52 protein-coding genes and 1 pseudogene are annotated in these 50,106 nt (G+C 69.6%); 14 read left to right on the top strand and 39 right to left on the bottom strand.

Annotated elements, in window-relative coordinates:
• Positions 1-448 precede the first annotated feature (448 nt).
• The 4 genes from MBA17_RS38625 to MBA17_RS38610 form a co-directional block, all read right to left on the bottom strand.
• Entirely contained in the window at positions 449-1,642 is a 1,194-nt protein-coding gene (locus tag MBA17_RS38625) for an ArsR/SmtB family transcription factor (RefSeq protein WP_238502611.1), read from the bottom strand.
• Positions 1,643-1,854: 212 nt separating this feature from the next.
• Complete coding sequence (locus MBA17_RS38620) at positions 1,855-2,232, bottom strand: hypothetical protein (protein WP_238502610.1); 378 nt, start codon at positions 2,230-2,232, stop codon at positions 1,855-1,857.
• A complete protein-coding gene (locus MBA17_RS38615) occupies positions 2,229-2,915 on the bottom strand; it encodes a response regulator (RefSeq protein ID WP_238502609.1) in 687 nt (228 codons plus the stop codon). The genes MBA17_RS38620 and MBA17_RS38615 overlap by 4 nt, the downstream gene beginning before the upstream one ends.
• Positions 2,912-4,039, bottom strand: a complete 1,128-nt coding sequence (locus MBA17_RS38610) for a sensor histidine kinase (RefSeq protein ID WP_238502608.1) — start codon at positions 4,037-4,039, stop codon at positions 2,912-2,914. Before MBA17_RS38610 ends, MBA17_RS38615 begins: the two co-directional genes overlap by 4 nt.
• 216 nt (positions 4,040-4,255) lie before the next feature.
• Here MBA17_RS38610 and MBA17_RS38605 point away from each other — a divergent pair, with 216 nt between their 5' ends.
• On the top strand, positions 4,256-4,678 hold the full coding sequence (locus MBA17_RS38605; protein ID WP_238502607.1) for a DUF6223 family protein: 423 nt from the start codon (positions 4,256-4,258) through the stop codon (positions 4,676-4,678).
• 117 nt (positions 4,679-4,795) lie between these two features.
• On the opposite strand, the gene chrA is transcribed toward MBA17_RS38605, so the two are convergent.
• From chrA to MBA17_RS38590, 3 genes are all read right to left on the bottom strand, one after another.
• Positions 4,796-5,980 carry a chromate efflux transporter gene (chrA, locus tag MBA17_RS38600; protein WP_238502606.1) on the bottom strand — a complete coding sequence of 395 codons (1,185 nt, stop codon included), beginning with the start codon at positions 5,978-5,980 and terminating at the stop codon, positions 4,796-4,798.
• A gap of 181 nt (positions 5,981-6,161) precedes the next feature.
• The gene (locus tag MBA17_RS38595; RefSeq protein ID WP_238502605.1) at positions 6,162-6,551 is read right to left on the bottom strand and encodes a metalloregulator ArsR/SmtB family transcription factor; all 390 of its coding nucleotides are present in this window, start codon (positions 6,549-6,551) and stop codon (positions 6,162-6,164) included.
• A gap of 365 nt (positions 6,552-6,916) precedes the next feature.
• On the bottom strand, positions 6,917-8,314 hold the full coding sequence (locus tag MBA17_RS38590) for an FAD-dependent oxidoreductase (RefSeq protein ID WP_238502604.1): 1,398 nt from the start codon (positions 8,312-8,314) through the stop codon (positions 6,917-6,919).
• 202 nt (positions 8,315-8,516) lie between these two features.
• On the opposite strand from MBA17_RS38590, the gene MBA17_RS49910 reads away from it, so the two are divergent.
• From MBA17_RS49910 to MBA17_RS38565, 5 genes are all read left to right on the top strand, one after another.
• A complete protein-coding gene (locus MBA17_RS49910; RefSeq protein WP_455432936.1) occupies positions 8,517-8,969 on the top strand; it encodes a substrate-binding domain-containing protein in 453 nt (150 codons plus the stop codon).
• A 166-nt stretch (positions 8,970-9,135) separates the two neighbouring features.
• On the top strand, positions 9,136-9,804 hold the full coding sequence (locus tag MBA17_RS38580; protein WP_455432935.1) for a HEAT repeat domain-containing protein: 669 nt from the start codon (positions 9,136-9,138) through the stop codon (positions 9,802-9,804).
• Positions 9,805-9,810: 6 nt separating this feature from the next.
• Positions 9,811-10,815 carry a HEAT repeat domain-containing protein gene (locus MBA17_RS38575; protein WP_238502603.1) on the top strand — a complete coding sequence of 335 codons (1,005 nt, stop codon included), beginning with the start codon at positions 9,811-9,813 and terminating at the stop codon, positions 10,813-10,815.
• Between the two features lie 476 nt (positions 10,816-11,291).
• Positions 11,292-11,690 (top strand): peptidase inhibitor family I36 protein, encoded by a 399-nt coding sequence (locus tag MBA17_RS38570; RefSeq protein WP_238502602.1) that lies wholly within the window; start codon positions 11,292-11,294, stop codon positions 11,688-11,690.
• Positions 11,691-12,417: 727 nt separating this feature from the next.
• Complete coding sequence (locus MBA17_RS38565) at positions 12,418-13,353, top strand: ferritin-like domain-containing protein (protein ID WP_238502600.1); 936 nt, start codon at positions 12,418-12,420, stop codon at positions 13,351-13,353.
• Positions 13,354-13,483: 130 nt separating this feature from the next.
• Here MBA17_RS38565 and MBA17_RS38560 read toward each other — a convergent pair whose 3' ends face one another.
• Together MBA17_RS38560 and MBA17_RS38555 are read right to left on the bottom strand one after the other, a co-directional pair.
• A complete protein-coding gene (locus MBA17_RS38560) occupies positions 13,484-13,681 on the bottom strand; it encodes a DUF4287 domain-containing protein (protein ID WP_238502598.1) in 198 nt (65 codons plus the stop codon).
• Between the two features lie 43 nt (positions 13,682-13,724).
• Positions 13,725-14,270 carry a dihydrofolate reductase family protein gene (locus tag MBA17_RS38555; protein ID WP_238502596.1) on the bottom strand — a complete coding sequence of 182 codons (546 nt, stop codon included), beginning with the start codon at positions 14,268-14,270 and terminating at the stop codon, positions 13,725-13,727.
• A gap of 153 nt (positions 14,271-14,423) precedes the next feature.
• Here MBA17_RS38555 and MBA17_RS38550 point away from each other — a divergent pair, with 153 nt between their 5' ends.
• A complete protein-coding gene (locus MBA17_RS38550) occupies positions 14,424-15,326 on the top strand; it encodes a LysR family transcriptional regulator (RefSeq protein WP_238502594.1) in 903 nt (300 codons plus the stop codon).
• A 94-nt stretch (positions 15,327-15,420) separates the two neighbouring features.
• Here the strand turns inward: MBA17_RS38550 and MBA17_RS38545 are convergent, their stop codons facing one another.
• Positions 15,421-16,776: a GntP family permease gene (locus MBA17_RS38545; protein WP_238502592.1), complete on the bottom strand. Its 1,356-nt coding sequence runs from the start codon at positions 16,774-16,776 to the stop codon at positions 15,421-15,423.
• An 18-nt stretch (positions 16,777-16,794) separates the two neighbouring features.
• On the bottom strand, positions 16,795-18,528 hold the full coding sequence (locus MBA17_RS38540; RefSeq protein WP_238502590.1) for an IlvD/Edd family dehydratase: 1,734 nt from the start codon (positions 18,526-18,528) through the stop codon (positions 16,795-16,797).
• A 120-nt stretch (positions 18,529-18,648) separates the two neighbouring features.
• On the opposite strand from MBA17_RS38540, the gene MBA17_RS38535 reads away from it, so the two are divergent.
• Positions 18,649-19,278 (top strand): GntR family transcriptional regulator, encoded by a 630-nt coding sequence (locus tag MBA17_RS38535; RefSeq protein ID WP_238502588.1) that lies wholly within the window; start codon positions 18,649-18,651, stop codon positions 19,276-19,278.
• Here the strand turns inward: MBA17_RS38535 and MBA17_RS50720 are convergent.
• From MBA17_RS50720 to MBA17_RS38500, 8 genes and pseudogenes are all read right to left on the bottom strand, one after another.
• Positions 19,186-19,650, bottom strand: a pseudogene (locus MBA17_RS50720) (FAD-dependent monooxygenase); the annotation flags it as partial. The gene MBA17_RS38535 and the pseudogene MBA17_RS50720 overlap by 93 nt on opposite strands.
• A gap of 262 nt (positions 19,651-19,912) precedes the next feature.
• The gene (locus MBA17_RS38530; RefSeq protein ID WP_238502586.1) at positions 19,913-20,683 is read right to left on the bottom strand and encodes an NAD-dependent epimerase/dehydratase family protein; all 771 of its coding nucleotides are present in this window, start codon (positions 20,681-20,683) and stop codon (positions 19,913-19,915) included.
• Positions 20,684-20,689: 6 nt separating this feature from the next.
• A complete protein-coding gene (locus MBA17_RS38525; RefSeq protein ID WP_238502584.1) occupies positions 20,690-21,826 on the bottom strand; it encodes a mandelate racemase/muconate lactonizing enzyme family protein in 1,137 nt (378 codons plus the stop codon).
• Complete coding sequence (locus MBA17_RS38520) at positions 21,823-22,695, bottom strand: SMP-30/gluconolactonase/LRE family protein (RefSeq protein ID WP_238502582.1); 873 nt, start codon at positions 22,693-22,695, stop codon at positions 21,823-21,825. Before MBA17_RS38520 ends, MBA17_RS38525 begins: the two co-directional genes overlap by 4 nt.
• Positions 22,679-23,512, bottom strand: a complete 834-nt coding sequence (locus tag MBA17_RS38515; RefSeq protein ID WP_238502580.1) for a carbohydrate ABC transporter permease — start codon at positions 23,510-23,512, stop codon at positions 22,679-22,681. The genes MBA17_RS38520 and MBA17_RS38515 overlap by 17 nt, the downstream gene beginning before the upstream one ends.
• Positions 23,509-24,504 carry a carbohydrate ABC transporter permease gene (locus MBA17_RS38510; protein ID WP_238502578.1) on the bottom strand — a complete coding sequence of 332 codons (996 nt, stop codon included), beginning with the start codon at positions 24,502-24,504 and terminating at the stop codon, positions 23,509-23,511. The genes MBA17_RS38515 and MBA17_RS38510 overlap by 4 nt, the downstream gene beginning before the upstream one ends.
• A gap of 7 nt (positions 24,505-24,511) precedes the next feature.
• Positions 24,512-25,960 (bottom strand): ABC transporter substrate-binding protein, encoded by a 1,449-nt coding sequence (locus tag MBA17_RS38505; protein ID WP_238502577.1) that lies wholly within the window; start codon positions 25,958-25,960, stop codon positions 24,512-24,514.
• Positions 25,957-26,766, bottom strand: a complete 810-nt coding sequence (locus MBA17_RS38500) for an IclR family transcriptional regulator (RefSeq protein WP_238502576.1) — start codon at positions 26,764-26,766, stop codon at positions 25,957-25,959. Before MBA17_RS38500 ends, MBA17_RS38505 begins: the two co-directional genes overlap by 4 nt.
• 221 nt (positions 26,767-26,987) lie before the next feature.
• Here MBA17_RS38500 and MBA17_RS38495 point away from each other — a divergent pair, with 221 nt between their 5' ends.
• From MBA17_RS38495 to MBA17_RS38480, 4 genes are read left to right on the top strand one after another with little or no spacing between them, the layout of a single operon-like run.
• Entirely contained in the window at positions 26,988-27,881 is an 894-nt protein-coding gene (locus MBA17_RS38495; RefSeq protein WP_238502575.1) for a dihydrodipicolinate synthase family protein, read from the top strand.
• A 1-nt stretch (position 27,882) separates the two neighbouring features.
• Positions 27,883-29,013 (top strand): mandelate racemase/muconate lactonizing enzyme family protein, encoded by a 1,131-nt coding sequence (locus MBA17_RS38490; protein WP_238502574.1) that lies wholly within the window; start codon positions 27,883-27,885, stop codon positions 29,011-29,013.
• Positions 29,010-29,738: an SDR family NAD(P)-dependent oxidoreductase gene (locus tag MBA17_RS38485; RefSeq protein ID WP_238502573.1), complete on the top strand. Its 729-nt coding sequence runs from the start codon at positions 29,010-29,012 to the stop codon at positions 29,736-29,738. The genes MBA17_RS38490 and MBA17_RS38485 overlap by 4 nt, the downstream gene beginning before the upstream one ends.
• Positions 29,731-30,336: a YesL family protein gene (locus MBA17_RS38480; RefSeq protein WP_238502572.1), complete on the top strand. Its 606-nt coding sequence runs from the start codon at positions 29,731-29,733 to the stop codon at positions 30,334-30,336. The genes MBA17_RS38485 and MBA17_RS38480 overlap by 8 nt, the downstream gene beginning before the upstream one ends.
• A gap of 5 nt (positions 30,337-30,341) precedes the next feature.
• On the opposite strand, the gene MBA17_RS38475 is transcribed toward MBA17_RS38480, so the two are convergent.
• The gene (locus MBA17_RS38475) at positions 30,342-31,139 is read right to left on the bottom strand and encodes an IclR family transcriptional regulator (RefSeq protein ID WP_238502571.1); all 798 of its coding nucleotides are present in this window, start codon (positions 31,137-31,139) and stop codon (positions 30,342-30,344) included.
• Positions 31,140-31,313: 174 nt separating this feature from the next.
• Between MBA17_RS38475 and MBA17_RS38470 the strand changes: the two genes are divergently transcribed.
• A complete protein-coding gene (locus tag MBA17_RS38470) occupies positions 31,314-32,939 on the top strand; it encodes a golvesin C-terminal-like domain-containing protein (protein ID WP_238502570.1) in 1,626 nt (541 codons plus the stop codon).
• A gap of 193 nt (positions 32,940-33,132) precedes the next feature.
• Here MBA17_RS38470 and MBA17_RS38465 read toward each other — a convergent pair whose 3' ends face one another.
• From MBA17_RS38465 to MBA17_RS38370, 19 genes are all read right to left on the bottom strand, one after another.
• Positions 33,133-34,125 (bottom strand): magnesium and cobalt transport protein CorA, encoded by a 993-nt coding sequence (locus MBA17_RS38465; RefSeq protein ID WP_238502569.1) that lies wholly within the window; start codon positions 34,123-34,125, stop codon positions 33,133-33,135.
• 235 nt (positions 34,126-34,360) lie between these two features.
• A complete protein-coding gene (locus MBA17_RS38460; protein WP_238502567.1) occupies positions 34,361-36,265 on the bottom strand; it encodes an AfsR/SARP family transcriptional regulator in 1,905 nt (634 codons plus the stop codon).
• Between the two features lie 286 nt (positions 36,266-36,551).
• Positions 36,552-37,427, bottom strand: coding sequence for an NAD(P)-dependent oxidoreductase (locus MBA17_RS38455; protein ID WP_238502566.1), 876 nt, complete (start codon positions 37,425-37,427; stop codon positions 36,552-36,554).
• Positions 37,428-37,432: 5 nt separating this feature from the next.
• On the bottom strand, positions 37,433-37,807 hold the full coding sequence (locus MBA17_RS38450) for a SchA/CurD-like domain-containing protein (protein WP_238502564.1): 375 nt from the start codon (positions 37,805-37,807) through the stop codon (positions 37,433-37,435).
• Positions 37,807-38,538, bottom strand: a complete 732-nt coding sequence (locus tag MBA17_RS38445) for an SDR family oxidoreductase (protein ID WP_238502562.1) — start codon at positions 38,536-38,538, stop codon at positions 37,807-37,809. Before MBA17_RS38445 ends, MBA17_RS38450 begins: the two co-directional genes overlap by 1 nt.
• Entirely contained in the window at positions 38,535-38,867 is a 333-nt protein-coding gene (locus MBA17_RS38440) for an antibiotic biosynthesis monooxygenase family protein (protein WP_238502560.1), read from the bottom strand. Before MBA17_RS38440 ends, MBA17_RS38445 begins: the two co-directional genes overlap by 4 nt.
• Positions 38,864-39,181 (bottom strand): antibiotic biosynthesis monooxygenase family protein, encoded by a 318-nt coding sequence (locus tag MBA17_RS38435; protein ID WP_238502559.1) that lies wholly within the window; start codon positions 39,179-39,181, stop codon positions 38,864-38,866. Before MBA17_RS38435 ends, MBA17_RS38440 begins: the two co-directional genes overlap by 4 nt.
• Before the next feature lies 1 nt (position 39,182).
• Positions 39,183-39,914, bottom strand: coding sequence for an SDR family NAD(P)-dependent oxidoreductase (locus tag MBA17_RS38430; RefSeq protein ID WP_238502558.1), 732 nt, complete (start codon positions 39,912-39,914; stop codon positions 39,183-39,185).
• A 139-nt stretch (positions 39,915-40,053) separates the two neighbouring features.
• Positions 40,054-40,752, bottom strand: a complete 699-nt coding sequence (locus MBA17_RS38425; RefSeq protein WP_455432934.1) for an SRPBCC family protein — start codon at positions 40,750-40,752, stop codon at positions 40,054-40,056.
• Entirely contained in the window at positions 40,752-41,987 is a 1,236-nt protein-coding gene (locus MBA17_RS38415) for a ketosynthase chain-length factor (protein ID WP_238502612.1), read from the bottom strand. The genes MBA17_RS38425 and MBA17_RS38415 overlap by 1 nt, the downstream gene beginning before the upstream one ends.
• Positions 41,988-41,992: 5 nt before the next feature.
• Positions 41,993-43,264, bottom strand: coding sequence for a beta-ketoacyl-[acyl-carrier-protein] synthase family protein (locus MBA17_RS38410; protein WP_238502557.1), 1,272 nt, complete (start codon positions 43,262-43,264; stop codon positions 41,993-41,995).
• Entirely contained in the window at positions 43,264-43,701 is a 438-nt protein-coding gene (locus tag MBA17_RS38405; RefSeq protein WP_238502556.1) for a cupin domain-containing protein, read from the bottom strand. Before MBA17_RS38405 ends, MBA17_RS38410 begins: the two co-directional genes overlap by 1 nt.
• Positions 43,694-44,029, bottom strand: coding sequence for a TcmI family type II polyketide cyclase (locus MBA17_RS38400; RefSeq protein ID WP_238502555.1), 336 nt, complete (start codon positions 44,027-44,029; stop codon positions 43,694-43,696). Before MBA17_RS38400 ends, MBA17_RS38405 begins: the two co-directional genes overlap by 8 nt.
• A 153-nt stretch (positions 44,030-44,182) precedes the next feature.
• The gene (locus tag MBA17_RS38395) at positions 44,183-44,638 is read right to left on the bottom strand and encodes an anthrone oxygenase family protein (RefSeq protein WP_238502554.1); all 456 of its coding nucleotides are present in this window, start codon (positions 44,636-44,638) and stop codon (positions 44,183-44,185) included.
• A 136-nt stretch (positions 44,639-44,774) separates the two neighbouring features.
• Positions 44,775-45,779 carry a dTDP-glucose 4,6-dehydratase gene (locus MBA17_RS38390; protein ID WP_238502553.1) on the bottom strand — a complete coding sequence of 335 codons (1,005 nt, stop codon included), beginning with the start codon at positions 45,777-45,779 and terminating at the stop codon, positions 44,775-44,777.
• On the bottom strand, positions 45,776-46,843 hold the full coding sequence (locus MBA17_RS38385) for a glucose-1-phosphate thymidylyltransferase (protein ID WP_238502552.1): 1,068 nt from the start codon (positions 46,841-46,843) through the stop codon (positions 45,776-45,778). The genes MBA17_RS38390 and MBA17_RS38385 overlap by 4 nt, the downstream gene beginning before the upstream one ends.
• A gap of 577 nt (positions 46,844-47,420) precedes the next feature.
• Entirely contained in the window at positions 47,421-48,692 is a 1,272-nt protein-coding gene (locus MBA17_RS38380) for a cytochrome P450 (RefSeq protein WP_238502551.1), read from the bottom strand.
• A gap of 14 nt (positions 48,693-48,706) precedes the next feature.
• Positions 48,707-48,898 (bottom strand): ferredoxin, encoded by a 192-nt coding sequence (locus MBA17_RS38375; RefSeq protein WP_238502550.1) that lies wholly within the window; start codon positions 48,896-48,898, stop codon positions 48,707-48,709.
• Positions 48,895-49,512, bottom strand: coding sequence for a TetR family transcriptional regulator (locus tag MBA17_RS38370; RefSeq protein ID WP_238502549.1), 618 nt, complete (start codon positions 49,510-49,512; stop codon positions 48,895-48,897). The genes MBA17_RS38375 and MBA17_RS38370 overlap by 4 nt, the downstream gene beginning before the upstream one ends.
• A 129-nt stretch (positions 49,513-49,641) precedes the next feature.
• On the opposite strand from MBA17_RS38370, the gene MBA17_RS50715 reads away from it, so the two are divergent.
• A complete protein-coding gene (locus MBA17_RS50715) occupies positions 49,642-50,070 on the top strand; it encodes a TniQ family protein (protein WP_455432933.1) in 429 nt (142 codons plus the stop codon).
• Positions 50,071-50,106: the final 36 nt, after the last annotated feature.

Genomic DNA, 50,106 nt, shown 5'->3' with positions numbered 1-50,106 from the left:
CCGGGGTGTCTTTATTGGGGGGCTTCGCCTTGGGCGCGGGGGGGGGGGGGGGGGGGGCGCCCCCCCCCCGACCCGGCTTCGAAATTAGGTGGCCGGTGCCGCAACCCCATCTGGGGCTAACGTCGACAACCAAGACAGAAATGTCTCAGCCGACGCGGCAGTGACCGTCCGCCACCCAATCGTCATACAGGCGGCAGTACAGGCCATCGCAGCACGCAAACGTGAAGAGACACGTGCTGCCCAGCCGCCCACATTCTTGAGCCACAGTGGACTGTGATGCGAACATGTGCTGCTGGAGGCTATTACTGGCCAGCCTGCCAACAATAGAAGTCGTGAACATAAGTTTCACCTCCTCGCATTGCGTTTATCAAGTCGCCGGAGCGAATCTTCAGAAATTACAACACAAATGATCGAACTCCGTCGAGGATCAGCTGGACCGTCGATTTGACTAGAGTCGAATCGACGAGGTCAGCTGGCCCAAAAGTTTTTCATCGGCCTGGGGCATCGATCGGCGGGTGAGGGCGTTGCCGAGGGGGCTACGCCGGTACAGCACGCGCTTGCCGTCACGCCCGCGATCGAGAAACCCCGCCTTGTGCAGGATGCCCAGGTGATGGGAGACGGTGCCGGCCGACAACTGGTGGCGCCGGGCGAGGTCGGCGGTGGTGTGAGTGATGTCGAGGTCGGCCAGCAGCGCGGCACGGGTCGCGCCGAGAAGATCCGTGAGATCCCGCGATGCCTGCCTGAGCGGGTGCCGTCCCGACGCGGCGGCCCTCCCGCCGGCGGGGAAGTAGATGGCCACGGTGTCGTCGGGACGGCTGCTCATGAGAATCCGGTCCCTCATGAAGACCGAGCCGACACACCACAACCCCGAGCCGGCGGTCAACCGGGCGCGGGGCGGAATGTCGATGAGGAGAGTGTCACCGCTCCAGGTGAAGTGCCGGCTCATGTCCGCGATGGCCGCCTGCACCCCGTCGGCGGCGAGCAGCCGCGCCCGGTGATCGAACCCCGACTCCAGATCGGCCCGCAGCCCATCCCAAAACGGGGCCAGGGCCGCGTTCCAGTAGGTCCTCAGCTCATCCGCCAAAGTGGCCAGGTAGGCGTCCTCACCGCGCGCGTCCAGCAGGCGAGTGGCCAGCGGCAGAGCGGGGTCGACGACACCCGCCCGCTTCGCCCCCGTGATGGCGCTGGTCAACTCCTCCCGGATCACCCCGGTGGGTGTGCTCACCAGTGCGTGCAGTTCCTCGTCGAGTGAGGACGAGCCGCCGGCCGCCACCGGCAACAGGAAATCCGGCAGGTACCCGCCCAGCCCGATGACCTCGCGCAGCAGGCCCAGCCTGCCCGGCGTCAGCCGCCCACGCACATCGCCCCACCACCGTCGGATCCACGGCGTCCGGTCGCCACCGGTGGCCGCCCGCAACGACAGGGTGGCCTCGCTCAGCATCGACCAGCCGAAGCGGACATGCCTGAGCCCTTCGGCGGAAATCTCAAGCGCCTGCACCACACCCGCCCTCCGCGCCGGCCAGCCGGTGGGAGCCGCGGGGCAGCCGTTCATCCAGGCCCCGGGACGTGAGGGCGCGACCAGCCCGGCCCGGATCGCGCCCGCCGCCGGAGGGGGCGGGCGACGGCGAACCGTTTGGATCAATGCCTGTCATCCTGTCGGACGTCCGTGTCGGCGTGGCCGCGGGTCTGTCCGTTCTCCGTCGGACAGGCGGAAGAGACATGCGCAACCTCCATGGCACACCCGTCGGCCTGGACGCCCCAGGCGATCGGGAAAGGCGCCACAAACAGTCCTCGTCGGTCCCGGGCGGGTACAAGATCAAACGCTGTTCGGAACAGTTCCGAACGCCCCTGCGTTCAGCGGTCGAGGAGCCGTCTGCCCCGGGTGCGTGTGTTCAGCCTGGTGGCCGAAGAAGTGAGCACGCCCGCGGCATCGGCGGGTTGGTCGTGTCCGGCACCTTGCGCGACTCGCTGTTCACCCTGGACGGGTTCGAAGTCGCTGTCAGCGCGGAAGATCCCCGCCTGCTGTCCGCGTTCGAACACCTCCCGCAGTCGCGGGGGCAGCTCCGTCGGGTTGAAAGGCGGCCGGATCTCTCCCTCGCCGAGCCCTTCATGCAGCAGCAGGGGACGTTCACAGACCAGGTCGAAAGAACGCCCGCAACGCCAGGCGCGTTCCGTCAACCGGATCGGTATGCCATCCAGAGCCTTATTCGAACCGACCATGCTCGATGTCATTGGCCATGTGCGGGCGCTGGAAAGGAATTGCCTGGGGCTACCAGGCCGGATTCGTAGGCGAAGACCACGAGTTGGGCACGGTCACGGGCATGGAGCTTGGCCATGGCCCGGTTGATATGCGTTTTGGCGGTCAGTGAGCTGATCACCATGCGGTCGGCGATCTGGTCGTTGGACAGGCCCTGCGCGACCAGGGCGACGGCCTCGCGTTCGCGGTTGGTCAGTTCTTTCAGCCCGGTGCCGGTGCCGGTGTTGAGCGGCTGGGTGATGTACCTGTTGATGAGCTTCCGGGTGATCGACGGGGCGAGCAGCGCGTCACCGCGCGCGGCCACGCGTACGGCGTGCAGGAAGTCTTCGGGCACGATGTCTTTGACGAGGAATCCGGCTGCGCCGGCGCGCAGCGCGTTGAAGACGTGTTCGTCGAAGCCGTAGTTGGTCAGGATGACGACGTGCACCCCGGCCAGGGCCGGGTCCGCGGCGATGCGCCGGGTCGTCTCGATGCCGTCGAGGACCGGCATCTGGATGTCGATGAGAGCGATGTCGGGCAGATGTTCCCTGGCCAGAGCAAGTCCCTCCCTCCCGTCGCCGGCCTCGCCCACCACCTCGATGTCGTCTTCGAGGTCGAGGAGCGCGCGGAATCCGCTGCGCAGGAGCGGCTGGTCGTCGACCAGCAGGACACGGATCATGACGTCTGGTCCACGGGGAGTTCGGCCTGGACGGTGAAGCCTCCCTCGCTGCGCGGTTCCGCGCGCAGGCGACCGCCGAGGGCGGTGACGCGTTCGCGCATCCCGAGCAGCCCGACGCCAGGCACCGGGATGGTGTCCGGTGTGGCCTTGCCGTCGTCATCGATGCGTATCGCGACGGCGTCCGGACGGCAGTCGATCCGGACCGAAGCCGTGCCGGCGGCGGCATGCCGGGCGATGTTGGTGAGCGACTCCTGAACGATCCGGTAGGCGGTCCGGTCCACCGCGGCCGATACGTCATATCGTTGTCCCTCGATCGTCAACGTCGCGTCCAGGCCGCTGGTACGGGCCCGTTCCACCAGGTCCGGGATGTGGTCGAGCCCATGCGGCGGGGTCGTGTCGTCGTCGCGCAGCGCCTCCAGGGTCGCGCGCAGTTCCCGGGCTGCCTCACGACCAGCCTCCCGGATCGCCAGCAGGGCCTCCGGCACCTGTTCACCCCGCTTGCGGGCCACGTGAACGGCGACTTCGGCCTGCACCTTGATGATCGAGATCTGGTGGGTGAGCGAATCGTGCAGCTCCCGCGCGAGGTGCAGCCGCTCCTCGTCGGCGCGGCGCCGCGCGGTCTCCTCCCGGGTGCGCTCGGCTTCCTCCGCCCGCCGTTCGGCCTGCCGCAGTGCTTCACCCGCGGCGCCGGCCGCGACCAGCCAGGCCAACTCGAGGGCGCCTCGGGACTGCGCGAACGCCTCACCCGTGTCGTGTGCGCCCGCAGCCAGGGCCGCGAGGGGGAGAGCGGCCAGCATGATCACGCTCGCCGCCACCGTGATGGTGCGGTGTCCCGCCCGCACGGCGGCGTACACCGCGAACAGGTAGGCGACGGCGGGCACGTCGAAACCGGCCGCCTGGTAACCCACCGCGCACAGCCCGGTGACGGCCAGGACGGGAACCGGAGCCCGGCGGCGCGCGGCCAGCGCCAGGCCGCCGGCCGCCAGCAGCGCGTAGCCGAACAGGTCGAGGTTCGTGCTGGAGTTCTGCCCGGACAGCCCGGTGACCAGCAGCGTCGCCGCCACGCAGACGGCGATCGCCCAGTCTTTGACACCGGCCGGGATACCGGACCGTCCTGTACTCATGCGCGCACCTTAGCCGGATGTCCGCGCGGGCGACTCCTGCGCGTGGATGACCGGCCGGCTACCGCGCACGCGGTACCTTCGCTGCTCCTGCGGCGTACGCGGTAGCCGGCTGTGGCAGCGGCGGCAGCGTGAATTGCCTGCGTCCGCTGGACGACCTGCGGTGGGTCCGGCGGCCATGATCAGGCGACGTCCAGTCGTAGAAGTGAGGAGCACCTCATGTCAGCCCGATTCGTGCTTGCCGTGGCCGGAGCCGCCCTGATCGGAGGTTTCGCGCTTGCCGTACCGGCCGTCGCGTACGCCTCGGTCCAGCCGGACCCCGCCAGTGTGTACGCCATGAGCGCCGGGCGGCTCGGGGCCATCGTGGCCGCGCTGGTGGGGTTGATCGGCGTGGTCATCGGCGGGCTGGCTCTGGCCCGCTCCACCGGTCGTATAGGCAACGGCTCCGGGCGAAGGGGGGCCATCGTGGCCCTGGTGGCGGGAGTGATCGGCACCGCCCTCGGCGGGCTGGTCGTGGCCACCTCCTCCGGTGGTATCGGCACCGGTAACGGGCTGGGCGGGGGAATCGTGGCCGCGCTGGTGGGGCTGGTCGGCATGGCCCTCGGCGGGCTGACGCTGGCCCGCTCCCGACGCACCGGCTGACCGCCGCACCGGCTGACCGCAGCGAGTACGAGCTCGCGTTCGGGTCCCCCCACATTCCAGCGCGCCATACACGCCCGTATCCCGAGCGAACCCAGGGCTACGCCACGGTCAGCCTCTTCAGGTCAGCAGGGTGTGGGCCAGGCCGATGGCGGCGCCGCCGGCGATGTACCAGGCGTTGTTGAGCTTGGTCTTCCACAGCAGCGCCAGTGTGACCAGCGCGATCGCGGCGGTGAGGGGGTCGATGATCGCGCTCCGCCCGAGTTGGAGGGAGACGCCGGCCATGAGGGCCAGGGCGGCGACGTTGAGGCCGTCGAGCAGGGCGGAGGTCCAGGCGCTGGCGCGGAGTTTGTCGGTGAGCTTGGTGAGCAGCCCGACGAAGACGAAGGACGGCAGGAAGATGGCGACGGTGGCCAGGAACGCCCCGAGGGGGCCGGCGACGAGGTAGCCGATGAAGGTGGCCGTGGTGAACACCGGGCCAGGGGTGACCTGGCCGATGGAGACGGCGTCGATGAGCTGCTGATTGGTGATCCAGCCGAGCCGGTCGACGAAGTCGCCGCGCAGGAAGGCCAGGAGCACGTAGCCGCTGCCGTACAGCACGGATCCGATCTTCAGCATGGTGAGGAACAGCTGCGCCAGCTGACCCCCGGTGGGATCCGGGAAGAGCGGCGAGCCCAGGCCGAGCAGCGGCAGCATCCCGTGCACGGCGTCCTGGCGGCGGCGGATCACGTGGGCTCCCGCCGTGAGCAGCGCGCCGGCGGCCATCACGAGCAGCTCGTTGATCCCGAGCAGGTAGGCGGCCAGGGCGGCGACGGCCAGCAGCGCGAACCACCCGTTCTTGATCACCGTGCGGAGCAGGCCGAGCAGGGCGTGGGCGATGATCGCGATCACCGCCGGGACGATGCCGTACAGGATGCCCGCGACGGCGGGCGTCGTCCCGTAGGTGACATAGGCCCAGGCCAGAGCCGTGACGATCAGCGCAGCCGGGAGGATGAAGCAGACGCCGGCGGCCAGCAGGCCGCGCCACCGGGCGCGGTCGAAGCCCAGATGGATGGCCAGTTCGGTGGAGTTGGGGCCGGGGATGAGATTGGTGGCGCCCATCAGGTCGACGAACCGCTCATCGCTGACCCAGCCGCGTCGGCGCACCAGCTCATCACGCATCATCGCGGTGTGCGCGGCCGGGCCGCCGAAGGCGATGGTGCCCAGCTTGAGAAACAGCAGCGCCACCTCCCGCACCGCACGCCAGGACGCCCTGCCGCCTTCGGGATCGCCGGCCGGATCGCCGACGGCCTGCTCATCTGCCACTGTCGCTCTTCCCTTGGTCGTGCGGATCGCTAGGACACTGCCAAGGCCGACGGTGCGAAGGCCCGCATCAGGGCCCAGATGACAGCCCGCAAGCAGGCCGGACACGCACGCCTGGCCAGATGCATCAAACTCGTTTGATGTATCTCCGGGTGGTCGAGCAGCCTGATCACGCCGAGCGAGGTCATGTTCGCAGCGGGCTCGTGTCCGGCGCCGGCCCGCCCGCGGCGGGAGCGGCCGCGCCCAGCGGGGCGAACAGTGCGCCGAGCTTGTTCACCGTCTGGGGGATGATGCGGTAATAGACCCAGGTGCCACGGCGTTCGCCGTCGATCAGTCCGGCGGTGCGCAGGATCTTCAGGTGGTGGGAGATCGTGGGCGCGGTCAGGTCGAAGGCGCCGGTCAGGTCGCAGACGCACGCCTCACCCCCGGCGTGCGAGCCGATCATCGACAGCAGGCGAAGGCGGACCGGGTCGGCGACGGCCTTGAGCAGAGTCGCCAGCTCGGAGGCCTCGGGCTCGGACAGAGGCTCGCGGGTGATCGGCGCGCAGCACTGCACGACAGTGACGGCGGTCATGGCGCACCCTCCTGATTCGACAATCGTCTAAATGATAGGCGATGGTAGGCGATCAGTGCGAATGCCGCCGGCGCGCAGGCCGCGGTGACGGCTCCCATCACCCACCCGTATCCGGCGGCCTGGGCCAGTGCCACGGCTCCCAGGGGGCAGCGCCTTGTCGGCGACGGAGAACACGGCGATGCGGCCCGAGAGGCTGGCGTAGGCGGCGGTGTCGTTACTGCTCGGCGAGCAGATGCGGCAGGGTGATGGTGCCGACCGAGCATGCCGTACCCGATGGTCTGGGTGAGGGCCAGGGGCGGCGACGATGCGCCGGCCGCAGCTGAAACGGAACCAGCCGTCGCGCCCCTTCGTGGGCGGCTCGCGGTTCAGCCGCAGCAGCTGCCGCCTGCGGCCGACACGTCTGCCAGCGGCAGCGGGGTGGACAGCAGGCCGCCGCTGATGCCGGTGGCCAGGCCGACCCGCTGTTCCTGGGCCTCGGCCAGGTTGGAGGAGCACACACCGGTCTCGGGCAGGTCGAGCCGCACGTCGCGGGCGGCCTCCCAGTCGCCGGCCACCGCGGCGACGACGGAGCGGACCTGCTCATAACCGGTGGCCATCAGGAAGGTGGGGGCGCGGCCGTAGCTCTTGACGCCGACCGCGTAGTAGCCGGTCTCCGGATGGGACAGCTCGTCGACGCCGTGGGCGGGCACAGTGCCGCAGGAGTGGGCGTTGGGGTCGATCAGCGGGGCCAGTTGCCGGGTCGATCCCAGGATCGGGTCCAGATCCAGGCGCAGTTCGGAGGCGATGGAATGGTCCGGGCGGTAGCCGGTGGCGCTGATGATCTGGTCGGCGGTGATCGACTGCTCGTGACCGGAGGGGTCGCGGCTGACGACTTCGACGCCGTCGGTGCTGTGCTGGACGTGGTGGGTGAAGAATCCGGTCCGCAGGCGGATGCGGCCTGAATCGACGTGGGCGCGCAGCCGGGTGCCGAGGGCGCCGCGGGCGGGCAGTGCGTCGGCGTCACCGCCGCCGTAGGTACGGCTGGCGTTGCCCGCGCGGACGGCCCAGGTGATCTGGGCGTTCTCCAGCTGGGCCAGGGCGAGCAGGGTGGTGGCGGCCGAGTGGCCGGCGCCGACGACGAGTGTGTGCCTGCCCTCATACCGCTCGCGGTCGGCGCCGAGCACGTCGGGCAGGGCGTGGTCGATCAGGTCGCCGACGGTCTGCTCGCCGAGGGCGGGCAGGCCGCTGGCGCCGAGCACGTTTGGCGTGTCGTAGGTGCCGGAGGCGTCGACGACCGCCCGCGCTGTGATCTCCTGGCCATCTGCCAGATGGATCAGGAACGGGGCCTGCTCGCGGCCGGTGGTGCGGACCCGGTCGTAGCCGAGGCGGCTGATCGCGGTCACCCGCGTGCCCAGCCGTACCCGCTCGCCGAACGTCTTCGCCAGCGGGGCGAGGTAGTCGCCGATCAGCTCGGCACCGGTCGGCAGCCACTCCGGGTCCGGCTCCGTCCACCCCGCCGCGGTGAGCAGGCGGCGGGCGGCGGCGTCGATGTTGTACTTCCACGGGCTGAACACCCGCACGTGCCCCCACCGTGCCACGGAGGCCCCGACCTGCCGCCCGGCCTCAAGTACCAGGAAGTCCAGGCCGCGCTCGGCCAGGTGTGCGGCGGCGGCCAGCCCGACCGGGCCCGCTCCGATCACCACCACCGGCAGCGTGCCGCCGCTGGGCTGGGCGGTGAACCGCTCGATCTCGATCGCGGCCGGGCCGCAGCATCCCTCACTCATGGCGGTGCTCTCCTCGCAGGTATGGACGTCGTCGATCGCAGTGCTTCGAAGCTTGTCTAACTAGCTGGAAGTCTGGCGATTGTTTAGAGAAATGTCAAATTAGATGTTCATCTAAACAAGGCGCAAGTTGGGGCCCACCCTCATCCCTCGCCGGAGGACCTGTCTGGGCTTACCGGCCGATCGCTGCGGGGGCGCCGCTCGCGTGCGCGGTCAGGGCGGCGGTGACGTGCTCGGCGTCGCGGCTCACCCCGCGCAGGATGGTGGAGGCGAAGGACCGCTGGAACTCCAGCCCCACGTACACCAGTCCGGGGTGGGTGAGGGGGAGCCCGCCGGAGTGCAACGGCAGGCCGTGCTCGTCCAGCGCGCTCAGCGGCGCGACCTCCTGGCGATCGGCATCATCCGACGCCTCGCCCAGCGCGGTGTTCGAGTCCCGGCAGACATCAGCGTGATCGGGTTCGACGACATCTTCGCCGCCGACTTCGTCCATCCCTCGTTGACCACCCTGGCTGGGCCCGGCTCGCACGCCGGTCGGCTCGCGGTAGAGCTCTTGATCGAGCAGTTCGCCGCACGAACACAACGCGAGGGCGAGACGATCCGCCTGCCTACCGAGCTGGTACTTCGCGAGTCGTCCGGCCCAGCGGAACGCCACGCCTGAGCGGCGCGGCCGCGACGAGCGCCTGCGGACCATCACTCGGCACGGTCGGCAACGGCGGTTCGAGAGATGACAATGACGGGCCATGGTGCCTGGTGATCTTGCGGCGTGACCCGCTTGACCTTGACACGGTGACAAGGTCTTCACTGTTGCCGAGGAGGTGGTCCCGATGACCATGCAGAAACAAGACGTGGAGACGATTCGAGCTTTCCAGGGGCTGGAGGACAGCCGCTCGTCAGTGCGGCTGCGGGCGGCGATGGCGGTCGGTACGACCCCTGACCCGCGGTTCATCGACAAGCTCATCGAACGATGCGCGATCGAACCCGAATTCTATGTGCGCGATATGCTGACGTGGGCGATCACCCGCCACTCGGCATCCATGACGGTTCCAGAGCTTCTCAAGGAACTCCGCTCGGAGCGTGCGCAGGCACGAAGCCAGGCGCTGCACACGCTGTCCAAGATCGGGGATCGGCAAGCGTGGCCGGCGATCACACGGGCGCTTCTGTCCGACGCCGACGAGGAGGTGGCGCGGAGTGCTTGGCGGGCGGCGGTCGTGCTCGTGCCCGAAGGTGAAGAGCTCGAGTTGGCCGCGGTGTTGTCGACACAACTCGGGCGCGGCGAACGTGAGATGCGGCTGAGCCTCAGCCGGGCGCTGATCGCGCTCGGTGAGGTGATCGTGCCCACGCTGAGCGCTGCGATGACGGATCTCGACCCGCGCGTGCGCGCCCATGCGATCGCCACGGAACGGCTGTTGCGCGACCCGGAGGCCGGATTCGACTTCGCGATCGAGGAGGCCAAGCGCGTCGTAGCCCTCGGCAGCACCGGCAAGGAGGAGTGATGGGCAGTGTTGATCGGTGATGTGGCACGACGGTCCGGGGTCAGCGCCCGCATGCTCAGGCACTACGACTCGCTCGGCCTGGTACGGCCGACGGGTCGTACCGACGCGGGCTATCGAGAGTACTCCAGCGAGGACATCCGGCGGATCTTCCAGATCGAGAGCCTGCGGTCCTTGGGGCTGTCGCTGCGTGAAGTCAGGCGCGCGCTCGATGATCCCGACTTCACGCCCTCAGAGCTCGTCGACGACCTCATCCGCCAGACGCGAGAACGCATTGCGGCTGAGACGGAGCTGCTCACGCGGCTGCGTCGGATCGACGCCGTAGAACCCGCCGGCTGGGAGGACGTCCTCCAGATCGTCGCACTCCTGCAGGCGTTGGGGTCAAAGAGCGCCGACAAGCGCCAGCGCGCGGCCTTGTCCTCAGTCGAAGAGGCTCCGATACCCGTGGAAGCACTGGTCGAGGCAGCGCTGAGCGAGGCGGACCCGAACGTCGCCGGAGCCCTTCGATGGGCTTTGGCGCAATCGGGCGATGACGGATTCGCGCTGCTTGCGGAGGGCCTCGGCTCACCAGTAGCCGAGGTGCGCAAACGTGCCGTCCAGTCCATCGCCGAGATTCCGAACGGTGAGGCGACCACACTGCTGCGGGACGCCCTCACGAACCCCGACATCGTGGTCCGCAGGTACGCAGCTCTGGCACTCGGGGCACGTGGAGTAGCCGACGCGATCCCGACGCTCGTCGATATCGTCGTCGAGGGGACGAATGACGTCGACGCGGCCGACGCCCTGAGCGCGCTGGCGAGTCGTCCCACGTTGGCGGATCAGATCGCCACCAGGCTCGTTGCTCGCCTCGCCCACGGCACCGTTGAATCGTCCGTACGTCGACGGCTGACGCAGGCGCTCGCGGACATCCCGGGAACCACAGCGTCACGAGCCCTCGCAGATCTGTCACATGACGAAGACCGTGCCGTTGCGCTTACCGCGACATACATTCTCGGGATACGCGACGCACGATGACGGATCTTTCCTGGCGTGCCGTGTGCGGCGCCGGACGAGGGCGCTTCCCTCGCAGCGGATGTGCCGATGCCGACCAGCGGCACCCGATCGCTGGCGGACATCAAGTCCGCACGACATCCCCGGCCGTGCGGACCTCGCAGTCCGTACTGCCATGCGTGCGTCACCGATGACCTGCTCGTCCACGACCTCGCGGGCGTTGACGACCCCGGTGGGCCGTACGGTCTCGAGATCTAATGCACGTTCCGGCTGCTGGAGGGGGAGTCGGGCCGTGAAAGCCATCGTCATCTTGGGTTGACGACCTCTTTGTGCAGGTCAGGTCGGGATGAACTCTTCTTTCACGTGTCGCGGCCCGACCTGACCGGCCTGGTGACAGCGTCATTACGGGCAGGCCGGCTGATCGGAAGTGGACAGCCGGAATCACTACCGGCTAACGTGATCTTTCCCTTAGTGACTCCTGCTTGTGAAAGAGGAAATTCGTGCGGAAACCGGCCTCTGTCGCGCTGCTCGCATCCCTGGTCCTGGGCATCCTCCCGGGTGCGTCACCAGCCCAGGCCGCCACCCCGGCGGCCACACGTTACTTCTGCCTCTACGAGCACGACGACTTCAAGGGCGGGAAGTGGTGCATGAAGGAAGGCGCCACAAGCCGGCAGATTAGAGACTCCAACCTGTCCAACAACTACTGGAAGGGCACGTCACGCCCGGTCAACAACGGCACAAGCTCGGTAAAGAACGGCACCAACTGCTTGGTCTGGCTCTACAACGCCTACTCGTACCGCGGCGATGAATACTACTCGGACGGCAGGTCCGAGGACTCGGACGTGACGAACAACAGCTTCGACAACAAGGCCTCCTCGCTGCACATGGATTGCTCCTAGGCCGGTAGGACCACAGCATGCCCGCTGGATCGTGATCGGATGACTCCTGCCGTCGGCCAGCCAACCCTGGCATTCCTGAAGTAGCAGGAAATCCGGCTCCATTTCCCGGATTTTCCCAGCAGGAGTCCACAGCGCCCATCCACATGAGCGCTCCACGCTCACCAACCCCAGCCGGCATCCGGGACAGCCCCCCTTGCGCGGACGCGGGCTCGGTCAAACCAAATCCCCCGTCCACAGTCCGTCGCCAACCGTCTCGGCCGGAGCGGGCCGGGCGGTGGCGGCCGCCAGGGCCGCACGCCCGGCCGTCGATCGACCGGCGCGCACGGCGGCGGCCCGCAGAGCTATAAGAACAGTTCGGCATTGCGCTTTGGTGCCTTCTCCGTGCCCTGGCGCTGCCTCGCGATCTCCCTCTGGGCATGCTGGGTCTGCAAGAGCCGGTCGACGTAGGACTCGGCCCATCAGGATCCGCCTGCCGGAGTCGACACGCCCTCGGCGTTCACCATCCCACTGGACGACCCAAGCGGTTACCGGGCCGACCTCCGCCAACATCCGGCGAAGAAACCCCACCATTCGCTCGCGCTTCAGTCGCCGGTGACCTGGGAAAACTCCTCTAAGCGGGCGTGTCGGCTCTCGCCTCCCCGGGGCTTCGAGCCCGAAGAAGCGATCGAGTATGAACCTAGAAAGCTCGGGGTGTGAGATGAAACCAGGGATGACGGGGATTTCCCAAGTGAAGACGCTGAGGGAGTACGTCGAGGCGCGGATCCTCTCATTGGAGGACCTCAAGGGCGCGTTGCAGCTGGCGATGCGGCTGGAGTTCGCCACGATCCCGCCGTACCTGTGCGCGGAATGGTCGGTCAAGAACATCTCTGACCATGCCAGGCGCGTCCTGCATCGAGTGGTCATCCAGGAGATGCAGCACTTCGCGCTGGCGGGGAACCTGCTGACGGCGGTCGGCGGCACGCCGTCACTGGCCCGCCCGGATTTCCTGCCCGTCTACCCGGCCGACGAACTGCCCGGCGGCATCCCACAGAAGCTGCCGATTGAGCTCAAGCCGCTGGTCAAGGACCAGATCGCGGTGTTCATGCAGATCGAGCACCCGGACTTTCCGCCCGTGGCCCGCTTGGCGGAGCGGCCGCCGACGATCGGCGCCTTCTACGACACGATCAGCGAGACGTTCCGAACGACCCGTCCCGAGATCGATCCGGACGCCCACGCGGTGGAGGTCCCCTCCGCGCGGCCGATCCGGACCGTCGCCGACGCGATCGAGACGATCGACCGGATCAAGATCGAGGGAGAGGGCGTACCCGACTCACCCAGCGCGCCCACCGGTGAGAGCACGAGCCACGCGCACTACTACTTGTTCAAGGAATTGTACGTAGGGAGGCGGCTGATCAAGGTAAGTGGTGAGTGGAGTTTCAGCGGCACGCCCATCACCTTGCCCGAAGTGCACCACTTCGGGCCCTCAACGGCCGAGCCGGACCCGTCGCTGGAGTTTCGCCGCATTTTGACCCGGCTCCTGATCGAACTGGAGTCCTGCTGGACGTCGGGGGCGGATGTGAACGATGCGGCGGTGCCCACGATGTTCGATCTGAAGGGCGAAGGCGAGGCCCTCATCGAACGCGGCATCCGCCCGGAATTCACCTGGGTGCAGCCGCCGGCGTAGCACGGTCCCGTGGGGCGGGCGCACCCGGGATCGTCAGTAGCAGCGGCCCCGATCCGCTGACCTCGTAGTGAGCCGTGCTCCGGGAACCTGCAGCGTTCTGGTCTCGACCTCGTGCATCGATGTCTCCTTCTCAGATTGGGTTGGCGAGGGTGTGGGCGACGAGCGCGAAGGCGTGGCCGTGGCCGAGACCGTGTTCGGACTTGAGCCAGTTGACCAACTCCATGTGCTTGGTCAACTCGGCGGAGCGGATGAGGTCCTGCCACTCCTGGATGGGCCGGCCGTACTTCTTCTCGATGGAAGGGAAGTAGCTGGTGGGGTCGCCTTTCACGTGAACTCTTTCCGTAGTCGGCGGGTGGTGGGGTCGCCCAGGGTCAGGCGGGCTGGTAGGTCAGGTCGAGGACACCGTTGGTGAAGGTGGCCGAACGGGCCAGAGCCAGGGGCGTCCGGGGCGTGCCGGCGGGGAAGAGTCGCTGGCCGGTGCCCAGCACGATCGGGTGCACCAGCAGCCGCAGCTCATCCAGGAGCCCGGCCTCCAGCAGGGCACGGGTCAGGGTGATGCTGCCGGACAGGTTGATGTTCCTGCCCGGCTGCTGCTTGATCTCCTTCAGCGCCGTGACGACATCGCCGTCGATCACGGTGGTGTTGTTCCAGTCGGCGGTGTCCAGAGTGGTGGAGGCGACCAGCTTGCGGATGCCGTTGATCGCGTCGGCCAGTTCGCCGGTCTGGTGTGGCCAGGACGCGGCGAAGGTCTCGTAGGTCGTCCGTCCCAGCAGCAGGGTGTCGGCCTCGGCGTACATCTGGCCGACCGCTGCGCCCATCTCCTCGTTCAGGTAGGGGAAGTGCCATCTCTCCGGGGCCTCCACGACCCCGTCCAGCGACATGAACAGCCCGGCCACGATCTTGCGTCCTGCGGTCATCGGAATCTCCTCACCAAAGGGGGCGTCACGACTCCTCGCCCTCGGGGTTCTTGCTGACCACCCGGGGTGAGGCGTGATTAACGATGCCGTCCGGAGGGCGGGTGGATCAACGCACGATCACGCTACGATCGTTTAGCTGAGCTCAAGGGGGAAATGTTGCTGGAACGGCACGAGGTCGAAGCGTTCCTGACGCTGGCCGAGGAACTGCACTTCGGGCGTACCGCCGAACGGCTGGGAATCACCACCGGGCGGGTGAGCCAGACCGTCAAGAAGCTGGAACGCATGATCGGGGCTCCGCTGTTCGAGCGCACCAGCCGCCAGGTCCACCTGACCGCGATCGGCAGGCAGCTGGCCGACGATCTGACCCCGCTTGTGGCCGGGATGAACGGCGCCGTACGCCGGGCGATCGACGCCGGTCGCGGCATCACCGGGGACCTGCGCGTGGGGTTCCTGAGCGGTATCGCCGGGCAACTGCTGCTGAAGGCGGTCGCGCTGTTCGCCAAGCGGCACCCGGACTGCGAGGTGCACATCAACGAGACGCAGGGGCACGACACTGTCACCCGCCTACGTGCGGGCGACATCGACGTCCTGATCACCGACATCCTCATCGCCGCCCAGCCGGAGGTGGTGGCCGGGCCGGTCCTGCTGTCCGAACCGCGGCTGCTTGCGGTGGCGTCCGAACATCCGCTGGCCGATCGTCGGGCGGTGTCGATGGAGGATCTGGCCGACCATCCGGTGATCCTGGTGCCCGCCGACATGCCGGAGGCCTTCCGCGTCGACCGGAACCCGACGGTCATGCCGTCGGGCGCGCCGGTTCCCCGAGGTCCCCGCGCCGCCAGCTTCACCGAGACCCTCACCCTGGTCGCCGCCGGGCGCGGCGTCTTCCCGGTCGGCGACAGCGTCGCCCGGCTCTACCCCCGCGCCGACATCGCCTACCTGCCCTTCACCGACGCCCCACCGATCCAGTGGGGGCCCATGTGGTTGAAGACCAACACCACCCACCGCGTCCGCGAGTTCGTCCAGGCGGCACACGACGCCTGCCACCTCGATCAGTAGTGCACCCGCGTCGTGCTCGCGCCCGGCGGTGACCCGCGCACCGTCCTCGACAAGTCCAGGAGATCGCCGAGCGTTCCTGGGCCGCGATGCCGGTCTAGGAGATGAAGGCGCTCAGGACGAGGACCATGGTGAAGCCGGTGAGGCCGACCGTGGTCTTCATGACCGTCCACGACTTCAGCGTGTCGGCGACCGACATGCCGAAGTAGCGGTTGGCCATCCAGAAGCCGGAGTCGTTGACGTGGGAGTACGCGGCACCGCCGCAGGCGATCGCGATGGAGGTCAGCGCCACTACCGCGGGGCTCGCCTCCAGGGCCTGGGCCAGCGGTGCGGTGAAGGTCGCACCGGTGACCATGGCGACCATGCCGGAGCCCTGGCAGATGCGCATCACCGAGGAGGTGAGGAAGCCGAACAGCACCAGCGGGATGCCGGCGCTCTTCATCGCCGCGGCCATCACCTCGCCCAGACCGGACTCGACCAGGACACCGCCGAAGACGCTGCCGGCCCCGGTGACCAGGATGATCATCCCGGCGGGGGCGAGCGCGCCGGTGGCCATCTTCTGAATCTGGTCGGCGGGCAATCCGCGCCGTACGCCGAAGAACCACAGCGTGTAGAGGGCGGTGAGCAGCAGGGCGATGACCGGGTGGCCGATGAAGGTGAGGACCGTGCGCGCGGCCGTACCCTCGGCCAGCGCGTTCTTGCCGATCGTGCCGAGCACGATCAGCACCAGCGGCAGCACCAGCGCGCCCAGCACCGACATGAAGCTCGGCAGCTTCGGCGCGTTCTCCTCGGAAGGCTTGGCCGCGGCGTCCAGTTCCTCGGGGACGGGCACGAAGATCCGCTTGCTGATGAAGCGGCCGAACAGCGGGCCGCCGACCAGGACGGCGGGGATGCCGCAGATGACGCCGAACAGGATGACCAGGCCGAGGTCGGCCTTGAGGATGCCGGTGGCGGCGAGCGGCCCGGGGGCGGGCGGCATGAACGTGTAGGCGCAGCTCAGTCCGGCACACAGCGGGATGCCGTAGTACAGCAGAGACTTCCCGGTCCGTTTGGCGATGCCGTACAGCATCGGGACCAGAATGACGATCGCCACGTCGATGTAGACCGAGATCGCCACCAGGAAGCCGGCCAGGCCGAGGCCGTAGGCGATGTTGCGGTCGGAGAAGCGGCCGGCCAGCGTGGTGGCGATGCGTTCGGCGGCGCCCGACTGCTGCAGCATGGTGCCGAAGATCGCGCCGAGTCCGATCACCAGGGCGAGCTGGCCGAGACCGCCACCCATCTCATCGACTACGACCTTCATCAGCTTGTCCGGTCCCATGCCCACGGCAAGGCCGAACAGGATGCTGGTCACCAGCAGCGCGAGGAATTCCTGGAATTTGAACTTGATGACGAGCAGGAGCAGCACCGCGATCGCGAGCACGGCGGCGATGAGCGTCCAGGTGGTGGTGTCCAAGGAGGGTCTCCGGGGGAGTCAGCGGGTGGCGCGGGGAACGGTGCCGCGGGGGGTTTCTGCCTGCAGAAAGCGGAAGTCGCAGCCCTCCTCCGCCTGGGTGACCTCCTCCACGTAGAGCTTGCGGTAGCCGCGTCCTGGCCGGGGCGCGGCCTGCGTACGGTCCTGCTCGGCGCGCTCGGCCAGTTCGGCGTCGGACACCTCGAGCTCCAGCACCCGGTCGGCGACGCTGAGCCTGATCATGTCGCCGTTCCGCACGTGTTGGAGCGTTCCACCGGCCGCCGCCTCGGGGGAGACGTGCAGCACGATCGTGCCGGCGGCGGTGCCGGACATCCGCCCATCGGAGATGCGGACCATGTCTTTCACGCCCTGCCTGGCCAGCTTGCGCGGGATCGGGATGTAGCCGGCCTCCGGCATGCCCGGTGCCCCGATCGGGCCGATGTTCTTCAGCACCAGGATGTCGTCCGCGGCCACGTCCAGGTCCTCGGAGTCGATGCGGGCGGCCAGGTCGGGCGCGTTCGCGAAGACGACCGCGCGTCCCCGGTGCTCCAGCAGGTCCGGGTCGGCGGCGACCTGCTTGATGATCGCGCCGCCCGGGGCGAGGTTGCCGCGCAGTACGGCGATGCCGCCGGCCGGGTAGATCGGGTCCTGCCTGGTCCTGATGGCGTCCTGGGGGAATGGCGCCGGGGCGGCGTCGAGCTCCTCGCCGAGGGTGCGGCCGGTGACTGTGAGCGCGTCGAGGTTGAGCAGGTCGCGCAGTTCGGTCAGCAACCGCGGCACGCCACCTGCCCGGTGCAGGTCCTCCATGTAGTGGATACCCGCCGGCTTGAGGTTGACCAGGACCGGGGTCTCTCGGCTCATCTGGTCGAACAGGTCCAGGTCGAGGGAGAAGCCGAGGCGGCCGGCGATCGCGGCCAGGTGCACCAGGCCGTTGGTGGAACCGCCGAGGGCGAGCAGCACGCGCAGCGCGTTCTCGAACGCCGCCTGGGTCAGGATCTTGTCGACGGTCAGGCCCTCGGCGGCCAGCTCGACCGCGCGGCGGCCGGTGAGCTCGGCGACCCGCATCCGGTCGGCGGTCACCGCGGGCGGGGTGGCGCTGCCGGGAAGCGCGATCCCCGCGGCCTCGGCGACGCAGGCCATCGTGCTCGCCGTACCCGCCACCGAGCAGGTGCCGACGCTGCCCACCAGGCGGCCATTGACCTCGGCGATCTCCTCGTCGTCGATCTCGGCGGCCCGGTAACGGCCCCAGTACGCGCGGCAGTCGGTACACGCGCCGACCGTACGGCCACGGTGCGAGCCGGTCAGCATCGAGCCGGTGACGAGCTGGATGGCCGGCTTGCCCGCCGAGGCCGCGCCCATGAGCTGGGCAGGGACGGTCTTGTCGCATCCGCCGATGAGAACGACCGCGTCCACCGGCAGCGCCCTGATCATCTCCTCGGTGTCCATCGACATGAGGTTGCGCAGGAACATGCTGGTCGGGTACGAGAAGCTCTCGTGCAGCGAGATCGTCGGGAACTCCACGGGGAAGCCCCCGGCCAGCATCACGCCGCGTTTCACCGCCTCGATGAGCTGCGGCATGTTGCCGTGGCAGGGGTTGAACCCGCTGCCGGTGTCGATCACGCCCACCACGGTGCGGTCCAGCGCGTCATCGGTGTATCCGGCGCCCTTGATGAACGCCTTGCGCAGGAAGAGGGCGAACTCCTCGTCACCGTAGTTGACGAGGTTGCTCCGCATCCCGGTGGGCTCGGCCGTCATTGCACAACTCCATTATTGATAATGTTGGCGATAATATGCGAGCCAGTGAACCATGTCACCCCACATCGGAACAAATGTTGCGAGATGATTGCCTGACCGAGTGAGGAGGAGGGGGTAATCGTGACCCTGCCGGACGTCGCCGACCTGATCGAGGAGGAGATCGTCCTCGGTCTGCGCTACCCCAGGGAGCGGCTCGTCGAGGACGATCTGATGGCTCGCTTCGAAGCCAAGCGCCACGTCGTACGGCGCGCGCTACAGGACCTGGAGAGCCGCGGGCTGGTCGAGCGCAAGCCCAACGTGGGAGCGTTCGTCAAGGCGTTCACCGCCAAGGACGTGCACGACATCTACGCGGTGCGCGAGCTGCTCGAGGAGCACTGCGCACGCCTGATCGAGTTCCCGGTGGCCGCCGAGCGGCTGACGGAACTGGCCGCCATCCAGGAGCAGCACGACGCCGCCATCGAGGCGGGTGACCTGCACGGTGTCGTCCGCGCCAACATGGCCTTCCACCAGGCGATCTTCGCCCTGTCCGACAACGCGGCACTGGTCGCGGCGATCCGCTCGCACGCCCAGATGACCCACGCCATCCGCTCGGTCACCGTGACGTCCCCCGAATTCCTGAACCGGGCCAGGAACGAACACCTGACCATGATCCGCGCCCTACACGAGCAGGACACCGACCTGCTCGCCGCGACCTGCCGCGCCCACCTGCTCCCCTCTCGAGACGCCTACCTCCAGCGCCTCGGTACGTAGGGTCAGAGCCGGGCGTAGCGGGGGAGCTCGCCCGGCGTCAGCGCGAAGGCCATGACCTTGACGCCCTTCTCCACGTGGTGCGGTGGCGTGGCGGCGTCCGGCGGGGACGCTGGGGGTGGCGGGGCTCGTCGTCGTCCTGGTCGCGGGCGGATGGTTCGCCCGCCGGCCGTTCTCGTACAGCTCGGCGTGCGTGATCGGCAGGCCCCGCCGGCGCACCTCACCGGCCAGGCCCAGCCGGTCGAACAGCTCCAAGGTCCTGACATGGACAATGGCCGCGCGTGACTGGCCGACCGGTCCGGGCTTGGTGTCCACGATCCTGAACGGCACGCCGTACGCGGCGAGTATCCCGTCTCCCGCAACACCTCCAGGGCCGCCCCCAACAACTCCGCCTCGCGCGCGGCTCCACCCCTGAACGGCATCACAGACATGCGCTCACACTACGAGGAGGCGGCGACGCGGCCGGCCGCAACCCTTCGCGCCAGGTGTGAAAACGATAGATGACTCTGCGCACAGCCCTGATGACAGCCGTTGCGCCCGGTGGCTGCGGGACGTGGCTCTGATGTGATCGCCGCTTCCGGACATACTTTGTAAAGGCGTCGGATATGGCCAAACTGCTCATCTCATAAATCACACCTCACACATCCACAACAGGAACCTCGCTGTAGTGAGTGAGGGCACAGACGCCCCCTCGGCCCGAAGGCAGATCAGAGGCGTACGCCTCCGAGTCGAGGCGGGGGACATAGCCGAGGTCGTGCGCGGCGTTCGTGAGGTCGAAGGCGCGGCGGGTGTTGGCCGAGACGCCGAAGTAGGCGCCGGTGCGCACGTCGGCGGTCAGCGCCGCCCGGACCAGCCCGCCCAGATCGGCCGGGCCCAGCCACTCGGCCAGGTTGCCCGTCGTCGTGGGCCGGGGGAGGCAGGCGCCCAGTCGCAGGCAGATCACCGAGGTGTCGCTCACGGCGGCGATCATGCCGCCGTACGCCTCGGCGAACGCCTTGGTGGCGCCGTACCGGCAGCAGGGCCGTACCGGCCAGGCCGGGTCGACCACGGTCTCGCCCGGCCGGACGTACCCGCCCATGGTGTGCACCGAGCCGGCGAGGACGACCTTGGGCACGCCGGCGTCCCGTGCGGCGTCGAGCACGGTGACGATCCCGTCGATGTTCGGACGCCGCAGTTCGGCCCATGACGCGGACGGCACGGGGTGGGCGGCCAGGTGGACGACGGCGTCGACGCCGTCGAGGGCCGCCGCCGCGAACGCCGGATCGGCCACGTCGCCGACGAGGGCCTCGGCGTCGCCCCAGTCCGGTGCGGCCCGGGTGTCCGCGATCCGCAGGTCGAGTCCGTCGAGTCCGGGCCGGAGCATGGTCCCGACCTTCCCCGCCGCGCCGGTGATCAGAACCGTCGTCATGTCCGCCTACCAGTTCGTGAAGGAGCCGTCGGCGCGCCGGAGCCGTGGTGGCGGCCGCATCGTCGTGGGTGCGGCGCGTCTGGCGGCGGCCAGGTCGATCTCGACGCCGAGGCCGGGAAGGCCGGCGGGGACGACCGTGCCGCCGGCGACGTGTGGTCCCGCGATGACGAGGTCCTCGTCGTCCCAGCCGCGCGGCCGGGCCTGTTCCTGCAGGCTGACGTTGGGCAGGCTGAGGTTGAGGTGCGCGGACGCGGCGGTGCAGACCGGGCCCAGCGGGTTGTGGGTGGCGATCTTGATGTGGTGGGCTTCGCACATCGCCGCGATCTTGCGGCCCTCGGTGATGCCGGTGTTGGCCAGGTCGATGCGCGCGTGATCGACGAGGTCGCCTTCGATCAGCGGGCGGAACTCCCATTTGGTGGTGAGCTGTTCACCCGCGGCGAGCGGCACGCCGGTGCGGTGGCGGAGCATCCGGTAGGCGTCGAGGTTCTCAGCACGGAGCGGGTCCTCCACGAAGTACGGCCGCGCGGCTTCGACCTCGCGGCAGAACACGACGGCCTCCGCGGGGTCGAGACGGGTGTGGACGTCGATCAGCAGTTCGACGTCGTCGCCGAGCCGGTCGCGGAGGTCGTGCACCCGGGCGAGGGTGGTGCGGACGGCACGCCGGGGCTCGAATTCGGGATGAGCCCGGTCCGTGAGTTCGACGCGCAGGTTGGTCCAGCCCTGTTCGATGAGCCGTTGTGCGTTCGCGAGCTGTTCTGGCAGGTCACGGCCGGGGAGGTGGACGTAGGCGGGCACGTGGTCGCGGGAACGGCCGCCGAGCAGGTCGTACAGGGGGATGCCGAGCGTCTTGCCGCGCAGGTCCCAGAGGGCGATGTCGATGGCCGCCACGGCGGCGCCGATGTCCCCGCGGGCGGGGAAGAAGCCGCCGCGGTGGAGGAGCTGCCAGAGGTGTTCGATCCTGGTGGCGTCCATTCCGGTGATGATCGAGGCGAGGTCGCGCAGGGCGCCGAGGACGGCTTCGGGGCGGGAGCGCATGCCGACTTCGCCGAGGCCGTGGAGTCCTTCGTCGGTGTGGACGACGACGAGGAGGTATGACCCGTTTCGCGTTTGGATGGGCAGCGGTTCGATGCGGGTGATCTTCACGGCCCGGCTCCTGGCGCCCGGCCCGCCCAGGTGTTGGCCGGTGGCCCGCTGACGCCGGCGTCGACGGCGTACAGTCTGCCGCTGCCCTCGGGGGCGGGGTCGAGGCCGAGCCACGCGGTGGTGATGAGGAGTGTGCCGGCGGCGAAGCAGACGGCGGTGGGGCGGGGGACGGGCAGCGTCACGGTGGCGAGGAGCCGTCCGTCGGGTGCGTAGCGGTGGACGGCGGCCGCGTCCCAGACGGCGACCCATACACAGCCCTCGTCGTCGACCGTCAGCCCGTCGGGGTTGCCCGCCGTCACGGTGGTGATGGTGCGGCGACGGGTGAGTTCTCCGTCGACGACGTCGAAGGCTTCGAGCCGCCGGTGCGGGAGCGTGTCGATGTAGTACATCGTGCCGCCGTCGGGGGTGAATCCGATGCCGTTGGAGACGGTGACGGCGGTGAGCGCGCGGGTGATCGTGGCGTCGCCGTCGAGCCGGAACAGCGTGGCGGCCGGCCGGCGGGGGATCGCTTGGGAGCCGGCCCAGAATCGGCCGGCGGGGTCGCAGACGCCGTCGTTCATCTGGTCGTCGCCGTCGGTGAGGCCGGTGGCGATGGGGGTGACGGCGCCGTCCTCGGCGAGGTGGGCGAAGCCGTCCTGTACGGCGAGCACCCAGCCGGCGCCCGGTTCGCGCAACGGGGCCACCGCTCCCACGCGGGTGCCCACCTGGTACTCGCGGACCATCCGCAGAGCGCCGGATTCGAGTCGCGCGCGGTGCACGGTGCCGGGTTTGACGTCGACCCACAGCACCTCTCCGGTACGCGGGTCGAGGCGGGGTCCTTCGCCGTGCTCGTAGGCGTGCTCGGACACCGGTTCAGCTCTTGACGGCACCGGCGATCCCTTCGACGAAGGTGCGTTGCAGGAACAGGAAGACGACGATGATGGGGATGACGGCGATGCAGGCGCCGGCGGCGAGGCCGGTCCAGTCGGTGGAGTTCTGGCCGAAGAAGTTGAACATGCCGACGCCGAGGGTGCGGAGGTCGGGGCGGCCGAGGGTGAACACCAGCGGGATGAAGAAGGCGTTCCAGGCGCTGATGAACTGCATCAGGGCCACGGTCCCGATCACCGGTTTGGCGAGCGGCAGCATGATCTGGAAGAAGGTCCTGGGGTAGCCGGCGCCGTCGACTCTGGCCGCTTCCTCCAGTTCCTTCGGGATTCCGGCGAAGAAGCCCATGAACAGCAGGACGGGCACGACGAGTACCGGCCCGGCTTGGGCGAGTGCCGCGCCGAGCAGGCCGTTGTTCAGTCCCAGCCCGTTCACCAGGAGGAACGTCGGGATGATCGTGTAGCCGTGGGGGATGAACATGGTGACGACGAGAACGGCGACGATCGCCTTCTTGCCGGGTAGTCCCTTGCGGGCGAGGGCGTATCCGGCCAGTGCGGAGACGAGGAGGACGAGGATCACGACGGTGACGGAGTAGGTGATGGTGTTGATCGTGTAGTCGCCGAACCTCGCGGTCGTCCAGGCCCGCTGGAAGTTCCGCAGGGTCCAGTCCTGGGGGATGATCGACAGGCCGCCGAGCAGCATCTCGCGTTGCGACTTGAAGGCGGCGGAGATCATCCAGATGAACGGGTAGCCCCAGAGCAGGCAGAACGGGATGAGGAACAGGTGCCAGGCCTTCAGCCGGTGGCGGTACCAGGCTCTCATGCCGCACCTGCCTTGTACCTGTGCCGCAGCAGCGGCGCCTGCATGAGTGTGATCACGAGGGTGAGCAGACCGAAGACCACGCCGGCCGCGCAGGCGAAGCCGTAGCGGGGGGCCTGGATGAAGGGGTCGAAGGCGTAGCGGTAGATGTAGGTGGGGACCACGTCGGTGGAGCGGACGGGGCCGCCCTGGGTGGTGGCCTGCACGAGGTCGAAGGTGTTGAGGCTGCGCTGGAAGACCAGCAGCAGGATGACGATGGCGATGGGCGTCAGCATCGGGAGCGTCACGTATCTCAGTTGCTGGCCACTGTTCGCGCCGTCGATGCGGGAGGCTTCGTAGATCTCCTTGGGGACCGTCTGCAGGGCGGCGAGCCAGTAGATGAGGGTGATGCCGAAGCCCTTCCACAGGTCGATGCCCATGAGGGTCGGCAGCGCCGTGGTGGTGGAGCCGAGGAAGTTGATCGGCCGGTCGATCAGTCCGAGGCCGGTGAGGGTGTCGTTGACGACTCCGCCCGCGGGGTCGAACAGGACGGCGAACACGATGCCGACGACCGCTGTGGTGGCCACGACGGGCAGGAAGAGGGCGAGCCGGTAGAGGTCGCGGCCGCGTAGCCGGTGGTTGTTGAGCAGGATGGCGAAGAGCAGGGCGAGCGGCATCTCGACGCAGATGGCGACGACGGAGAACAGGAAGGAGTTCCAGAACGCCTGCCAGAACATCTCGTTGCCGAGGACTTCGGTGAAGTTGCCGAGGCCGACCCAGTCGGTGGCGGCGCCGACGCCGTCCCAGTCGAAGAACGCGTACCACCAGCTGGCGATCATGGGCCAGACGGTGAAGGCGCCGAAGAGGAGGATCATCGGGATGAGGAAGACGTAGCTCCACCAGTGTTTCCTGAGCCGTGGCAACAGGGGTGGCCGGTGCACGGTGGTACCGCCGCGGGCCGGGGGCGGCGCCGAGGACGCTGCGACGGTGCCGCCCCGGGACTGCGTTGTCGTCATGGTGTGTTCACTGCTCCGGGCTGTACGGCTTGAGCGGGTCCCAGCCGGCGAAGGTGATGTCCTTGCGCGATGCCTTGCCGTCGCTCGCGGCGATGGTCTGGTCGATCAGTGTCTCGATCTTCTTGTCGAGGTCCTTGGCGACGGGCAGGAAGGGTTTGTCGCCGACGATGGCGGCGACGGCGGCTTCGATGTGCCGGAGTTCGGGCTTGGCTTCGCGGGCGGTCAGGATGGCCCGTCCGCCCTCGTCGGCGAGCTTGGGATTGGGGGCGCGGCGCAGGGTCTGCTCCGCGACGTCCAGCAGGGCCTTCTGGTCGGGGTTCTTCGAGGCCTGCTCCTTCCAGGCGTCTTCGAGGGCGGTGAAGGTACCGAAGGTCTTGTAGTAGGCCTCGTGGAATTTCTTCGAGGACAGGAAGTCCATGACCTTCCAGGCTTCCTGGGGGTGCTTGGATTTCGCGGACATGCCCCAGAGCGGGCCGAACGACTGGGGGAGGGCCGTGTAGGCGCCGCGCCCGGAGTCGGGTACCGGGATGGTGGTCACGCCCATCTGGATCTCGGGGTTGAGTTTGCGGATCTCGGCGACGTTCCATGGCGCGTTGGCGTACATGGCGAGGTTGCCGGCGGCGAACTCGGTGAAGGCGCGGCTGCCGTCCCAGCTCTCCCAGCCGGGCATCATCACGTCGGCCGCCTGCATCCGGCGGTGCAGTTCGACGGCTTCGACGAGGCCGGGGTCGGCCGTCGCCGCCTTGCCGGTGCGGAAGTCGATTCCCTGGGCGGTGATGGAGTACGGCACGGCCGTGTTGGCGAGCATCTCGACCGCCGGGGCCGTGGCCGCGCCGGGTGAGTAGCCGAAGGTCTTGCCGCCGCCGTTCTTGGTGATGGCGGTGGCCATGGTCTCCAGCTCCGACCAGGTCTTGGGCGGGCCGTCGAAGCCGTTCTTCTTGAGGATCGCCTGGTTGTAGATGAAGACGCGCAGTGCGGACCAGTCGCCCCACACCAGCGGCAGGCTCATGAGCGCGCCGTCGCGGTGCAGGCCGGAGGTGGCGGGTTCCATTGAGCCTTCGGGGAAGCGGCCGATGAACTCCTCGGTGACGTAGGTGTCGAGTGGCGCCACCCAGCCGCGTTCGAGCATCCGGTCCATGCCGTTGTCCTGGGCGCGGAACACGTCCGGTGGGGAGCCTTGCTGGAACATCAGCTCGATGGCGCTGAGTTGCTGGTCGGAGGGGTTCTCGATGACTTTGACGGTGATGCCGGGGTTGGCGGCCTGGAAGGCGTCGAACTGCTCGCGGTAGAACGCGCCTGCTCCGGGCGGGTCGGGGACGAGCGCGACGGTGATGGTGACGCCGGCGCCGGTGGGGGCGACGTCGCTGCCCGTGCCGACGAGGTTGCAGCCGGCGGCGGCCAGGGCGAGAGCCGTCATCGCGGCCGCCCAGTGCAGCGTGCGTCTTGTGCGGATCATGGGTGGAGCTCCCTTTGGCGTGGTGGGGGAGAGGTGTGCGGCGGGCCGGGGTAGCCGAGGCCGACGCTGATCGAGTCGGCGACTTCGATGACGGTCCCGGCGAGGTCGGGTTCCCGGCCGGCGAGGTCGAGCGTGGTCAGGGGGCCGGAGATCGAGATGGCCGCGACGACGGTTCCTGATCGGTTGCGGATCGGGGCGGCGATGCATGCTCGGCCGAGGGCGAGTTCCTCGGTCTCGGTGGCGTAGCCGTGCCGGGCGGCGGTGTCGAGCGCGTCGTCGAGTTCGTCGTGTGTGGTGAGGGTGTGCCGTGTGTAGGGGCGCAGGTCGGGGAGCAGGGTGCGGCGCCGTGCGGGGTCGAGGCCGAGGAGGAGGCATTTGCCGAGGCCGGTGGCGTGCAGTGGGTTGTGCTGGCCCATCAGGGCGGAGGATCGGGGCGCGTGCCGGCCTTCGAAGTTGCAGAGGTAGAACAGCGAGTCGTGGTGGCGTTCGGCGATGTTGACGCCCATGCCGAGGGTCGCGGCCAGGTTCTGGGCGGGCTGGCGGGCTTCGCGGTGCACCGGGTTCTGGTTGACGGCGATGCCGGCCAGGGTGATGAGGGCGGGCCCGAGGCGGTACAGGGTGCTCGTGGGCTCGCGTTCGACGTAGTCGAGTGATTCCAGCGTGGCCAGGAGCCGGGAGGTCGTGGACTGGCCGAGGCCGGCCTGTCTGGCGACGTCGGAGACGCGGAGCGGTCCGCCGTGGAGGAAGGCGGCGAGGATCGTGGCGGCCCTCTCCACGCTCTGGTTGGTGCCGGGGTCCGATGCCACCGCTGCTCCGTATCGGGTGATGATCAAGGCTTGAACGTTTCATGCACTATGTGGGAGAGTTACGCATATGTTGCATAGGGTCAAGCCTTATCCGGATGTCAGATGCTGATTCGTGATGTGGAAGCCACCGTCCTGAATGCCTGGTCGCCGGAGGGCTCATGTCCCAGGTCCGGTGCCGGGCAGGACGCCGTCCGCCGTCTCGCCGAGGAGCCCAGCACCGCATGAGCCACACCGTCCACGGCCTGGTCCCCATCCTGGCCACCCCGTTCCTGCCCGGCGGCGCCCTCGACCGCCCCGGGCTGCGGCGACTCGTCGAGTTCGAGCTGGCCAGCGGCGTGGACGGGGTGGCGGTGTTCGGCATGGCGAGTGAGGGCTTCGCGCTGACCGCCGCCGAGCGCCGCGTCATCCTCGCCGACGTCACCGATGTGGTGGGCGGGGCGGTGCCGGTCGTCGCCGGCGTCTACGGCACGTCGACCGTCACGGCGTTGGAGCAGGCCCGCGAAGCCGTCGAGGGCGGTGCGGGCACGCTCATGGTGCTGCCGCCCTCCCTGGTACGGCCCGGCCCGGACCAGCTCCTCGACTTCTACGGTCAGCTCGGGAAGGTGGGTGCGGAGGTGATGGTGCAGGACGCGCCGGGCGCCACCGGGCTCACCATGTCGTCCTCGCTCATCGTGGAGCTGAGCAAGCTCCCCGGCGTCACCTCGGTGAAGGTCGAGGCGCCCCCCACCGTGCCGAAGGTCGGCGCGGTGGTCGGCGCGCTCGGCGACGAGCCGTTCGCCGTGCTCGGGGGCATGAACGCGCAGTTCGTGCTGGACGAGTACGCGCGCGGGTCGATCGGGACGATGCCGGCGTGTGAGTTCCCCGACCTGCTCGCGCCGATCCTGGCCGACTGGAACGCGGGCCGCCGGGCGGCGGCGCGGGCCGCGTTCACGCAGCTGCTGCCGCTCATCGTGCACGGTCTCCAGCCGGGCATCGCGTGGGCGGTGCACAAGGAGGTACTGGTACGGCGCGGCATCATCGATCACGCGGTCGTGCGGTCGCCCGCGAAACCGCTGGAGGTCACGCTGCCGGAGGAGATCCTGGCCGTTCTGCCGATCGCGGGGAGGAAGTCCTGACATGGCCACCATCGAGCGGGTGGACGTCTATCCGTTGTCCCTGCCGCGGCCGGACGGCGCCGCGCGCGCCTACCGCACCAGCCCGCCGTGGCTGAGCGTCTATGGCAGCCGCCGGGAGACGCTGGTCGTGCGGATCGTCACCGACGGCGGTGTGAGCGGCTGGGGGGAGGCGCTGGCTCCGGTCGCGCCCGAAGTCCCGGGGCAGATCGTGGCGCGGCTGCTCACGCCGGCGCTCATCGGCGCCGATCCGCTCGCCGTACGGCCGATCGTCGATCGGCTGCGGGACCTGATGCGTGAGCGCGGGCATCTCGGCGGGCACCAGGCCGACGCCCTCGCGGCGGTCGACATCGCGCTGTGGGATCTGGCGGGGAAGCTGACCGGGCAGCCGGTCGTGCAGTTGCTCGGCGGCGCCTACCGTGACGTCGTGCCCACGTACGTCTCCGGTCTTCCCGGCAAGGTGGACGCCGACCGGGTGGCGCAGGCGCGTGACTGGGTGGCGCGGGGGGTGCGGCGGGTGAAGGTCGGCCTGGGGTACGGCGTGCGTGCCGACATCGCCAGTGTCGAGGCGCTGCGCGCGGTGCACGACGATCTGCGGGTGGCCGTCGACGTGCACGGCGTGTACGACCTGGCGGACGCGCTGCGCCTGGGGCGTGCGCTGGTGGCGCTGGACGCGTGGTTCTTCGAGATGCCGCTGGCGTTCGAGGACGTCGCGGGGCACGCCGATCTGGCCGCGCGGCTGGACATCCCGATCGCGACGGGGGAAAGCCTGCGGCACCGGCTGGAGTTCCGCCCGTTCGTCGAGGCGCGGGCGGTGGGGCTGCTTCAGCCGGACGTCGGGCGCACCGGCATCACGGAGGGGCTGGCCGTCGCGCAGTACGCGGAGACGCATCATCTGCCGGTGGCCCCGCACCACTCGGCCGGGCTCGGCATCGCGGTGGCGGCGGGGCTGCACGTGTGCGCGGCGGCGGGGAACCTGCTCGCCTTCGAGTACCATCCGACGTTGTTCGCCGACGTCAACCGTATTCTGGCGACCCCGCTCGAACCGGCGGCGACGGGCATGGCGCTGCCCTCGGGGCCGGGTCTCGGGGTCGAGGTGGACGTGGACGCGGTGCAGAGAATGGTGGCCACGTGAGTGAGCGGGTGTTGCTGGTCGGGGCGTCCACGCCGATCGGGCGGGCGATCGCCGAGCGATTCGCCGCCGGCGGTGGCCGGGTGGTGGGCGTCTCGCTGGAGGAGTCGGGTCTCGGCGTGCTGGCCGCGGACCTGGTGGCCGACTGCGCCGATCCGGAGCAGGCGACCGCGGCGGTCGGGGCGGCGGCGGAGGTGCTGGGCGGTCTGGACGTGCTGGTGGCGGCGGCGGGTGTGATGCCCGTCGCCCGTGCCGACCGCACCACCGACGCGCAGTGGCGTGCGGCGCTGGCGGGCTGCCTGGACACGTTCTTCTTCACCGCCAGGGCGGCGCTGCCCCTGCTCGGTGCGGGCGGTGCGATCGTGGCGGTCTCCTCGGTGAACGCGTTCCTGGCCGCGCCGTGGGTGGCGGCGTACGCCGCGGCGAAGGGCGGGGTCGACGCGCTGGTCCGCCAGCTGGCGCTGGACGTCGCCGGGCGCGGGGTCAGGGTGAACGCCGTCGCGCCCGGCATGGTCGGCGGGGCCGCCCTGCCGGATGCGGCCGGCGGCTATCCGATCGGGCGGACCATCACGCCGGTCGAGGTGGCGGAGGCCGTCGCGTTCCTCGCCGGGCCGGCGGCCTCCGGGATCACGGGCGTGGTGCTGCCGGTCGACGGCGGGCTGTCCATCACCTCTCCGGCCACGTTCGCCCGCGCCGACCTGCGAGCGCGCCTGGAGGACCATGCCTGAGGTGGAGGTGCGGGGCCGTTTCGGCCGTCTGTACGGCTGGCTCGACTGGCCGGCACGGCTGGCCGGGCTGAACCTGCTGTGGATCCTGGGCGTGCTGGCGGGGCTGGTCGTGGGTGGGCTGGCGCCGAGCACGCTCGCCCTGTACGAGGTGCTCCGCGGCCATCTCCGCGGCCGTTCACCGCGGATGTGGCGGGACTTCTGGTCGGCCTGGCGCCGGCATCTGCTCTCCGCGCAGGTGGCGTTCGGCGTGCCGCTGCTGACCGTGTGGGTGCTGGTCTTCTACCTGCTGGCCGCTCGCGGCACGCCCCTGGTGTACGGGATGGCGGTGCTGTTGTCGCTGTATCTCGCCACGTTGCTGCAGTTGCCCGCCGTACTGGTGCATATGGAGCCGGCACCGGTCCGGGCGTGGCTGGTCACGGTGGAGGTGGCGTGGCGGCGTCCGGCGGGGACGCTGGGGGTGGCGGGGCTCGTCGTCGTCCTGGTCGCGGGCGGATGGTTCGTGACGCCCGCGGCGCTGCCGTTCTTCGTGCCCGCGTTGCCCGCGCTGCTCGCGACCATGGCCGCCCGACGTGGGCTGCCCCAACCTGAGGTGAAGTGAGGACGTCAGCCGGGGAGGGCGGTCATCGTCGCGTGGTAGCCGAGGCCGGAGGAGATCTGGTCGGCGTACTCGATGACGGTCATCGCCAGTTCGGTCTGGCGGTGCGCGAGGTTCATGGCCGACAGCGGTCCGGAGGCCGACAGCGCGGCGACGATGCGGCCGGTGCGGTCGCGGATGGGCGCGGCCAGGCAGGCGCGGCCGAAGGCCAGTTCCTCGAACTCGGTGGCGTAACCGCGCTGGCGTACCTCGTCGAGGGCGGTGGTGAGGTCGTCGAGGCTGGTGATCGTGTGCGGCGTGTAGCGGGCGTAGGCGCCGCCGAGCAGTTCTTCGATCTCCGGGCGGGGGAGTTCGCTGATCAGCGCCTTGCCCATGGCGGTGGCGTGCAGGGGCCCGCCGCGGCCGATCAGGGTCGCGGGGCGGGGGGCGCCGGAGCCTTCGAAGTTGCACAGGTAGAACAGGCTGTGACCGTGCCGTTCGGCGACGTTGGCGCCCAGTCCCAGGGTGCCGGCGAGGTTCTGGGCGAGCTGGCGTGACTGCTGGTGCACGGGCGTGCGGTTCAGCCCGATGCCGGCGAGTGTGATCACGCGCGGTCCGACCGAGTAGAGGCCGCTGTGCTCGTCGTGCGCGAGGTAACCGAGGCTGACCAGGGCGCCGAGCAGGCGCGACACGGTCGACTGGCCGAGTCCGGTGGTGGCGACGAGTTCCGAGACGCGGCGTTCGGGGTGCTCCTCGGTGAAGGCCGAGAGGAGGGAGAGCGCACGCTCGACGCTCTGCGTGCCTCCTGCGGATTCGCGAGTCGTCACGCGGGCAACCATGATCTTCCACCTGTCTCGATCGACGCATCACGGAATTGTCATCCACATGGTAGATGACCCGGACCACGCACGTTGGGGCATCTCTGGAGAATAGAACTCTGCCATGTGGATGAAACATCTGTTATACAGGTTAAGAATCTTTAGAAGTGCTGAGGAGTGCCTATGCCCGCCCTTCGCCGAACATCCCTCGTGTTCTGTGCCGCGCTCGCGGCGCTGAGCATGCTGCCACCCACCGCCGGTGTCGCAGCCGGTGAGCCGTCGACCACGGTCAGGACCATCTTCGACGCCGGATACCAGGAGTCGGGCACGTGGCTGCCCGGCGCCCTGTCGGGATTCGCCGGAGGTCAGGCCCGATACACCAACACCCCCGGCGACACCGCGACCTGGACGCTGCCGGCTCCCGCGGCCGGGACGTACCAGGTCGACGTCTGGTACCCGCCGTTCCACACCAGCGCCCGCAACGCCGGCTACACCGTCACGCCGGGCGGCCGCACGCATGTCGTCGACCAGCGCCAGGGCGGCGGCTACTGGCGGCCGCTCGGCCCGGTGACCGCGACCGCGGGGCAGGACGTCACGGTGAAGATCACCGCCGGTCAGGATCTCACGCCCGGGGAACCCCTCGACGAGTACGCCCGCACGTACGCCGTCCGCCTGCGGCAGGGCGAACCGGCGAACCCGCCGCCCCAGAACGGCCCCGACCTCGGCGACTACCGGCTCGCCTTCGCCGACGAGTTCACCAAGCCCATCGACTGGGCGAACGGACCGTGGGATCCGCGGACCGACGTCCGCGGCAACAGCTCCCAGCTCGCCAGGAACGTGCGCTTCGATCCCGACGCGCACGGCGGTGACGGCGCCGCCGTCATCGACCTCAAGGCGGAGACGGACCGGGGCAAGCCCTTCACCGGCGGCGGCCTGGTCTCCAAGAAGCTGATACGCTACGGCTACTACGAGACCCGTGTCTGGATCAACGAGGGCCCCGGCTGGCATCCGGCGTTCTGGTCCATGTGCGGCGGCGCCGACGGTGTGCACAAGTGCCAGCTCGCCGAGATCGACGGCTTCGAGATCGACTCCATCAACCCGAACAAGGTGATCCACAACGTCTTCGACCACCGCCCGCCGCGGCGGCAGGTGACCAGCGGCTGGTACGACGTGGGCGCCGACCTGTCGAAGGGCTGGCACGTCTTCGGCTACGACTACGACGAGGCCGGAGTGCGGTTCTTCGTCGACGGACGGCAGCGCGCCTATCTCGCCTACCCGGCCGGGCCCTTCGTCCACGACTGGATGAAGGTGTGGCTGACGGCCGTCGCCTACAACGACTACCCCGACCCGAGCCGGCTGCCCGCGACCGTCGCCTTCGACTACTTCCGGTTCTACGAGAAGGACCACTACGCCGACAACGACGGTCCCACCGCCGCCGGCTACACCGAGAGCGGACCGGGCTGGGCGACGTCGTCCCTGCCCGGCCACGGAGCGCTGACCTCACGCCACTCCTGCGACCTCGGCGCCGCCGCGAGCTGGAAGGTGAAGGCGGCCGCCGCCGGCCGCTACGAGGCGTTCCTCTACCGCACGGGGGCCGCCGGCGGGGACTCCAAGGCACGCGCGACGCTGAGCCGGGGAGGGACGCCGGTGGCCGAACGGACGATCGACTTCACCGCGGCCGGGGCCGGCTGGGTCTCGCTCGGCGCGGTCGACGCGCCGGCCGGCGGCGAGTACACGTTCGGCCTGACGCGCACCGGCGCGGGGTGCATCCGCGCCGACGCGGTGAAACTCGTCCGCGATCGCGGCTGAGGACCCTGCCCTGACGAGGGCCGCGGGGTACGGCGTTCATCCGCTGCCGGCGGGTGAACGCCGCACCGCAGCCTGACTTACGGGGGCGGTGCGGCCGCTTTGGGGTCGAGGATGATGATGACGGTCACCACGATGATCCACAGGGTGGTGAGGCCGAGGACGATCCTGCTCCAGGAGATTCTCGGGGGAATGCTCACAGCCATCCGCTCTTCCGCAGGAGCCGGTGGACGATGACGACGGCGATGACCATGACGGTCATCGCCAAGGGGTAGCCGACCAGCCAGTGAAGCTCGGGCATGTAGTCGAAGTTCATGCCGTAGATTCCGGCGATCATGGTCGGGACGGCGATCAGCGCGGCCCAGGAGGAGATCTTGCGCATGTCGGCGTTCTGCTGCATGGCCACCTGGTTCTGCCGGCGTCCGACGAGCGCGAGATGGGCGGTCAGGGCGTTGGAGAGCAGTTCGTTGTGCGCGTCGACCTGTTCGTCGACGCGCAGCAGATGGTCCAGGACGTCGCGGAAGTTGTCGGTGGCGTGCGCGCACACCTCGACCCGGCCCTTCACGATCTCCTCCAGGACGGCGATGAGCGGCTCCTGAGCGCCCCGGAACTCCAGGACCTCGCGCTTGAGCGAGTAGATGTCCTCGGTGACGTCCTTGTGATCGGGGCTGAACACTTCGCCTTCGAGCTTGATCAGGTCGGCCTCGACCTCGCGGACGATGACGGAGTAGGTGTCGACGATCTGGTCGCACACCGCGTACAGCACCCCGGCGGGCCCGGCGTTCAGGAGGTCGCGGTCGGCCTCGATCCGCTTGCGGACGGCGGTCAGCGGGGTCGCCCTGCCGTGCCGGACGCTGATCACGAAGCCCTCGCCGAGGAACAGCATGATCTCGCCGACCTCGATGTCGGAGGTCTCCTCCTCGTAGTGCAAGGTCTTCAGCACCACGAACAACGTGCCGTCATAGTTCTCGATCTTCGGCCGCTGATGGGCGTGGATGGCGTCCTCGACAGCGAGGTGCGGGAGCTTCAGCTCGTTGGTGACGAGATCGAACTCCTCCTGAGTCGGCTCGTGCATCCCGATCCACACGAAGCAGTCGCCCTTGGCCCGCGCAGCGCCGAACGCGTCGCTGATGTCGCCGGAGATGGTCTCGCGCCGGCCGTCGTAATAGATGGCCTTGTCCACAATCACACGTAGCAGTCTGTCGCACCCCGACCCTGCGCGCATCGCCCTGAAGATCGCCACGAACCGGCCCCGGGGTCGTCGTCTCGGTTCGCGGACGCGCGGCGGCGGTCCCGGCGCCCTCATGGCCGTCCGCCCGGCCGGCGGTCAGATGGACGCGCCGCGCCGCCGGGCGGCCGTCCGCTCCTCCGGCACCAGGGCCGCCGCGCCCTCGCCAAGTTCGATGACGGACCGCGTCCGCGTCTCAGGCGATGTTGATCACCGTGCAGCGGCCGTGCGGGAACGCCGCCCCCTGCGCGGCACGCGGGAGGGGGTGAGATCCCGTGGCCGGGTCGGTGAGATCCCGCAGGACCTGTTCGCGGGCGAACAGCCGGACCAGCTCGTGGAAGCTGTAGACGAGCTCGTCCGCGGCCTCGACCCGCAGGAAGTGGTTCTCCACGAGCCGGGCGAGGTGACCGTCGACGGCGGCGGGGTCGAGCTCCAGCATGCGGGCGACGCCGCGCGCGGTGAAGGCCGCGGGAGGGATCAGGCTGAGCAGCCGGACGAACAGGCGTTCTTGCCGGGCGAGCCGGAGATAACTGGAGCGCAGCCGGGCCCGCACGTCGAGGCCGTCGAAGCGGAGTTCGTCGAGCCGCCGGCGGGCGCCCGCCAGGTGCCGGGTGAACTTGTCGAGCGGCCATCCGCTGGCTGTGAACCGTACGCCGGCGGCGCGGATCGCCAGCGGAAGGTGGCCGCACAGTTCCACCAGCGTGTCCGCGGCCGGCCGTTCGCCGGCGAGCAGGGTACGGCCGGCGATGTTCTCCAGCAGTTCGACGCCCTCGCCCGTCGTGAGGAGGCCGAGGTTAACGCTGGTGGCCCCCGGCAGCGGGCGTAGCCCTGTTCGTCCCGTCACGATGGCCGCGCTCGGCGCGGAGCCCGGCAGCAGCGGCTGGAACTGGCGTGCGGAGGCGGCGTCGTCCAGGAGCAGGAGCAGCCTGCGGTTGGCGGCCCAGGTGCGGAAGGCGCTGGCACGTCCGTCGAGATTCGGGGGGATGCGGTCGTCCGGCAAGCCCGCCGCGCGAAGAAAGCCGGTCAGCACGTCCGCCGGGTCGGCCGGGTCGCCCGCGGTGCCGCGCAGGTCGGCGAACAGCTGGCCGTCGGGGAACGACGGCCGCAGCCGGTGGGCCGCGCGTACGGCCAGCGCGGTCTTGCCGATGCCCGGCATCCCGCTGATGGAGATGATGCGCAGCGTCGTGTCGTCCTCGGTGCTCGCGGGCCGGGTCAGGTGGTTCACGATCAGGTCCACGTCGTTCCCGCGAGAGACGAAGTCCGCGACATTCGGCGGCAGTTGGGCCGGCACCGCGAACTCGGTGACGGCGGCGGGCCCGACCCGGATCGGGGTCGGAGTGACCGCCGAGGCGTGGTCGAGAGAGGGGTCGGAACACAGGAGGGCCTGGTGCAGCCGCTGCGCCTTCGCGCTGGGTTCGACCCCGAGGTCCTCGACCAGCAGCCGGCGCAGGTTCTGGTAGGCGTCGAGGGCTTCGGCCCGGCGGCCCGACCGGTGCATCGCCAGCATCAGCTGGGTGTGGAAGCCCTCGTGCAGAGGGTTCGCGGAGACGAGTTCCTTCAGCTCCCTGATGGCCACCTGGTGCCCCCCGAGATGCAGGTCCGCCTCGATGCGGAGGGCCAGTGCCTGGAGCCGGCTCTCTTCGAGGGAGGTGATGTAGGTCGAGAGGAGCCCGCCGGCCGTCACGTCGGCCAGGGCCGGGCCGCGCCACAGGGTCAGCGCCTGCGACAGAAGCCGCTGGGCGGCCTCGTGGTCGCCGGCGGTCAGCGCGCCGCTGCCGGCGGACATCAGCCGTTCGAAACGGTGGAGATCGACGTGATCGGGGGGGACGGTCAGCATGTACCCATACGGTCTGGTCAGCAGTGTCCCGTCGGCGCCCTCGGTGAAGATCTTTCTGATCTTGTAGATGTAGGTCTGCAGGGTCGACTGGGCGCTCGTCGGCGGGTGGTCGGGCCACAGTTCGTCGATCAGCTCCGACATCAGGACGAGCTGGTTGTTGCGTAGCAGGAGGAGGGCCAGCACCTCTCTCACTTTGGGCGGGGTGGGGGTCAGTTCCGTCCCCCGGTCGCACACGGCCAACGGCCCCAGCAGCAGAAACTCCATACCTCGTCTCCGTTCTCTCTTCGGTGGATGGAGCTTCCGAACATCTTTCGATGGGGCGCGCCGGGGCATGTTCCGTCAGTATGATTACGTACGGTTATAACTAACAACACATAGTGATTACACTCTGGCGAGACGGTAACCGGGGGCGGCGATCTCCCAGATGGGCAGGTCAGCAGGGTTGTCACCGGCGGCGAGGTGGCCGGATCGCCCGGCCCAGCGGCGGATCCCGGACCGCGGTTCGCTCCTGTGGCGCGTCACCGGACGCGGTCCGGGCGAGGGCGCCGATTCAGCGGCGTTCCCGTACCCGGAGGATCACCGCGGCGTCCTTGTCGCCGTCGCCCGCGGTGACGGCGGCGTCGAACCGCGCCGCCGCGGAGTCGGTCAACGGCAGCGTGAGCCCGAGCCGGGCCGCGTCACGCCGTACCAGATGGAGGTCCTTCGCCATCAGACTCGCCCGGAACGCGGGCGGTTCGTAGACCCCGCTGCGCATGAAATCCGCGCGGAAGGTGAGCAGGGGCGAGGCGAGCGCGCCCCCCTCGCCCGCCATCGTGTCGAGCAGGACCTCCTGGTCGATCCCCGCGCGCACGCCGTAGGCCACCGCTTCGGCCAGCGCGGCGGTCTGCGCCCCGAGGAGCAGGTTGAAGGCCAGCTTCAGGGCGCACGCCCGGCCGTCCCCGCCCAGGTGCGTGACCTGACGGCCGAGTGCCCTGAGCAGGCCGGCGACGCGCTCCACGTCGCCGGGATCTCCCGCGGTGAAGAGGCGCAGTCGGCCCGCCCTCGCCATCAGCGGGTTGCCGACCACACATGCCTCCACGCGGCCGACGTCCGCGGCCCTCAGCCGTGCCGCCGACCGGCGAGCGTACTCGGGGGAGACCGTGGTCGTGTCGATCAGCAGCATGCCCGGGCGGAGGGCGGGAGCCAGCCGTCCGAACACCATCTCCTCGACGGCCTCCTCGTCGCTGAGGCTCAGCAGCACGACGTCGGCTTCGGCCACGGTCGCGGTGAGGCTCTCCGCCGTCCGGGCGCCGGCCTCGATGAGCGGCCTCCCCTTCTCGGGCGTCCTGTTGTACACGTGCAGCGGAAAGCCTTCGTCGAGGAGCCGCAGCCCCATTCCCGCGCCCATGCCGCCCAGCCCGATGAGGGTGATCCTCGGCAGGTCCATCCCGCTCAGCCGTTCGGGGCGTCGGGAGCCAGCTGGGAGACGCAGCGCATCGTCGCGTTCCTGAAGTAGTCGCCGAACCCCGCGGGCGTGCTGGTGTCGCGGCGTTCCGCCAGATGGGGGGCGAGCCGTTCCTCCAGATGGTGGACGCCTGGGTGCCCGGCCATCTTCCTGGCCACGTCGGCGAGGTCGCCCTCGTAATGGATGACCCGCACCATGAACTCGTCCTTGACGAACACGGCGGTTCCCAGCAGCCGGCCGGACTCGGTTCCGTCGTCGCCGTACAGCGTGGGCGAGCTGACGCGCTGGAATCCGGCGAAGATCTCGGCGATCTCGTCTTCGTGACCCGGCTTGACCTTGTAGGTGATCGCTGCGTACGGCATCAGATGCCTCCATCCACGTTCAGGGTGATCCCGGAGATGTATCCGGAGAGGTCGCCGGCGAGGAAGAGCACGGCGCCCGCCACCTCCTCGGGCGTGCCGAGCCGGCCCAGGGCGGTCATGGCCCGGAGCCGGTCGCGGACCTCGGGAGGGGGGCCGCCGCCCGGTCCGGTGTCGACGACGCCCGGGGCGACGATGTTGACGCGGATCCCGCGCGGGCCCAGTTCCTTGGCGAGTGAGCGGGTGAGCCCGACGAGGGCCGCCTTGGCCGCCGTGTAGTGGGCGCTGCCCGGCCGTCCGCGCAGGGCCGCCGAGGCGCCCAGGTTGATCACGGACGACCGGGCGGAGAGCAGGGGGAGCGCGGCCTGAGTGACGAGGTACACGGCGGTGAGGTCGACCTCGATCACCCGGTGCCACTCGGCGGGGGAGAGGCCGGCCAGCGGCGCCACCCCGTCCACACCGGCGTTGTTGACCAGCACGTCCAGCCCGCCGAGCGTCGCCGCGCAGACGTCGATCAGCCGGGCGACGTCGTGGGCGTTCGTGACGTCCGCCTGAACGACCCGGTGCCCGCCGCCGATCGCGTCGAGTTCGGCGGCCAGTTCCTTCGCGGCGGATTCGTCTCCGTGGTAGCAGGTGACGAGGCGTGCGCCCGCCCCGGCCAGCGCGAGCGCGGTGGCCAGGCCGATCCCGCGGGTTCCTCCAGTGAGCAGGATTCTGCTGCCGGGGATCTTCATGGCGGGCCCTCCTGCGCCGGGTAGGCCGCCTCGACGGCGTAGACGGCGAACGGCTGTTCGCGGGTGTGGTCCTGGTAGGGCCGCAGCGGAGCCGTCGCCTGCCGGTGCCCGGCTCCCTCCTCCCAGGCGCGGAAGGCGGGCAGGCTCTCCCATTCGCTCATCACCACGAAGCCGCTGGGATCGTGGACCGATCGCAGCAACTCGTTGCCGAGCAGTCCGCGGGTGCCGGCGAGGTCGCCGCTGATGCGGTGGTAGGCGCGGGTGACGGCGCCGGGCTCGCCGTCGCCGGGTTCCGTCGCGTAGACCAGGACGCGCACGCGGGCCGTCACGAGACCCGCCCCCCGGCGCCGGTCATCGCGAATATGACGTGCATGGTGGTCATGGACCCGCTGGAGCGGTACGGGTGGAGTCTGGCCCGGTGGTCCCGATGGCCGGTGCTGCACTCGAACCCGCGGAAGCGCGGTTCGTCGATCCAGTCGCTGACGACGTAGTAGACACCCGCCTCCTCGGCGCTCTTGGCGAGCCACTGGCCGAGGTTGGCGGAGTGGCCGGTGATCTCGCCACCGATCTCGTACCAGGTCTGTTCGAACTCCTGCTCCATGCCCGGACGGATCTGCATCCGCAGCATCACCCTGAAGGACACGTCACACTCCTCCGTCCACGTTGATCGTCTCGCCGGTCACGAAGCTGGACAGGTCAGCGGCCAGGAACGCCACCACGTTCGCGATCTCCTGCGGGCGGCCGAGCCTGCCGAGCGCGATCAGCCGCTGGTAACGTTCCCGCACCTCCGGGGCGACCTCCCTGTCGGTCTCCACCGGGCCGGGCGCCACGACGTTGACGCGGAAGCCGCGTGGGCCGAGCTCCTTGGCGAGCGAGCGTGTCAGGCCGATGAGTCCCGCCTTGGCGGCGGTGTAGTGGGCGCGCAGCGGGACGCCGACGGTCGCCGCCCGCGAGCCCACGTTCACGATCGACGCGCCGGGGGTCAGCAGCGGCAGGGCCTGCTGGATGACGAGCATGGCGGAAGTGAGGTTGGTGTCGAGGGCCGTGCGCCACTCCTCCGCCGACAGCTCGGCGAACGGGACATGTGTGATGAAGCCAGCGTTGTTCACCACCACGTCGAGGTGGCCGAGCCGGGTCGCGCACTCCTTCATCAGGAGGTCGACGCCCGCGGGGCCGCCGACGTCGGCCTTCACCACGTGGTGCTCGCCGCCGACTTCCCTCAGCTCTTCGACCAGGCTCTCCGCGCCCTCCTCGTCCTGCCGGTAGCAGGTCAGCACGTTGGCCCCGGCGTCGGCGAACGTGCGCACGATGGATCTGCCGATCCCTCGGGTACCCCCCGTCACCAGGATGTTCTTGCTCGTCAGTCGGATGTCCACTGTCACTCCGTCGGATGAGGGCGGCGGTCGCCACCGTGTTCGTCCTCAGGGCCAGGAAGGCGATGAGGGTCCGGACGAGATTCCCGCGGCCGTGCGGGGCGAGTACGGGTCCAACGAGGCCCGTTCACCAGGGTGGTGATCACGACCTGGCCGCCGCCTCGATGATCCCCTTGATCCGGTTCATCTGGACGACCGTGTTGCGGTTGAGGTGATCGGTCATCGCGTAGTCGTCGACCGGGGCGGACGGCTTCATCCGGAAGTCCTGCACCCAGCGCATCCGCACGCCGTCCGCGACCTCCCGGTACTCCCAGAAGATGCGCATGTACGCGAACGGCCCCGTCTCCACCCGGTGCGCGCGGACCGTGCCGGTCCGCCGGTCGGGCGTCCGCTCGGAGACCCAGCTCCACACGTTGCCGTCCTCGTCCGGATGCATGGTGAGCCGGAAACGGACGGAGCCGGCCCGGCGGTCCAGGATCTCCACCGAGGCGTACTCGCTGAACAGCTCCGGCCACGACTCGACGTCGTTGGTCATCGACCACACCAGGTCGTACGGCGCGGCGATGGTGATCGAGTTGTCGGTGTGCCCGGCGCCCGTCAGCTTCCGGCGGACGAAGTCGGCCAGGTGCCGGGGCGTGGTGATCTCGCTGATCGCCTCGTCGGGGACCGCGATGCCGTACTCGCGTTCGATCCGTGAGCCGATCTCCAGGACCGCCAGGGAGTCGTAGCCGAGATCGGGGAACGACCTGTCCAGGATGTCGCCGTCGAGGTCGACGTCCTCGTCGACGCCGCCGCTTTCCCGCATCAGCCTTCTGAGATGGTCGAAGGTGAGTTCGGGCATCACGTCCTCCATGTCGTGTTCGATGAGGTGACCGCTCTGACGATCAGGGCGGAGTTGAACCCGCCGTGACCGCGGGCGAGGATCAGCGCACTGCGCACCGGGCCGGGTCTCGGACGGCTCAGCACCAGATCGATCTCGTGCTGGGCCGCCACCTCGCGGACGCCGACGGTGGGCGGGATGACCTGGTGTCTGAGCATCAGCAGGGCGGTGGCCAGATCGAGGGCGGAGCCGCCGCCGTACAGGCGCCCGGTCATCGTCTTAGGGGCGGTCACCGGCACGCGGCGCGGGCCGAAGACCGCCGCGATCGACGCGGACTCGTCCGTGTCCAGTTCCGGGACGGCGATGGCGTCGGCGAAGACGACGTCGATGTCGGCGGGGGACAGCGCGGCGTCCGCGAGCGCGCCCTCGATGGCCCGCCGCAATCCGGGTGAGCGACCCGACCCCGGCCGCGGGTCGAAGGTGGCCGCGTAGCCGGCGACCTCGCCGTAGGGACGTTCGACCCCTCTGGACCGCGCGGAGCCGGCGTCCTCCACGATGAGCATCGCGCCGCCTTCGCCGGGCAGGTAACCGCACGCCTCGATGTCGAAGGGCAGGTAGGCGCGGGTGCGGTCCCGGCTCGTGCTCAACAGTCCGGTGGGGAGCTGCGTGGTCAGGCCGTAGGGGGACAGGGAGGCGTCCGTGCCGCCGACGACCGCCAGCCGGGTGCCCGCCCGGATGAGCCTGCGGGCCTGCGCCACCGTGTCGAGCCCGCCGGCCTGCTCCGCCGCGATCACCCCGCAGGGGCCGCGCATCCCGTGCCGGATCGAGATCTGGCCGGTCGTCGCCGCGTAGAACCAGGCGATGGACTGGTAGACGCCGACGTGGCGCGGGCCCCTGCTCCACAGGTGTTCGATCTCCCGCTGGCCGAACTCGGCGCCCCCGGAGGAACTCGCCGTCGCCACCGCCATCTCGTACTCGGAGAACGCCGCGGGGTCGGCCGCGGCGTCGTCCAGGGCCATCGCCGCCGCCGCCAGGCCGAGGTGGGTCCAGCGATCCGTCTCGACGAGGAGGCGGCTGGGCACGTGATCCGCGGCCGTGAAGTCGCGGACCTCGCCGGCGAGACGCGTCGGGTAGCCGCCGGCGTCGAACCGGGTGATGCGATCGATGCCGCTCCTGCCCTCCAGGACCGCGGCCCAGTAGGCGTCGGCGCCGCACCCGTTGGGCGCGACGACGCCTATGCCGGTGAACACGGGCATGACCGTCACCCGTCCGCCTTGTGCGGGGCGGCGAGCACCATCGCGGTCTGGAAGCCGCCGAAGCCGCTGCCCACGCTCAGCACCACGTCGATCGGGTGCTCCCGGGCCGTCACCGGCACGTAGTCGAGATCGCATTCGGGGTCGGGCTCGTGCAGGTTGGCCGTCGGCGGGACGACCTGGTGCTCCATCGCGAGCGCGCAGGCGGCGACCTCGATCGAGCCGATGGCGCCGAGCGAGTGCCCGACCATGGACTTGATCGAGCTCACCGGCACCTGCCGGGCCCGCTCGCCGAGGCTCCGCTTGAACGCGGCGGTCTCGTGCCGGTCGTTCTGCTTGGTCCCGGAGCCGTGGGCGTTGATGTAGTCGACGTCCCCGGGGTTCAGCCGCGCCTGGTCCATGGCGACGCGGATCGCCTCCGCCATCTCCCTGCCGTCGGGTTTGAGGCCGGTCATGTGGAAGGCGTTGGACCGGCCGGAGAACCCGGCGATTTCACAGTAGACGGACGCGCCGCGCCGCCGGGCGGCCGTCAGCTCCTCCAGCACCAGGATCGCCGCGCCCTCGCCCAGCACGAAGCCGTCGCGGCGGCGGTCGAACGGGCGGGAGGCGTGCGCGGGGTCGCCGTTGTTCGGCGAGGTGGCCCTGATCGCGTCGAAGCAGGCGACGGTGATGGGGGAGATCGGGGCGTCGGTGGCGCCCGCCACCACGATGTCGGCGGAGCCCTCCTGGATGAGCTGGCACCCGTGGCCGACGGCGTCCAGCCCCGAGGTGCAGCCCGTGGAGATCAGCGCGGCCGGTCCCTCCGCCCCGCAGGCCCACGCCACCTCGCAGGCCAGCGTGCTCGGCACCAGGTAGCCGTAGAGCTGCGGCACGGCATAGCCGGAGTCGACGAGCCAGCGCCTGCCTCCGTCGCTGACGACGACGTACTCCTCCTCCAGCCCCATGGTGCAGCCGACCGCGCTGCCGATGCTGGTGCCGATGCGCTCGGCCGGGACATGGCCGGCGCCGAGCCCGCTGTCCGACCACGCCTCCCTGGCGGACACCACGGCCAGCTGGGCGGCGCGATCCATCCGCCTGATCTCCTGCGGCGTGAGACCCTCGGCGGCCGGATCGAAGTCGCACTCCGCGGCCATCTGGGAGCGGAAGCCCGCCGGGTCGAAGAAGGTGATCGTGCGGGTCGCCGTACGGCCCGCCGCGAGCAGCTCCCAGAAAGCCTTGCGGCCGATTCCGCCGGGGGCGCAGACGCCGATTCCGGTGATGACGGCCCGGCGCCCGCTCATCACCGGTCCCCGACGTTCGGCACGGGCTCCACGGGGTGGGGGAGGGCCTCGGTGTCGACGTGCCCGAGGTCCGGCCGCGGAGCCAGCGGGCACAGGTGGAAGACGACCAGCGCCGGCTCAGCCGTGAAGTTCGTCACCCGGTGCCGCGCCCCGATCGGGATCATGATGCCTTCCCCGGAGTCGAGCGTGATCCTCTCGCCGTCGACCCGGACCTCGATCCCGCCACGGACGACGTACAGGAACTCCTCGGAATAGGGGTGATAGTGCTCGGAGACGTATTCGCCGGCCTGAAGGGTGAGCACACCCGTGAAACCCGTGGAGGCTCCCACCGTCGTCGGGCTGAGGAGCACCCGGATGTCTCCGCCGCGCCGGCGGTTGGGCGCCACGTCGCAGGCGGCGATCTTCCGTACGGCTCGCGCCGGGCTCGTCTCAGGCATCGGCACGGCCCCGCCCTACTTCCCACTGATAGAAGGGAATCGCCATGGCGTCCTTGGGTTCCCGCCAGTTCGGGTCATAGGGGCGCATGTGTACGGCCAGCCGCCGGGCGACGTCCTGGTACAGCGGATGGCCGCGCGCCCGGTAGAGACGTTCGGTGACGTCCTCCCCGGCCTCCACGAGGTGGAAGTAGAGGTCGTGGAAGCGGAAGAGCGTCCGGCGTGAGACACCGATCAGGTGCGGCAGGTCCGTGGCGTCGGAGCCGGTGAAGATCTCTGCCACGGCGTCCGCGCTCGTGGCGTCCATCCGGGCGACGATCAGTCTGTTCACGGCAGCTCCTCTCCTGGTGCTTTCATTGCTCGCCCTGTGCGGGAGGGACCTTGCCCGAGCACGATGGGCCGGCCGGTTCGCGGCCTGGTCGACGCCTGGTCCACGGCCGGTCGTCCCTCGTTCGACGACGGCGCCATCGGCCCGGCCGCGCGATCAGGTGAGCGTGACCGCGACGCTGTTGAGCGCCAGCGCGATGAGGGCGAGCGCGGTGCGCAGCAGGTGCCATCCCCGCCAGGCGGGCCGCGGGTCGAGCCAGTCGGCCGGGATGAAGTCCGGGTCGAGCCGGCGCACCCGGCGGTTGATGGGCACGTTGCACAGGTGGGACACGATGGCCACGCCGATCAGGCACACGGCCGCCATCGCGAAGAGGCCCCTGCCCGGTGATCGCTCCACGACGACGACGAGGCCGAGGTCGGTGGCGGCGCTGGCGAGCACGATCACGGGCATGGTCGGATCCCAGTTGCGTTGGAGCGACTGGTGTGAGCGGATGTACATGTCCGGCGACATGGACATCAGGGCGGGTACCGTGTTGAGCGCCACGGCGAACAGCACGCCGGCGACGATGCCGCTGCCGATCAGGGCCGGGATGCTCAACGTCTGCGAGATCATCGGCGGTTCACCCCGCCTTCGGTCGTGGGCGGGGAGAGGCGGGTGCGCGGCGTGTGCGCCGCCGGAAGTCGTCCATACGATCAAGGATCGATGTGACGCTCCAGGACGGCTGGAAGCTCGTTGAACTCCAGAACGCTCACCATCGCCGCGCCGGGCCGGGTCCGGTGAGATCGGCCGTCTCACGCGCCGGGGCCCACCACCCCCGGTTGTCGCGGTACCAGCCGACGACCTCGGCGAGACCGTCGTCGAACGGGATGCGGGGCAGGTAGCCGAGTTCACGTTCCGCCTTGCCGCAGTCGAGGGAGTGGCGCCTGTCCTGTCCCTCCCGGTCGGCGGCGAACCGGACCTGTTCCCAGCTGGAGCCGCAGAGCCCGACCAGCCGGCCGGCGAGTTCCCTGTTGGTGAGCTCCCTGCCGCCGCCCAGGTGGTAGACCTGCCCGGGCCGTCCGCCGTCCAGGACCAGCTGCAGACCCCGGCAGTGGTCGTCGACGTGCAGCCACTCCCGCGTGTGGAGGCCGTCACCGTGGAGCCGGACCAGCCTCCCGTCGAGCAGGTCGGTGACGAACCTCGGGATGATCTTCCCGATGAACTGGCGGGGCCCGTAGGTGTTCGAGCATCGGGTGACCGACACCGGCAGGCGGTGGCTCCGGTGGTAGGCCAGGGCGAGCAGGTCTCCGGCGGCCTTCGACGCCGCGTACGGCGAGCTGGGCCGCAGGGCGTGCCGCTCGGTCCACGAGCCGGTGCCGATCGAGCCGTACACCTTCCCGGTGGACACCTGGACGACGCGTTCCACACCCGCTCGCAGGCAGCACTCCAGGACGGCCCGGGTGCCGAGCACGTTGCTGATGACGTACTCTCCCGAGCCGAGCAGCGTACGGCCGGCGGGGGGCTCGGCCGCCAGATGGACGACGGCGTCGTGACCGCGTACCACGTCGTAGAGCGCCGAGGCGTCGCAGACGTCGGCCTTGACGAAGGAGAGACGCGGGTGGTCCAGGGGCAGGTTCGCGAGGTTGCCCGTGTGGGTCACTTTGTCCACGACGGTGACGGCCACGTCCGGGTAGCCCGGGTAGTCGCCGGCGAGGAGGCGGCGCACGTAGTGGGATCCGATGAAGCCGGCGCCACCGGTGACCAGGATCCTCATGGCTGGATCAGCACCTCGCTGTGGTCACCCAGGATGAGGCGGCGACCGTTCGCATTACCCTGCTGAACGCCGAGCCGGACGGATCTGCCGATCACCGACTCGCGGATGCCGCGCACGCCGTCGAGCGTGCAGCCGTCGAGCACGATGGAGTCCTCGATCCCGCAGTCCGTGATCTCGCACTCGGGACCGATCGACGTGCACGGCCCGATGGAGCTCCGGGCGAGGACGGTGTCGCCGCCGATGATCGCGGGTCCCTGGACGCGGGACGCGATCACGCGCGCACCCTCCTCCACGACGACCTGGCCGACCAGCTCACTGTCGTCGTCGACCGTGCCGCGGATCGCGGGTTGCATCCTGCCGAGCACCTCACGGTTGCAGTCGAGCAGGTCGTCGATCCGCCCGGTGTCCCTCCAGTAGCCGTTCACGACATGGGTGACGACCTCGTAGTCGTGGTCGATCAGCCAGGTGAGGGCGTCGGTGATCTCCCGTTCGCGGCGCCAGTTCGGTGTGATGCTGCGCACCGCCTGATGGATCGCGGGCGAGAACGCGTACGCTCCGATCACCGCCAGGTCGCTGCGCGGGCTGCGCGGCTTCTCCTCCAGGCGGATGACCCGGTCCGCGCCGCCGAGTTCGGCGACGCCGAAGCCCGTCGCGTCGGGCACCCTGCCGGTCATCACCATCGCGGCGGGCCGGCGCTTGAGGAACTTGTCCCTGAGCGCGACGACTCCCTCAAGGATGACGTTGTCGCCGAGATAGAGCACGAAGTCGTCGTCGCCCAGGAAGTCCCGCGCGATCAGGATGCAGTGGGCGAGCCCCAGGGGAGCGTCCTGGGGGATGTAGGACACCTCCAGGCCGAACGCCGATCCGTTGCCGACATCGCGGCGCACCTGGTGGTCGCGGTCGTCCACGATGATGCCGACCTGGGTGATCGCGGCGTTCCTGATGGCCTGGAGTCCGTAGTGCAGAACGGGTTTGTTGGCGATGGGAAGGAGATGCCTGGGCAGGGTGTGGGTGAGTGGGCGCAGGCGTGTTCCGGGCCCGCCGGCGAGGACGAGAGCCTTCATTGTCGGCCTTCCAGAGGCGGAGTGATCCACCCTCGAGGGTCGTCCACCCAGCTGGCAGGACGGTGGAGCGAAGGTCGAGAGCCTCTCGTCCGGCCGGCTCAGAACGTGACACCCTTGCCTCGGCGTTTCAGGAAGGCCGCCACCGCCTGGCCGGTCCGGACAGCAGGAGCCGCCGTGGTCCTGGTGCGCAGGCGGTGGCGGCGCTCACGTCGTCGACGAGGTGGCGGACACTCTGGAACGGCCGGGCGACAGTCCCACCGGCGATCAGGCGCTCAGCCCGAGGGGGCCGGCTGATCATCCTTCGGCGCCCCACCCTTTGGGGCTCCTTCGCCACCGACCTCGCCGCCACCGTCCTGGCCATGCCGATCGCGCTCTTCCCCCTGATCAACGAGATCCGCTTCGAGGGCGACCCCCAGACCCTGGGGCTCTTTCTGTCCGCGATCGCAGTCGGCGGGCTCAGCGCCGGTATGCTCTCCGGGACCGTCACCCGGTTACCTCGCAGCGGCCTCGTCCAGCTCGTCGCAGCCACGGTTTGGGCGGCCAGGGGCTCGAAGGTCATTCGAACCCCTGGACGCGGTCAGCCGATGCGGAGCGGGAGCGTGCGCGGCCCGCGGACCTGGCTCGCGGCCCAGGTCACCGCGGATGGATCTTCGAGACTGAAGGCCGGAAAGCGCTCCAGCCAGACCTCGAGCGCGACCCGCAGCTCCATGCGCGCCAGATGTGAGCCCACGCACCGGTGGATGCCGAGACCGAACGCGGCATGCCGGTTGACCTCGCGGTCGATGACGACCTCATCGGCCCGGTCGAACTGGGCCGGGTCGCGGTTGGCCGCCGGGAACGACAGCAGGATCCAGTCGTCGGCCTTCATGTCGACGCCGTTCCAGTGCATGTCCTCCTTGACCAGCCGGGCCATCGTGACCGGCGCGTAGGCCCGGAGCAGTTCCTCCATCGCGGTCGGCAGCAGGGCGGGCTCGGCGACCAGGCGCTCGCGGTCGGCCGGTGTCTTGGCCAGGTGCCACAGCGACGCGCCGATCGCGCTCCAGGTGGTGTCGATGCCGGCGATGAGCAACAGGGCCATCGTGCCCGCCACATGGGCCGGCGCCAGCTTCTCGCCGTAGAGCTCAGCGTTGATGAGGTAGGTCGTCAGATCATCGCGCGGATCGTCGACGTGATCGCGTATCTGCGCGTACAGGTACTCGAACAGCTTCTCCATCCGGTCAACGCGCTCATCGGGCGGGGCGTTGACGCTCTCCAGGGCGTTCTCGACGAATTCGCGGAACAGCGATCCGTCCTCGGGCGGGAAACCGAGCATGTCGGCGATGACCCGCATCGGGATGTGCTGAGCGTAGTCGCGGGCGGCGTCGATGACCTGCTGCCCCTCCAGCGCGTCGATGAGCGAGTGGCAGAACGCTCGCGTCGCCCGCTCCTGCTTGGCGACGGCGGTCTTGGTGAACGCCGGCAGCAGCAGCTTGCGAGCGTCGTGGTGGAACGGCGGGTCGGAGGAGATCGGCGGTACGCCGCCCACCGGCGCGATCTCGCGAGGCGGCCGGACGTTGCTCACGATGATCGCCCGTGACGAGAAGCGATCGGTGTCGTAGGCGATCGCCGCGACGTCCTCGTAGCGTGTCGGCAGCCAGCCGCCGCCGAACCGCTCGGTGTGCGCGATCGGGCAGCGCTGCCGCAACTCGTCCTGGATGGCGTACGGGTCGGCGGCCCACTCGGGCTCGGCGTGGGAGAAATCGGTTGCCCAGTCGGAGACCGGGCCGGTGATGATCTCACTGCGCGCCGCGAGGGGCCGGCCTCGCAGCGTCTCCTGGAAACCTTGGTCGAAGCGGTCGTCGACGGTCATGTGACGCCTCCTCCCTAGAGGGATTCGATCGCTCTTTCCGGACAGTTGGACAGGGCCAGCTTCGCCATCTGCTCCTGGCCCGGCTGCACGACGCCGTCGCCGATCACCTGGCCGTAGCCCTCGTCGTCCTCGCTGAACAGGCCGGGGGCGAGGTCGTAGCAGCGGCCGTGTCCCTGGCATCGCTCGGCGTCGATCTTTACTTTCACCGTGGGGCTCCCCTCTGTGCTGTGGTGTCGGCAGGGGCGAAGGCGGTGACGACACGGGTGAGCAGCGCGGTCCACTCCTCGTCGTCGACCGTGTGCAGGTCGGGTGGGATGAGCGCGCTGCCGATCGCGAGCAGCAGGCAGAAGTGGGCCAGCGCGTCGGATGACAGCTCGCCGTCCAGTTCACCGCCGTGCTGGGCGGCCTGGACGAGCCCGGCGATCCAGTCGGTGCGCTGGCCGACGTAGTCACGCATCGGCAGGGCGACGTCCTCGTCGCGGCGGGCCGCGACGAGCGCCTCGACGATGAGGTAGCCGTGGGTGTCGCGCCTGTTCGGGAGCCGGCGGCCGACGACGAGCAGCAGGTCCGCGATCGACCGGTCCGGGTCGGCGGCCAGCAGGTCGGCCAGCAGCCGCGGCCCGTGCGCGCGCAGCGCGGCCACCAGCAGCTCCGCCTTCGAGCCGAAGTGAGCGTACAGCGCGCCGTTGCTCACTCCTGCGGCCGTGGCGATGTCGGTCACGCGCGTCCCGTCATAACCGCGCTGGGCGAAGACCTCCGCTGCCGCGTGCAGCAACCGCTTGCGCGTCTCCGCGGCGGTTACCCCTGCGATTCGCCCCATACACGAATTAAAAGAGCGTTCGTTTGATATGTCAACAGGGCATCAGTGCCGGCGTTCGTTGTCTGGGGCTCTTGAAGACGACAGTGCGTCACGCCAGATGGAAGCGGACATGGCAGTGGGCCATCGGAGATGGCAGTAGAGGCGCGTACGACAGGAGGTTGGGCTCGAAAAATGATGGTGGCCTGGCCCCGGCGGCTGGCGTTGGTGGTCGCTCCCGAGCCTGGCGAGTCGCTCGCGTCGTGGGTCGATCGGTTGGCGGTTCGGAACGGGTGCCCGCCGTGGATGATGGCCGAGTCGCCGAGACTGGACCTGCGTCCGGTTTCCGGCGATGTGCGTTCGTTGGCGTATGGCGTCGTCGCTACCACGGAGGTATGCGAGGCGATCAGTGCTGCCACGGGGGTAGGCGCCGAGGTCGTGCGGGATATGCACCTGGGGGTGTTCAACGGCTCTGCCCTGGACCTGGCGGGTGCTCGTCTACAAGGCGCGCTACCCGCAGATCGACTGCGTGATGCCGTGGATCGAGCCCAACCTCGGGATCGTCGGCGGCCATCCGGATGAGACCGCGATGACGCCGGCGGAGTTCTATCCCTTCTA

This window comes from Dolomitihabitans soli (genome assembly GCF_022213955.1).
GTDB lineage: Bacteria > Actinomycetota > Actinomycetes > Streptosporangiales > Streptosporangiaceae > Streptosporangium_A > Streptosporangium_A soli.
Note: the sequence above shows the minus strand (reverse complement) of the source record. Positions and strands in the feature narration are given on the sequence as shown.

What these genes read in the sequence shown, in the direction of transcription:
- MBA17_RS38620 (WP_238502610.1), bottom strand. Translation starts at nt 2,232, where the DNA reads ATGACATCGAGCATGGTCGGTTCGAATAAGGCTCTGGATGGCATACCG.
- MBA17_RS38615 (WP_238502609.1), bottom strand. Translation starts at nt 2,915, where the DNA reads ATGATCCGTGTCCTGCTGGTCGACGACCAGCCGCTCCTGCGCAGCGGA.
- MBA17_RS38610 (WP_238502608.1), bottom strand. Translation starts at nt 4,039, where the DNA reads ATGAGTACAGGACGGTCCGGTATCCCGGCCGGTGTCAAAGACTGGGCG.
- MBA17_RS38605 (WP_238502607.1), top strand. Translation starts at nt 4,256, where the DNA reads ATGTCAGCCCGATTCGTGCTTGCCGTGGCCGGAGCCGCCCTGATCGGA.
- MBA17_RS38595 (WP_238502605.1), bottom strand. Translation starts at nt 6,551, where the DNA reads ATGACCGCCGTCACTGTCGTGCAGTGCTGCGCGCCGATCACCCGCGAG.
- MBA17_RS38590 (WP_238502604.1), bottom strand. Translation starts at nt 8,314, where the DNA reads ATGAGTGAGGGATGCTGCGGCCCGGCCGCGATCGAGATCGAGCGGTTC.
- MBA17_RS38580 (WP_455432935.1), top strand. Translation starts at nt 9,136, where the DNA reads ATGACCATGCAGAAACAAGACGTGGAGACGATTCGAGCTTTCCAGGGG.
- MBA17_RS38555 (WP_238502596.1), bottom strand. Translation starts at nt 14,270, where the DNA reads ATGACCGCAGGACGCAAGATCGTGGCCGGGCTGTTCATGTCGCTGGAC.
- MBA17_RS38550 (WP_238502594.1), top strand. Translation starts at nt 14,424, where the DNA reads ATGTTGCTGGAACGGCACGAGGTCGAAGCGTTCCTGACGCTGGCCGAG.
- MBA17_RS38540 (WP_238502590.1), bottom strand. Translation starts at nt 18,528, where the DNA reads ATGACGGCCGAGCCCACCGGGATGCGGAGCAACCTCGTCAACTACGGT.
- MBA17_RS38530 (WP_238502586.1), bottom strand. Translation starts at nt 20,683, where the DNA reads ATGACGACGGTTCTGATCACCGGCGCGGCGGGGAAGGTCGGGACCATG.
- MBA17_RS38515 (WP_238502580.1), bottom strand. Translation starts at nt 23,512, where the DNA reads ATGAGAGCCTGGTACCGCCACCGGCTGAAGGCCTGGCACCTGTTCCTC.
- MBA17_RS38510 (WP_238502578.1), bottom strand. Translation starts at nt 24,504, where the DNA reads ATGACGACAACGCAGTCCCGGGGCGGCACCGTCGCAGCGTCCTCGGCG.
- MBA17_RS38505 (WP_238502577.1), bottom strand. Translation starts at nt 25,960, where the DNA reads ATGATCCGCACAAGACGCACGCTGCACTGGGCGGCCGCGATGACGGCT.
- MBA17_RS38495 (WP_238502575.1), top strand. Translation starts at nt 26,988, where the DNA reads ATGAGCCACACCGTCCACGGCCTGGTCCCCATCCTGGCCACCCCGTTC.
- MBA17_RS38490 (WP_238502574.1), top strand. Translation starts at nt 27,883, where the DNA reads ATGGCCACCATCGAGCGGGTGGACGTCTATCCGTTGTCCCTGCCGCGG.
- MBA17_RS38480 (WP_238502572.1), top strand. Translation starts at nt 29,731, where the DNA reads ATGCCTGAGGTGGAGGTGCGGGGCCGTTTCGGCCGTCTGTACGGCTGG.
- MBA17_RS38470 (WP_238502570.1), top strand. Translation starts at nt 31,314, where the DNA reads ATGCCCGCCCTTCGCCGAACATCCCTCGTGTTCTGTGCCGCGCTCGCG.
- MBA17_RS38460 (WP_238502567.1), bottom strand. Translation starts at nt 36,265, where the DNA reads ATGGAGTTTCTGCTGCTGGGGCCGTTGGCCGTGTGCGACCGGGGGACG.
- MBA17_RS38455 (WP_238502566.1), bottom strand. Translation starts at nt 37,427, where the DNA reads ATGGACCTGCCGAGGATCACCCTCATCGGGCTGGGCGGCATGGGCGCG.
- MBA17_RS38450 (WP_238502564.1), bottom strand. Translation starts at nt 37,807, where the DNA reads ATGCCGTACGCAGCGATCACCTACAAGGTCAAGCCGGGTCACGAAGAC.
- MBA17_RS38445 (WP_238502562.1), bottom strand. Translation starts at nt 38,538, where the DNA reads ATGAAGATCCCCGGCAGCAGAATCCTGCTCACTGGAGGAACCCGCGGG.
- MBA17_RS38425 (WP_455432934.1), bottom strand. Translation starts at nt 40,752, where the DNA reads ATGCCCGAACTCACCTTCGACCATCTCAGAAGGCTGATGCGGGAAAGC.
- MBA17_RS38415 (WP_238502612.1), bottom strand. Translation starts at nt 41,987, where the DNA reads ATGCCCGTGTTCACCGGCATAGGCGTCGTCGCGCCCAACGGGTGCGGC.
- MBA17_RS38410 (WP_238502557.1), bottom strand. Translation starts at nt 43,264, where the DNA reads ATGAGCGGGCGCCGGGCCGTCATCACCGGAATCGGCGTCTGCGCCCCC.
- MBA17_RS38405 (WP_238502556.1), bottom strand. Translation starts at nt 43,701, where the DNA reads ATGCCTGAGACGAGCCCGGCGCGAGCCGTACGGAAGATCGCCGCCTGC.
- MBA17_RS38395 (WP_238502554.1), bottom strand. Translation starts at nt 44,638, where the DNA reads ATGATCTCGCAGACGTTGAGCATCCCGGCCCTGATCGGCAGCGGCATC.
- MBA17_RS38390 (WP_238502553.1), bottom strand. Translation starts at nt 45,779, where the DNA reads ATGAGGATCCTGGTCACCGGTGGCGCCGGCTTCATCGGATCCCACTAC.
- MBA17_RS38385 (WP_238502552.1), bottom strand. Translation starts at nt 46,843, where the DNA reads ATGAAGGCTCTCGTCCTCGCCGGCGGGCCCGGAACACGCCTGCGCCCA.
- MBA17_RS38380 (WP_238502551.1), bottom strand. Translation starts at nt 48,692, where the DNA reads ATGACCGTCGACGACCGCTTCGACCAAGGTTTCCAGGAGACGCTGCGA.
- MBA17_RS38370 (WP_238502549.1), bottom strand. Translation starts at nt 49,512, where the DNA reads ATGGGGCGAATCGCAGGGGTAACCGCCGCGGAGACGCGCAAGCGGTTG.
- MBA17_RS50715 (WP_455432933.1), top strand. Translation starts at nt 49,642, where the DNA reads ATGGCAGTAGAGGCGCGTACGACAGGAGGTTGGGCTCGAAAAATGATG.